The 57671-nt window shown below is 58.1% G+C and carries 49 protein-coding genes, 1 rRNA gene and 3 pseudogenes (1 of these 53 running past the window's edge); 18 read left to right on the top strand and 35 right to left on the bottom strand.

Annotated features, from left to right (window positions below; all coding sequences use genetic code 11):
• On the top strand, positions 1–810 hold the 3' portion of the coding sequence (locus VF684_RS08920) for a YeeE/YedE thiosulfate transporter family protein (protein ID WP_193556825.1). The gene continues 300 nt to the left of window position 1, outside the view; 810 of the gene's 1110 nt are visible here — the last part of the coding sequence; the start codon falls outside the window, past its left edge; the stop codon is at positions 808–810.
• A gap of 79 nt (positions 811–889) precedes the next feature.
• Here the strand turns inward: VF684_RS08920 and ompA are convergent, their stop codons facing one another.
• Positions 890–1984: a porin OmpA gene (gene ompA / locus VF684_RS08915; RefSeq protein ID WP_100647095.1), complete on the bottom strand. Its 1095-nt coding sequence runs from the start codon at positions 1982–1984 to the stop codon at positions 890–892.
• A gap of 125 nt (positions 1985–2109) precedes the next feature.
• Positions 2110–2676 (bottom strand): TetR/AcrR family transcriptional regulator, encoded by a 567-nt coding sequence (locus VF684_RS08910; protein ID WP_139441132.1) that lies wholly within the window; start codon positions 2674–2676, stop codon positions 2110–2112.
• Positions 2677–2752: 76 nt separating this feature from the next.
• Here VF684_RS08910 and VF684_RS08905 point away from each other — a divergent pair, with 76 nt between their 5' ends.
• On the top strand, positions 2753–3205 hold the full coding sequence (locus VF684_RS08905; RefSeq protein ID WP_440174172.1) for an HPP family protein: 453 nt from the start codon (positions 2753–2755) through the stop codon (positions 3203–3205).
• 43 nt (positions 3206–3248) lie between these two features.
• On the opposite strand, the gene ilvA is transcribed toward VF684_RS08905, so the two are convergent.
• From ilvA to ilvG, 5 genes are all read right to left on the bottom strand, one after another.
• Positions 3249–4769, bottom strand: a complete 1521-nt coding sequence (ilvA, locus tag VF684_RS08900) for a threonine ammonia-lyase, biosynthetic (RefSeq protein WP_139441131.1) — start codon at positions 4767–4769, stop codon at positions 3249–3251.
• 3 nt (positions 4770–4772) lie between these two features.
• Positions 4773–6614: a dihydroxy-acid dehydratase gene (ilvD, locus tag VF684_RS08895; protein WP_139441130.1), complete on the bottom strand. Its 1842-nt coding sequence runs from the start codon at positions 6612–6614 to the stop codon at positions 4773–4775.
• A 144-nt stretch (positions 6615–6758) separates the two neighbouring features.
• A complete protein-coding gene (locus VF684_RS08890; RefSeq protein ID WP_440174160.1) occupies positions 6759–7703 on the bottom strand; it encodes a branched-chain amino acid transaminase in 945 nt (314 codons plus the stop codon).
• Positions 7704–7715: 12 nt separating this feature from the next.
• Entirely contained in the window at positions 7716–7994 is a 279-nt protein-coding gene (gene ilvM, locus VF684_RS08885) for an acetolactate synthase 2 small subunit (RefSeq protein ID WP_005342011.1), read from the bottom strand.
• Positions 7991–9637, bottom strand: coding sequence for an acetolactate synthase 2 catalytic subunit (gene ilvG, locus VF684_RS08880; RefSeq protein WP_440174159.1), 1647 nt, complete (start codon positions 9635–9637; stop codon positions 7991–7993). The genes ilvM and ilvG overlap by 4 nt, the downstream gene beginning before the upstream one ends.
• 384 nt (positions 9638–10021) lie before the next feature.
• On the opposite strand from ilvG, the pseudogene VF684_RS08875 reads away from it, so the two are divergent.
• The 7 genes and pseudogenes from VF684_RS08875 to VF684_RS08845 all read left to right on the top strand — a co-directional run.
• Positions 10022–10867 (top strand): annotated as a pseudogene (locus tag VF684_RS08875) (YifB family Mg chelatase-like AAA ATPase); the annotation flags it as partial.
• A gap of 272 nt (positions 10868–11139) precedes the next feature.
• The gene (locus VF684_RS08870) at positions 11140–12234 is read left to right on the top strand and encodes a hypothetical protein (RefSeq protein WP_219313646.1); all 1095 of its coding nucleotides are present in this window, start codon (positions 11140–11142) and stop codon (positions 12232–12234) included.
• A gap of 20 nt (positions 12235–12254) precedes the next feature.
• Positions 12255–12812 carry a hypothetical protein gene (locus tag VF684_RS08865; RefSeq protein WP_219313648.1) on the top strand — a complete coding sequence of 186 codons (558 nt, stop codon included), beginning with the start codon at positions 12255–12257 and terminating at the stop codon, positions 12810–12812.
• A 521-nt stretch (positions 12813–13333) separates the two neighbouring features.
• Positions 13334–14422 carry a multiubiquitin domain-containing protein gene (locus VF684_RS08860; protein ID WP_236095649.1) on the top strand — a complete coding sequence of 363 codons (1089 nt, stop codon included), beginning with the start codon at positions 13334–13336 and terminating at the stop codon, positions 14420–14422.
• Complete coding sequence (locus VF684_RS08855) at positions 14419–15789, top strand: ThiF family adenylyltransferase (RefSeq protein WP_219313652.1); 1371 nt, start codon at positions 14419–14421, stop codon at positions 15787–15789. The genes VF684_RS08860 and VF684_RS08855 overlap by 4 nt, the downstream gene beginning before the upstream one ends.
• Entirely contained in the window at positions 15790–16131 is a 342-nt protein-coding gene (locus VF684_RS08850; RefSeq protein WP_219313654.1) for a DUF6527 family protein, read from the top strand.
• A 157-nt stretch (positions 16132–16288) separates the two neighbouring features.
• Positions 16289–18088, top strand: coding sequence for a hypothetical protein (locus tag VF684_RS08845; RefSeq protein WP_236095650.1), 1800 nt, complete (start codon positions 16289–16291; stop codon positions 18086–18088).
• A 122-nt stretch (positions 18089–18210) separates the two neighbouring features.
• Here the strand turns inward: VF684_RS08845 and VF684_RS08840 are convergent, their stop codons facing one another.
• The 6 genes and pseudogenes from VF684_RS08840 to VF684_RS08815 form a co-directional block, all read right to left on the bottom strand.
• A complete protein-coding gene (locus VF684_RS08840; protein WP_236095651.1) occupies positions 18211–19068 on the bottom strand; it encodes a hypothetical protein in 858 nt (285 codons plus the stop codon).
• Between the two features lie 581 nt (positions 19069–19649).
• Complete coding sequence (locus VF684_RS08835) at positions 19650–20018, bottom strand: hypothetical protein (RefSeq protein ID WP_236095652.1); 369 nt, start codon at positions 20016–20018, stop codon at positions 19650–19652.
• A 279-nt stretch (positions 20019–20297) separates the two neighbouring features.
• Positions 20298–20708 (bottom strand): annotated as a pseudogene (locus VF684_RS08830) (TniQ family protein); the annotation flags it as partial.
• Positions 20709–20722: 14 nt separating this feature from the next.
• Positions 20723–21613 (bottom strand): TniB family NTP-binding protein, encoded by an 891-nt coding sequence (locus VF684_RS08825; RefSeq protein WP_219313662.1) that lies wholly within the window; start codon positions 21611–21613, stop codon positions 20723–20725.
• Positions 21610–23538 carry a Mu transposase C-terminal domain-containing protein gene (locus VF684_RS08820; protein WP_236095653.1) on the bottom strand — a complete coding sequence of 643 codons (1929 nt, stop codon included), beginning with the start codon at positions 23536–23538 and terminating at the stop codon, positions 21610–21612. Before VF684_RS08820 ends, VF684_RS08825 begins: the two co-directional genes overlap by 4 nt.
• Complete coding sequence (locus VF684_RS08815; RefSeq protein ID WP_219313666.1) at positions 23531–24226, bottom strand: TnsA endonuclease N-terminal domain-containing protein; 696 nt, start codon at positions 24224–24226, stop codon at positions 23531–23533. The genes VF684_RS08820 and VF684_RS08815 overlap by 8 nt, the downstream gene beginning before the upstream one ends.
• Before the next feature lie 79 nt (positions 24227–24305).
• On the opposite strand from VF684_RS08815, the pseudogene VF684_RS08810 reads away from it, so the two are divergent.
• The 3 genes and pseudogenes from VF684_RS08810 to VF684_RS08800 all read left to right on the top strand — a co-directional run.
• Positions 24306–25013, top strand: a pseudogene (locus VF684_RS08810) (ATP-binding protein); the annotation flags it as partial.
• A 126-nt stretch (positions 25014–25139) separates the two neighbouring features.
• Positions 25140–26039: an acyltransferase gene (locus VF684_RS08805; protein WP_139441127.1), complete on the top strand. Its 900-nt coding sequence runs from the start codon at positions 25140–25142 to the stop codon at positions 26037–26039.
• 6 nt (positions 26040–26045) lie between these two features.
• A complete protein-coding gene (locus VF684_RS08800; RefSeq protein WP_139441126.1) occupies positions 26046–27011 on the top strand; it encodes an acyltransferase in 966 nt (321 codons plus the stop codon).
• Here the strand turns inward: VF684_RS08800 and VF684_RS08795 are convergent.
• Genes VF684_RS08795 through VF684_RS08785 form a run of 3 tightly spaced genes read right to left on the bottom strand, consistent with a single transcriptional unit; the run spans position 26936 to position 28402 of the window.
• Positions 26936–27430 carry a DUF523 domain-containing protein gene (locus VF684_RS08795; RefSeq protein WP_139441125.1) on the bottom strand — a complete coding sequence of 165 codons (495 nt, stop codon included), beginning with the start codon at positions 27428–27430 and terminating at the stop codon, positions 26936–26938. The two genes, VF684_RS08800 and VF684_RS08795, sit on opposite strands and share 76 nt — an antisense overlap.
• Positions 27427–27732: a hypothetical protein gene (locus VF684_RS08790; protein ID WP_120416227.1), complete on the bottom strand. Its 306-nt coding sequence runs from the start codon at positions 27730–27732 to the stop codon at positions 27427–27429. The genes VF684_RS08795 and VF684_RS08790 overlap by 4 nt, the downstream gene beginning before the upstream one ends.
• A gap of 19 nt (positions 27733–27751) precedes the next feature.
• Positions 27752–28402, bottom strand: coding sequence for an NUDIX hydrolase (locus VF684_RS08785; protein WP_005339607.1), 651 nt, complete (start codon positions 28400–28402; stop codon positions 27752–27754).
• 74 nt (positions 28403–28476) lie between these two features.
• On the opposite strand from VF684_RS08785, the gene VF684_RS08780 reads away from it, so the two are divergent.
• Together VF684_RS08780 and pncB are read left to right on the top strand one after the other, a co-directional pair.
• On the top strand, positions 28477–29112 hold the full coding sequence (locus VF684_RS08780; protein WP_042055347.1) for a nicotinamidase: 636 nt from the start codon (positions 28477–28479) through the stop codon (positions 29110–29112).
• Positions 29113–29213: 101 nt separating this feature from the next.
• Positions 29214–30392: a nicotinate phosphoribosyltransferase gene (gene pncB, locus VF684_RS08775; RefSeq protein WP_042062464.1), complete on the top strand. Its 1179-nt coding sequence runs from the start codon at positions 29214–29216 to the stop codon at positions 30390–30392.
• Positions 30393–30464: 72 nt separating this feature from the next.
• Here the strand turns inward: pncB and VF684_RS08770 are convergent, their stop codons facing one another.
• The 9 genes from VF684_RS08770 to rph form a co-directional block, all read right to left on the bottom strand.
• Positions 30465–31073: a thiol:disulfide interchange protein DsbA/DsbL gene (locus VF684_RS08770; RefSeq protein ID WP_005339604.1), complete on the bottom strand. Its 609-nt coding sequence runs from the start codon at positions 31071–31073 to the stop codon at positions 30465–30467.
• A gap of 138 nt (positions 31074–31211) precedes the next feature.
• A complete protein-coding gene (locus VF684_RS08765; protein WP_440174155.1) occupies positions 31212–32201 on the bottom strand; it encodes a serine/threonine protein kinase in 990 nt (329 codons plus the stop codon).
• A 103-nt stretch (positions 32202–32304) separates the two neighbouring features.
• Positions 32305–33756 (bottom strand): cytochrome c oxidase accessory protein CcoG, encoded by a 1452-nt coding sequence (gene ccoG / locus VF684_RS08760; protein WP_005357450.1) that lies wholly within the window; start codon positions 33754–33756, stop codon positions 32305–32307.
• Between the two features lie 155 nt (positions 33757–33911).
• Complete coding sequence (locus VF684_RS08755; protein ID WP_005339598.1) at positions 33912–34175, bottom strand: YihD family protein; 264 nt, start codon at positions 34173–34175, stop codon at positions 33912–33914.
• Between the two features lie 30 nt (positions 34176–34205).
• Entirely contained in the window at positions 34206–35360 is a 1155-nt protein-coding gene (locus VF684_RS08750) for a GGDEF domain-containing protein (protein WP_005339596.1), read from the bottom strand.
• Between the two features lie 127 nt (positions 35361–35487).
• On the bottom strand, positions 35488–35877 hold the full coding sequence (cueR, locus tag VF684_RS08745; protein ID WP_005356117.1) for a Cu(I)-responsive transcriptional regulator: 390 nt from the start codon (positions 35875–35877) through the stop codon (positions 35488–35490).
• Positions 35878–38307 (bottom strand): heavy metal translocating P-type ATPase, encoded by a 2430-nt coding sequence (locus tag VF684_RS08740; RefSeq protein ID WP_440174154.1) that lies wholly within the window; start codon positions 38305–38307, stop codon positions 35878–35880. It lies immediately after the preceding gene.
• Positions 38308–38485: 178 nt separating this feature from the next.
• Positions 38486–39139, bottom strand: coding sequence for an orotate phosphoribosyltransferase (gene pyrE / locus VF684_RS08735; protein ID WP_421248121.1), 654 nt, complete (start codon positions 39137–39139; stop codon positions 38486–38488).
• A gap of 341 nt (positions 39140–39480) precedes the next feature.
• Positions 39481–40197 (bottom strand): ribonuclease PH, encoded by a 717-nt coding sequence (gene rph, locus VF684_RS08730; RefSeq protein WP_005339589.1) that lies wholly within the window; start codon positions 40195–40197, stop codon positions 39481–39483.
• 147 nt (positions 40198–40344) lie between these two features.
• Here rph and VF684_RS08725 point away from each other — a divergent pair, with 147 nt between their 5' ends.
• A complete protein-coding gene (locus tag VF684_RS08725) occupies positions 40345–41208 on the top strand; it encodes a YicC/YloC family endoribonuclease (protein WP_005342032.1) in 864 nt (287 codons plus the stop codon).
• 120 nt (positions 41209–41328) lie between these two features.
• On the opposite strand, the gene VF684_RS08720 is transcribed toward VF684_RS08725, so the two are convergent.
• A complete protein-coding gene (locus VF684_RS08720) occupies positions 41329–42234 on the bottom strand; it encodes a LysR substrate-binding domain-containing protein (RefSeq protein WP_139441597.1) in 906 nt (301 codons plus the stop codon).
• 120 nt (positions 42235–42354) lie between these two features.
• Here VF684_RS08720 and VF684_RS08715 point away from each other — a divergent pair, with 120 nt between their 5' ends.
• Positions 42355–43482: an S-(hydroxymethyl)glutathione dehydrogenase/class III alcohol dehydrogenase gene (locus tag VF684_RS08715; RefSeq protein ID WP_120416233.1), complete on the top strand. Its 1128-nt coding sequence runs from the start codon at positions 42355–42357 to the stop codon at positions 43480–43482.
• Positions 43483–43530: 48 nt separating this feature from the next.
• Positions 43531–44367, top strand: coding sequence for an S-formylglutathione hydrolase (fghA, locus tag VF684_RS08710; RefSeq protein WP_421319702.1), 837 nt, complete (start codon positions 43531–43533; stop codon positions 44365–44367).
• 50 nt (positions 44368–44417) lie between these two features.
• On the opposite strand, the gene VF684_RS08705 is transcribed toward fghA, so the two are convergent.
• Positions 44418–45140, bottom strand: a complete 723-nt coding sequence (locus tag VF684_RS08705; RefSeq protein WP_043823240.1) for a head GIN domain-containing protein — start codon at positions 45138–45140, stop codon at positions 44418–44420.
• A 363-nt stretch (positions 45141–45503) separates the two neighbouring features.
• Between VF684_RS08705 and ovoA the strand changes: the two genes are divergently transcribed.
• Complete coding sequence (gene ovoA / locus VF684_RS08700) at positions 45504–47654, top strand: 5-histidylcysteine sulfoxide synthase (protein WP_421319704.1); 2151 nt, start codon at positions 45504–45506, stop codon at positions 47652–47654.
• Positions 47655–47733: 79 nt separating this feature from the next.
• On the opposite strand, the gene VF684_RS08695 is transcribed toward ovoA, so the two are convergent.
• The 8 genes from VF684_RS08695 to rrf form a co-directional block, all read right to left on the bottom strand.
• Positions 47734–48684 carry a bile acid:sodium symporter family protein gene (locus tag VF684_RS08695; protein WP_201902797.1) on the bottom strand — a complete coding sequence of 317 codons (951 nt, stop codon included), beginning with the start codon at positions 48682–48684 and terminating at the stop codon, positions 47734–47736.
• 292 nt (positions 48685–48976) lie between these two features.
• Complete coding sequence (locus VF684_RS08690; protein WP_440174150.1) at positions 48977–50422, bottom strand: amino acid permease; 1446 nt, start codon at positions 50420–50422, stop codon at positions 48977–48979.
• 166 nt (positions 50423–50588) lie between these two features.
• Positions 50589–50927, bottom strand: a complete 339-nt coding sequence (locus tag VF684_RS08685; protein ID WP_005342042.1) for a tRNA-binding protein — start codon at positions 50925–50927, stop codon at positions 50589–50591.
• A gap of 76 nt (positions 50928–51003) precedes the next feature.
• Positions 51004–52449 (bottom strand): amino acid permease, encoded by a 1446-nt coding sequence (locus tag VF684_RS08680; RefSeq protein WP_069529762.1) that lies wholly within the window; start codon positions 52447–52449, stop codon positions 51004–51006.
• A 103-nt stretch (positions 52450–52552) separates the two neighbouring features.
• Positions 52553–53008, bottom strand: a complete 456-nt coding sequence (locus VF684_RS08675; protein ID WP_201998460.1) for a beta-galactosidase subunit beta — start codon at positions 53006–53008, stop codon at positions 52553–52555.
• Positions 53005–56079 carry a beta-galactosidase subunit alpha gene (gene ebgA, locus VF684_RS08670; RefSeq protein WP_139441590.1) on the bottom strand — a complete coding sequence of 1025 codons (3075 nt, stop codon included), beginning with the start codon at positions 56077–56079 and terminating at the stop codon, positions 53005–53007. Before ebgA ends, VF684_RS08675 begins: the two co-directional genes overlap by 4 nt.
• A gap of 321 nt (positions 56080–56400) precedes the next feature.
• Positions 56401–57366 (bottom strand): transcriptional regulator EbgR, encoded by a 966-nt coding sequence (gene ebgR / locus VF684_RS08665; RefSeq protein ID WP_139441589.1) that lies wholly within the window; start codon positions 57364–57366, stop codon positions 56401–56403.
• Positions 57367–57531: 165 nt separating this feature from the next.
• Positions 57532–57646, bottom strand: a 5S ribosomal RNA gene (rrf, locus tag VF684_RS08660).
• Positions 57647–57671: the final 25 nt, after the last annotated feature.

Genomic DNA, 57671 nt, shown 5'->3' with positions numbered 1-57671 from the left:
ATCGGCATTCCCTTCATCGTCGGTGCCTTCCTGTTCGGCATCGGCATGCAGCTGGCAGGCGTCTGTGCCACCGGCACTCTTTACTGCTGCGGCGAGGGACAACCCCGCTTCTGGCTGGTGCTGATCTGCTACGGCATCGGCACCCTCATCAGCAACCAGTTCCGCCCCGAACTGGAGGCTACCTTCTCCAGCCATGTGGTGCTGGCCAAGGATTTGACCGGCAATATCTGGAGCGGCATGCTGCTCAATCTGGCGCTGGTCGCTGCGCTGTTCCTGCTGTTTCGCAACAGCGAACTCAAGCGCACCGGGGAGCTCAAGCCCCTCTTCAGCGGTGGCAACCTGTTCTGGCGCGATGGCCGCTTCACCGTGCTGACCGGCGGCATCATCATAGCTCTGCTCAACTCGTCCGTGGTCGCTCTGCACGGCTCGGCCTGGACCATCACAGGCGCCGTCTATGACATGGCGCTGCGCGGTGCCTCCCTGTTTGGCCTGTTCGAGGGGAACCCCAAGCTGGCCCAGCCACTCTTTATCAACCCCATGGTCGGCATGTTCTGGCTCGGTATTCTGGGGGCAATGCTGGCGCGCAGCCTGAGCGGTGGCGGCAACTTCACCCCGATGCGGATCGGCAACAGTCTGGCCTCCATCATCGGCGGCCTGCTGATGGGGATGGGCGCCATGTACGCCGCCTGCAACCTCGGCGGCTTCTTCGACGGCACCGCCTCTGGCAGCCTGCACGGCTGGGTCTGGATGCTGATGGCCCTGGCGGGCAGCCTCATCGGCATTCGCCTGCGCCCGCTGTTCGGGCTCTGAGGCACGACATCGTAAACACCCCATAAGAAACGGGAGGCCAAGCCTCCCGTTTTTACATTTATTGCTCCCGTCGCTCTGCTTATTGGACAGGCTGGGAAACCCCTTCCAGATGGATTTCTACCCGGCGATCCGGTGCCAGACAGGCGATCAGCTCCTGTTTGGAGCGGCTGGCACAGCTGCTGCCAGTGACCGGATTGGCCTTGCCACGCCCCTCAACCCGTACCTTGTCGGCATACAAGCCTTTGGATACCAGATAGCTGGCCACACTCTGGGCCCGCTTCTCGGATAGTGCCAGGTTGTAGTTGTCGGAACCGATGCGGTCGGTATAACCGATGACAGTTGCGACGCCATCTTTCGGATTGGCCGCCACAATCTGGCTGAACAGGGCATCGAGCGCCTGATTGGCAGCCGGTTTCAGGGTCGCCTTGTTGAACTCGAACAGCACATCGGAACTCAGACTGAAGGTCTTGGGCTCAACCACGGCTACAGGTGCCGGTTCGGCGGCCGGAGCGGGAGCCGGTGCTACGACCTCGCCACCTTGCTGACCGAAGCGATAGAGCATCCCGAACGAGATCAGGCCGTTATCCATCTCGATGCCGGAGCGATCGAGAGAGGCATCTCCCAGCGGCGTGGTGTACTGGTACTCCAGACGGGCAGCCCAGTCACGATCGATGGCGTATTCGGCACCCAGCGCACCAACGAAGGCGGCGCCATGCTTCTTGCCGGTCTCGCTGGTATTGGCGAAGCTGATCTCGCTATCCGTCCAGGCATAAGCACCGCCCAGTCGGCCATAAAGATCGAGCACGTTCGTTGCCGGGAAGCTGATCTTCATGGTGGCCTGAATCATCTGGCTCTTGGCTTCGGTCTTGAGGGTATTGGCGCCAGTGCCCGAAGTGGTGTCGTATTTGCCAAGCCAGTCATAACCCAGCTCGAAACCCAGGTTGGGGTTGAGCTGGTAACCGGCGAACAGGCCCAGACCCAGATCATCCGTGTTCTCGCTGGTATTACCCAACGTCTGGGCAATCGACTCGGCATACTGGTTGTGGTCAACGCCATAGTAATTGGACCAACCGGCCTTGCCACCGACATACCAGGTATTGTCCTGAGCGGCGGCCTGCACGGCCCCGGCTGCCAGCAAACCACTGACCAATACGGCAAGCATGGATTTATTCATATTTTCGCCTCTGCAATAAGTCGTTATGGGCGCCTGAGTGCGCACTCTCCCTGTGTGAAGCCGTCAGGCGGCCTCTCCGTTATTCAGGGTATCCCATCCGAACGCAGCCTCAAATGACCAGCAGCTCAGGAGTGTGAAGCAGCCTGCATTATCGCGGTATCGTCGGCCAAAATGGTCTTTGCCAGTATTCTGGCCTGCTCCAGCGCCAGTGGCTGTTGATAGCTGTGGGCCATCACGATCGCCCCCTCCAGCAGCAGGCAAAGCCCGGTCGCCTGACCCAGAGAGCAATTGAGCTGATTTATCACCCAACCCAGCAACGCCTGCTTGTGCGCCATCACCAGCTTGCGCACCGGATGACGCGGGTCGGCAAATTCGGCGCTGGCGTTGATAAAGTTGCAGCCATAGAAATCAGAGCGGCCAAACCACTCTGCAAAGCCGTCAAACAGCGCCTGCAGGCGGGCGTCACGTCCGCTCACACCGGCCAGCCGTTGGTCAAGCAGGGCGAAGAACTCCCGGTCACGAGCGAGCAGCACCTCCTCAATCAAGGCATCCTTGGTCGGGAAGTGGCGATAGAGGGTACGCTTGGTACTCCCCGCCTCGGCCCAGATGCGATCTATGCCGGTGGCATGAAAGCCATGACGGTTGAACAGACGGTAGGCCGTCGCCACCAGTTGTTGACGCTTCTCACTCATGATTTGCCTCTTGAAGTACACCGATCTGTCTACCTAATGTGCCTAATCAGTTCTGGCAAACCAAGAGGAAAGCATGATGACAAAATGGTATGGCCCGTTATGGGCAGGTGTGGGCGCCGCACTCACCATCGGCATATTGGGATGGCTCAATCTGAGCTGCCATGTCGCGCTAGTCATGGCACCTTTCGGGGCCAGCTGTGTGTTGTTGTTTTCCCTGCCAGATAGTCCGCTGGCGCGCCCCAAAAACGTGCTGGGCGGTCACCTGCTGACGGCCTGCGTCGGACTGGTTATCGGCCTGCTTTCGCTCCCCGCTGAAGTGCAGATGGCTCTGGCAACCGGGCTGGCCATCGCCCTGATGCAGGGACTGAATATCCTCCATCCTCCGGCGGGCGCCAATCCCTTGCTGATCCTGATGACGGGACAAGAGCCAGCCTTCCTGTGGCAAACGGTACTACCCGGAACCCTGCTACTGATGGTGCTGGCCTACGGATTTCAATGGCTCAGACAAAAGTGGCCAATTGCAGCCTAAAAACAGAGGGAGGCCAACGCCTCCCTCCTTCTTCATCGCGCCATCAACTGGCCAGAAACAGCCGGTAGGCGGGGTCGTCGCTCACCTCTTTCCAGCCGTAGCCAATCTCGTGCAGGTAGTCGTGGAAGGCTGCTACGTCCTCGTCCGGCAGCTCGAAGGCGCAGAGCACCCGGCCGTAGTCGGCACCGTGGTTGCGGTAGTGGAACAGGCTGATGTTCCAGCGACAGCCGAGGGTCTCCAGAAAGCGCATCAGGGCGCCCGGTTGCTCCGGAAACTTGAAGCTATAGAGACGTTCGCCGAGGGGCCGGGCCGGGCGGCCGCCAATCATGTAGCGCACGTGGTTCTTGGCCAGCTCGCTTTCGGTCATGTTGACCACCGGGTAGCCGTTGCCGCCGAGCTGATCGATGATCTGACTGAGCTCCTCGTCACCACCGGTGAGGCGCACCGAGACGAACAGCGACGCCTGCTCGGCATCGGCGTAGCGATAGTTGAACTCGGTCACCATGCGCGGCCCGAGTTGACGGCAGAAGTCGAGGAAGGCCCCTTTGCGCTCGGGGATGGTCACCGCCAGCATGCCCTCGCGCTTCTCGCCAATCTCGCAGCGCTCCGACACGTAGCGCAGGCTGTGGAAGTTGACGTTGGCACCGGACAGAATGGCCGCCATCCGGCCACCCCTGACCTGCTCCCGCTCGCTGTAGGCCTTGAGGCCCGCCAGCGACAGGGCCCCCGACGGCTCGGCAATGGCACGGCAGTCGTCGAAGATGTCTTTCAGCGCGGCGCAGATCTGGTCGTTGGAAACGGTCACCACCTCGTCCAGATACTGATTGCAGAGGCGGAAGGTCTCCTCGCCGATGCGCTTGACCGCCACCCCGTCCGCAAACAGCGAGACCCGCTCCAGATTGACCGGTTCACCGGCCGCCATGGCAGCCTTGAGACAAGCGGAACCCTCCGCCTCCACCCCGATCACCTTCACATCCGGCAGCAGCTGTTTGATGTAGACCGCCACCCCGGCGGCCAGACCGCCGCCCCCCACCGGCACGAACACGTGAGTGAGGTGGGTATCCTGCTCCAGCAGCTCCTTGCCGATGGTGCCCTGCCCGGCGATCACCTCGACGTCATCAAACGGCGGGATCAGGGTGTAGCCCTCCAGCGTGGCGAGGCGGCGACTCTCGCCGTAGGCCTCGTCGAAGCTATTGCCAAACAGCATGACGTTGCCGCCCTGCCGGCGCACCGCGTCGATCTTGATGTCCGGCGTGGTCTTGGGCATCACGATGATCGCCTTGATACCGAGCTTGGCGGCCGACAGGGCGACCCCCTGCGCGTGGTTACCTGCAGAGGCGGCGATAACGCCGCGCGCTTTCTGCTCCTCGGTCAGGGTGGCGATCTTGTGGTAGGCGCCGCGCAGCTTGAAGGAGTGGACCGGTTGCAGATCCTCCCGCTTCAGGCTGACGTGGTTGCCGAGCCGCTCGGAGAGTTTCTTCAGGGTTTGCAAGGGGGTGACCCGCGCCGCCTCGTAGACGGGGGAGAGCAACACCTTGCGTAGATAATCCGCCGCAGAGACCATGATTTATTCCCCCAGCATTGAGCGATCGCGCACCGCGCCTTTATCGGCGCTGGTGGCGAACATGGCGTAGGCGCGCAGGGCAAAGGAGACCTGACGCTGACGATCGAGCGGCTTCCAGCCCCGAGCCTCTACGGCGATACGGCGGGCGGCCAGCACGCTGTCGGCCACCTCCAGCACCATGCTGCGGGCCGGGATGTTGATGCTGATGATGTCGCCATCCTCCACCAAACCTATGGTGCCGCCAGAAGCGGCTTCCGGCGAGACGTGGCCGATAGAGAGGCCCGAGGTGCCGCCGGAGAAGCGGCCATCGGTGATCAGGGCGCACGCCTTGCCCAATCCCATGGATTTCAGATAGGTGGTGGGGTAGAGCATCTCCTGCATGCCTGGGCCCCCTTTCGGCCCTTCGTAGCGGATCACCACAACCTCGCCCGCTTTCACGGTGCCGTCGAGGATGCCGCTCACCGCGCTCTCCTGACTCTCGAACACCCGGGCCGGACCACGGAAGGTGAGGTTCTCCTCATCCACCCCGGCGGTCTTGACGATGGCGCCGTTGACCGCGAGGTTGCCGGAAAGCACGGCAAGGCCGCCCTCCTGGCTGTAGGCGTTGTCCAGCGAGCGGATGCACCCTTCGGCTCTGTCCAGATCCAGCTCCGGCCAGCGGCAATCCTGGCTGAACGCCTTGGTGGTGCGGATGCCGGCCGGGCCAGCGCGGTAGAAGTCCACCACCTCCTGACTCGGCTGGCGGCTGACGTCATATTCATTGAGCTGTTCGACGAGGGAGCAACCCAGCACGGTGCGGGTATCCCCATGCACCAGACCCGCTTTCTCCAGCTGGCCCAGAATGGCGACCACTCCACCGGCGCGGTGCACATCTTCCATATGGTACTTCTGGGTGGAGGGTGCCACCTTGCAGAGCTGCGGCACCTTGCGCGACATGCGGTCTATATCGGCCATGGTGAAGTCGACGCCCGCCTCCTGCGCCGCCGCCAGCAGGTGCAGCACGGTATTGGTGGAGCCGCCCATGGCGATATCGAGCGCCATGGCGTTCTCGAACGCCGCCTTGGTGGCGATATTGCGCGGCAGGGCGGTCTCGTCATCCTGTTCATACCAGCGCTTGGCCAAAGTCACGATGCGCTGACCCGCCAGCTTGAACAGCTGCTCGCGATCGGCGTGAGTCGCCAGCATGGAGCCGTTGCCCGGCTGGGAGAGGCCGAGCGCCTCGGTCAGACAGTTCATGGAGTTGGCGGTGAACATGCCGGAGCAGGAGCCGCAGGTGGGGCAGGCACTGCGCTCCACCTGTTCGCTCTGGGCGTCCGACACCTTGGGGTCGGCGCCCTGGATCATGGCATCCACCAGATCCAGCTTGATGATCTGGTCGGAGAGCTTGGTCTTGCCCGCTTCCATCGGGCCGCCGGAGACAAAAATGACCGGGATGTTGATGCGCAGGGCGGCCATCAGCATCCCCGGAGTGATCTTGTCGCAGTTGGAGATGCAGACCATGGCGTCGGCGCAGTGGGCGTTGACCATGTACTCCACCGAATCGGCGATCAGCTCGCGCGATGGCAGGGAGTAGAGCATGCCGCCGTGGCCCATGGCGATGCCGTCATCCACGGCGATGGTGTTGAACTCCTTGGCAACACCACCCGCGGCTTCGATTTCGCGCGCCACCAGCTGACCCAGATCCTTGAGGTGGACGTGGCCCGGCACAAACTGGGTGAAGGAGTTGACCACGGCGATGATGGGCTTGCCGAAATCCTGATCGGTCATTCCGGTGGCACGCCACAGGGCGCGGGCCCCGGCCATGTTACGTCCGTGGGTGGTGGTGGCGGATCTCAACTTCGGCATTGTCTCTACTCCCTGAATGCCCATATGGGCTCGATGCGTTATGCGGTGATGATACGAGTGGATCGGAATCGACCCTGGTGAGGACTCCACTGGGCAGCGCTCACCGGAAGCGACTCGGAGAGGCACAGCGCCTCCCCTCTCTCATCAGTCGTTGACGGGCGTCAGCCAACCCCACTTGTCTTCGGTCTTGCCATTGAACAGGCCGAAGAAGGCGTTCTGCAGTTGCTCGCTCACCGGACCACGGCTGCCAGCGCCCACCTTCATCCGATCGACGGAGCGCACCGGGGTCACTTCGGCGGCGGTGCCGGTCATGAAGATCTCGTCTGCAACATAGAGCGCCTCACGGGGCAGTGCCTGCTCGCGCACCTCGTAACCCAAGTCACGCGCGAGCGTCATGATGGTGTCGCGGGTGATGCCGGGCAGGATGGCGGCGGTAGCGGGCGGGGTGAACAGTACGCCGTTCTTCACCAGGAACAGGTTCTCCCCCGCGCCTTCGCTCAGGTAGCCGTTCACATCCAGCGCCAGCCCCTCGGCGAAGCCGTTGCGCTTGGCCTCGCGGCTGATCAGCTGGGAGGACAAATAGTTACCACCCGCCTTGGCGCCGGTGGGGATGGTGTTGGGAGCGAGCCGGTTCCACGAGGTGACACAGACATCCACTCCGTTTTTCAGTCCCTCTTCCCCCAGATAGGCGCCCCACGGCAGAGCCGCGACCATCAGATCTGCCTTGGCATCCAGCGGCGGATGCAGCCCCAGCCCCACGTTGCCGACAAAGGCCAGCGGGCGCAGGTAGCCGCTCTTCAGGCCGTTCTCGCGCACCACGGTGCGGCAGGCTTCATTCACTTCGGACTCGCTGTAGGGGACGTCCATCCAGTAGATCTTGGCGGAGTCGAACAGGCGGCGGGTGTGCTCCTGCAGACGGAAAATGCAGGTGCCTTTGGGGGTATCGTAGGCACGCACCCCCTCGAACACCGAGGAGCCGTAGTGCAGGGCGTGGCTCATCACGTGCACCTGGGCATCCTGCCAGGGCACCAGTGTGCCGTTGAACCAGATGTATTGCGGGTGAGTGGCGGATTGGGAAGGCTGTGACATTGGCTTGGCTCCTTAAGCTCTGATCCGGGGTTGCTGTTCCAGTGCATCGACCCGGGAGACGTCCACCAGCTTCACCAGCTGGCTCCACAACTGCTGGATGGGACGCACCGACTCGACAGTAACCGTGATCCGCAGCTGTTGGCAATCCTGCTCCATATTCAAGGCGCATAGATTGAAGCCGCGGTGACGCACCACCCGCAGCACCCGCTCCATCACTTCCGGTCTGGGCTGGGCATGGATATGCAGGGTGTGCTGTGCAAATGCTGGCTGGGCAAGGGTGTGCGGGTTCATGGGCGTTGCTCCATCATCTGGTGGTTGGCGACTCCCGGCGGAACCAGGGGCCAGACGTTTTCTTCCTCTGAAATAGCCACATGCAGCAGGTAGGCACTCTCGCTTGCCAGCAGGCGATCGAGGGCGCCGGCTATCTGCGCCTTGCATGTGATGGTCTCACCCGGAATGCCGAAAGCGGCAGCCAGGGCGACGAAATCGGGGTTGTCGGAGAGGATGGTCTCGCTATAGCGGCCGTTGAAAAACAGCTCCTGCCACTGGCGCACCATGCCGAGACGCTGATTATCCAACAGCACCATCTTCACCTTGAGCTGGGCGCGGCGGATGGTGCCAAGCTCCTGCACATTCATCATGAAAGAGCCGTCACCGCTCACCAGCACCACTTCATCCTCCGGGCGCGACATCTTGGCCCCGATGGCGGCCGGCAGACCGAAGCCCATGGTGCCGAGACCGGCGCTGGAGAGGTGGTTGCGCGGACTGGTGAAGCGCATGTGTTGGGCCACCCACATCTGGTGCTGACCGACGTCGCAGGCGACCACGCTGCTCTCCGGCAACTTGGCAGATAGCTGTTTGAGCAGAGCCGGGGCATAGATGGCCTGACCCGGGTGGTCGTAGCGAAATGCATATTCGCGGGCCATGGCTGCGCAGTGTTCACGCCAGGGGGCGATGTCGAGAGTCATGGCGAGGCGCGGCAGCACCTGTTTGAGATCCGTGGTGATACCCACCTCGGCAGCGCGGCGCTTGCCGAACTCGGCGGCGTCCACATCGAGATGGATCACCTTGGCCTCTGGGGCAAACTCCTCCAGCTTGCCGGTCACCCTATCATCGAAACGGGCACCCACCACCAGCAGCAGATCGCACTGCTGCACCGCATAGTTGGCTGCCTTGGTGCCGTGCATGCCGAGCATGCCGAGATAAACGGGGCTATCGGGGTCGAGCGCGCCGATCCCCTTGAGGGTGGTGACCGCTGGCATGCCGGTTGCGGCAGCAAAGTCGCGCAACTGCTGCTCGGCATTGGCCATGCCCACTCCGCCACCGACGTAAAGCACCGGACGCTCGGCGGCAGCAAGCAGGGTGCGGGCCGCGGCCAGATCCGAGGGGTTGAGCATCTCCGGCTCTTCCACTGTAAACAGCGGGCTCTGGGCAGGCACCGCGGCCAGTTGCACATCCTTGGGGAGATCGATCAGCACAGGGCCGGGGCGACCTTCGGTGGCGATAGCGAAAGCCTCTGCCAACACCCGCCCCAGATCGGCGGCATCGGTCACCATGAAGGAGTGCTTGGTACAGGAGAGGGACATGCCGAGCACGTCGACCTCCTGAAACGCATCGGTGCCGATGGCGGCACAGGGCACCTGACCGCTGATGGCCACCAACGGCACCGAGTCGAGCAGCGCCTCCGCCAGACCGGTCACCAGATTGGTGGCGCCGGGGCCGGAGGTGGCGATGCAGACTCCCACCTGACCGGAGGCGCGGGCATAACCGACTGCAGCCATGGCGGCACCCTGCTCGTGGCGGCAGAGCTGATGGGCCAGACCACCGTCATACAGGGCATCGTAGACCGGCATGATGGCCCCGCCCGGGTAACCAAACACCTGGGTCACACCCTGTTTCTTGAGAGCCTGTACCAAAAACTGCGCGCCGTTCATGTGGAAAATCCTGTCCTTTGGTCGAAAAAAAACCCCCGGGCTGTGAGGCTCGGGGGTCGCTTGTTTCGTTCTGTCCGGTGGTGGGTCTATCCCTTGTTCCGTGCAGCTAAACGAGCCCCGAGCGGTGAGATAATAATCACCACTAGGACCACAATAATGCTGACGAAACGGGAGGCCATGTTCATAGTTACAACCGGAAATCCTGTGAAATTGGGGCGGTTTTTACCGCGAATGGCTATTAGAACTAGCACGGTGATTTTTATTGGGCAAGCCTTTTTTCTGTGACAACCCACTGATTTTGGCTATTCCTCAGCCGGAACTCTGGAATAAAAAACCAACAATAAGCAGTTAGTCAGAACATATATCAACTCAAGGACGGGATTTATGTCATTAGCTGTGGTTTATAGCCGTGCCAGCCTCGGGATCGCGGCCCCGCAAGTTACAGTGGAAGTTCACCTCTCCAACGGCCTGCCCGCCTTCAACATGGTCGGCCTGCCGGAAACCTCGGTGAAAGAGTCGCGAGATCGGGTCCGCAGCGCCCTGCTCAACGGCAATTTCGAGTTCCCGAGCAAACACATCACGGTCAATCTGGCTCCCGCCGATCTACCCAAGGAGGGGGGCCGTTTTGATCTGGCCATCGCCATCGGCATTCTCGCCGCTTCCAAGCAGATACCCGCAAAATACCTGCTCGATCACGAATTTTTGGGGGAGTTGGCCCTGACCGGCGAAATTCGTCCCGTGCTCGGGGTGCTGCCTGCCGTACTCGCCTGCCGGGATGCGGGGCGCACCCTGCTGGTACCGCGAGAGAACGGCCCGGAAGCCTCCCTCATTCAGGATGCCGAGGTGCGCACCGCCCACCAGTTGCTGGCCGTCACCGCCTGGCTGGCCGGCCAGTACGAGCTGCCACTGCCGGATCAACAAAGCGCGGAGAGCCTGCCCGATGTGCCGGATCTGCAGGATGTGATCGGCCAGTCACAGGCCAAGCGGGCGCTGGAGATCGCCGCCGCCGGCAGCCACAACCTGCTGTTCATCGGCCCGCCCGGCACCGGCAAGAGCATGTTGGCCAGCCGTCTGCCCGGCATTCTGCCGCCGCTGAACGAGCAGGAAGCGCAGCAGACTGCCGCCATCCACTCCATCGGCGGCCTCACCCCGCGCGCCGGTCACTGGCACCACAGACCCTATCGCACGCCCCACCACAGCGCCTCGGCGGTGGCGCTGGTGGGCGGCGGCTGTGACATATACAAAATATTGCGACGATATGGAAATAGCTGCCACAAGCAAGGGCCCAATCTAGGTAACTATGTGTTGCACATACCTAAGCAACTCGATTGCCCGGCTGTCACTTGATCTAGAGATCCAATCTTGGATTATTTAAGTGTGAAGTTCTGGTGTATCATGGCGCGGCTCATTACGCTGTGCGAGCTGCGCTAAATAATACACTGGCAGGAAAATTACTTTTTCAATGATAGCGAACCCGTTGTTCACTTTGCTTTGAGCTGGATATGCTGAAAAGAATTTTAAAATTACTCAAGGCACAACCAAGCCTCAAGGCAAGTGATATCGCCCGTCACTTGGATGTTCCTCGCAAGAAAGTTAATCAAGCTTTGTACGACAATACCGATGTTCTCGTAAAAGATGATGATACCTTCTGTTGGTCTTTACGTGGACACTCTAGCTGCGAACTTGAACTAGTTTCAGGAAGAACCTGGATTACACAAGAGCATTTTGAGCAAGCGCTTCTTAGACAAGGCTCACCACTTGACTCATCTCACAATGAGGTGACCATCAAAATTAGGGATGGGCAGCACCTATTACTATGTGCGGTTGCGCGAGTCCTAACGCTGTCAAATCAGCTAGTTAAGAAAGGCAAGAAAGTTACTCTAGATTTCACTAACAACGAATCAACGGTCTCATATCTGGGTCGTGCATGTTTTTTTTCACGGCTGGATCCGACCGTGAACGTCCTGCCTAAAAGGCCACCAGACTCAGCTTCTGAGCAATACATTGCTAACAATATTTCACTTGTAGAATTGCTGGAAATCTGTCCTGAAGATAACGTACCAGATCGCATTAAACAAAGCTTTGTGGGTACGTTCGGTACCAAGTATTCAACAAAACTATTCACCCTAGTGGCTGAGATGGTTAGTAATGTCGAAGATCACTCTGAAACCCAAATTCCAGGTTTTGCGGCCTTACAATCGTATGGGCCTAAAGAAAAAAAATCTGTAGTCGTCGTCATTTCTGACTGCGGTAAAGGTATCTGTGCCACATTACGCCCTGGCTTGGACAAGCACTTCCCAGATGTTGCCAAGATGTTTCCCCTCTCTGAACCAGATGCGAACCCTCGGCTAATCCTTCATGCGATGAAACATAGGGGGTTAAGCCGACTAGGTGAGGGACGCGGAGCCGGTTTCCATACAAGTCATGGGGGAGCGGCCATACTGAACGCAAAAGTAACGATTCGGCAAGACAACTTTGTAGTACGCTTGCAGTACGAGGATGGACACCTTAAAGACGGTAATTGTAACTGGGATACAGACCTTCCTACACTCATGGGAACTCACATTGTGTTTGAGTTCTTTTTGACAGCCATATAGGCTCTGGTTAAACTCGAGATATGAAACAGAAAAATTACACTTTAAACCTTCACCAGTATGCTGATGAACCTAACCCCTACGGAACTAGTCGGGGTCGTAAGGCTCATGCGTTGCTTGTCAGGGACATAGATGTACTCCACGGCGCTTCAGTTGTCGGTATCTCCCTTGCCAAAATTGAAGCTGCTGATGTTTCTTTTTTCCGAGAAAGCATCATTTATACCGTTAAACGGTATAGTAAGCAGATTGCGTTTTACGTCTTTGATATTACTGATGAAGACCTAATTGCAAACTTACACGGTGCCGCAATTTCCGGTGATCAAAGCCTAACCTGCTGGGTAGGTAATGAGTGCAGATTTGTAGGCCCAGAGCCATCCGCCTCTAGCAAGACTCTTTTGGATTTTGTTGTTGAGCATCGTGAAACTACCACAGCAAAAGCCGCATTAGCTTTAGATATCAGTGTTCAGAACGCTAGCACTCGGCTTAAGCGCCTAGCTGAAGATGGCTTCTTGCTTCGTACTGAAGAGTCAGCCGACAGTGGTGGTAAAGAGTTCGTTTACAAGGTGATCGGAAAAATCTGATTAAACCGCTTCCCTTAACCAGAAAAAGGATCTACACTGCTTGCAGGTGGTCCTTTTTTAAGGGTCCTGGTTAAACGGCTTTCGTTAAGCAGATTTTTCTTCAGTGAACATCTTAGCTTGGGGGCGAGGGTTAATCTCTAAGATACATGGAAGGAACAGTAAGAAGGTAGCCATTTCCGGATTTGCAGGCATGCAAAAAAGGCGAAGTCCTAAGCAAGAGTCGCCGAAATGATAATAGTTTAACTATATAAGCAGAAACTAGGTGTTCTTCAGAGAAGCGCACCAAATAGAGGAGAAATTATAGGCAGAATAAACAGCACAACGATTAAAACGTTGAGGAAAAACCCAAGCTCTATGGCGATAGAACTCAGCAGCGAAGAATCAAAAGCACGTGAATTATCTTCGTATGTTGCCCATCAGTCAAGTGTTGGTGTAGGGGGCTCTTCAGCGGTTACAAATAGGCTCCTTTAGAGCATTTACCTGAACCATACAAGTACGGCAACGTACTGGAGATAATTGAAATGCAAGATAATCAACCACCGCAGCTCCGTCACCGAATCATTGAAGTGGCAGACAAAACTCTTGTTTACCGACAGGTAACAATGAGCGACAGCACACCCACTGGAGCACAAATTGCAGCGGCAGCTGGATTTAAACCCGACCAACTCCCGGTTGTGTTGCGATTACTCTTGAACGGCTCCCTTGAAGATATACGTCCTGACGAAATCGTCGACCTCAGTGATGAAACTGACCGTTTCATTGTGGTCGAATCCGACCGCACCTATCGATTCACTGTTGACGGTGCCCGATTGGAATGGCCGTGCCGCCACATAACCGGGTATGTCGTTCGTGAACTGAGTGGTATCAGTGAGGATAAGACGCTGCTCCTGGAACGTGAAGACGAGGCTGACCTTGAAATCCAAAACGATGATTTCATCGACTTGGATGAAGCCGGTACTGAGCGCTTCATCAGCCGTAAAGCCACATGGAAGTTGAATGTGCAAGGTAAGGTATACAACTTTGATACCCCGACAATTGTGATCCGCGATGCTGTTATCCGCGCAGGTCTAAATCCAGACCAAGCATGGTATATATTCTTCAAAGTCGCAGGAGCACCTAAGGTCGAGAAGAACATTGATGATGTCATCGATCTACGTACCCCCGGCATCGAGAAGCTGCGCCTTACTCCGCGTGATGTAAACAATGGCGAGGTGCCTCCGGCACCTCGCCGTGAGTTTAACCTGTTGCCTGGCGATGAACTGTACCTCAATAGCATGGGCTACCGCTGGGAGACCTGTTTGAATGAGAGCTCCAGCTGGTTGGTCATCCACGATTACGACCTGCCTGCTGGATACAACCATCAGAAAGTGAAATTGGCGCTCTTGATCACCTCTGGCTACCCCATGAGTATGTTAGATATGTTCTATGTGTACCCGCTGCTGTTGCTGGCCAATGGCACTGAAATTCCCGCTACGCAAATTAGGGCGGTGGTTGACGGAGTGACATTCCAAGGTTGGTCTCGACATCGCCCGTGGAATCCTGCGACGGACACAATTGTCTCACAACTTGCTATGGCCGATGGCTGCCTTCTGAAGGAGGTAGGCCAATGAGCACGGGCTCTCGTCTGGTGTTGACGCAAGAAATCCATACCTCGCTCTGGGAACACCTGTTCCCAGGCGATGGCAAGGAGGCTGCTGCAATCCTGCTCTGCAACCGCAACAACGGCACACGCCAGAAATTCCTGGTTAAAGAACTGATTCCCATACCATACGACGAGTGTAAGTCGCGGTCCGTCGATTCCATTTCTTGGCCTGGCAGCTACTTAGAAAAAGCTATCGATGAAGCTGATGCGACATCAATGTCAATTTTCCTTGTGCACTCGCATCCTGCTGGTTTTCTGGAATTCTCTGACATCGACGATGAAAGCGATGCCCAGACCATGCCATCGCTGTTTCAAGGAGTCAGCACTATTCACGGTTCGGCATTAATGGTCTCGAGTGGTGAGATGTGTGCACGTATTTACCGCGATGGTAATCACTGCGAACCCGTGGAACTGGTAACTGTCGCTGGCGACGACATCCACTACTGGTGGGCCAATACCAAAGTGCCAACTATGGCGTTCACCTCTGGAATGACGGACACCTTCAAGCGCCTTACTGTAGCTGTCATAGGTGTTTCCGGAACTGGTTCGATTGTGGCTGAGCAAGTGGCTAGGCTGGGCTTTGGAGAGATCCTGCTGTTCGATCATGACCATCTGGAGAAGAAAAACCTGAACCGAATCCTGAACTCAACACTCGAAGATGCTCAAGCAGGCCGTTCGAAGGTGGAAATGTTCGCAGAGGCAATTCAGCGCATCAGAGGAGAGGATATAGCTAGGCCTTTTCACAGCACTATCTGCTCGCGGGATGCCATCCTTGCCGCTGCAAATGCAGACGTGATCTTCTGCTGTGTCGATACCTACCAAGCCCGCATGATCGCGGATCTCATAGCTTCAGCTTTTTTAATCCCATTACTTGATGTGGGGGTGAAAATTCCTACGCATGTTGATCCAGAAGATGGTAGGAAGATCACTGATGTAACAGGACGGATCGACTATGTCAAACCCGGTGGCTCTACTCTGGCAGATCGCGGTGTCTACACACCTGAACTGTTGTACCAAGAGCATATGCGTCAATCAATGCCTGAGAATTACGAGGACCAATTGGCTCGTGGCTACATAACAGGGGTATTGGATGAAGCACCATCGGTAATTACTCTTAACATGAGAGCAGCATCTGCATGTGTCTCAGAATTCATCGCTAGAAGCTTCCCCTTCCGTGAGTACCCCAACGAGCAGTTTGCCAGAACCATATTCAGTCTCACTGAAGCAGAGGAGGACTACATTGACGAAAGTTCGTTCTCAAAGGGCTCAAATCCTCGTCTTGCCGAAAGTGATAAGGAACCTCTTCTCGGCCTACCGAATCTGGAGATGATGTAGATGTCAATTTTCAAGAGGCTATTTAACTACTTTCTAAGGAAGGTCGAGCCACTGCTCCCACCTCGACACTTAATCATCGTGGAAGGAGATTCGTTGCCGGAAAATATGCCTATACGTTCAGTCATTCTCGCAAGAGATGGGGAGGAAGACTGGTGCATTGGGTTCAGATGTCCTTGTGGGTGTGGCCGTACAATCGAACTCTTAGTAATTGAAGAAGCAAAACCACGCTGGGACTACAGCGTCAGTGACAATGGTTTACCTACACTACACCCATCTGTGTGGCTCAAGAGTGGTTGTAAATCCCATTTTTGGTTGAAGAAAGGGAGGATCTTCTGGGTATGATATTTGCGGGTAAGGTTATGCTGGCTACTGATTAGATTTGGCATTGGTATTAAATGTGTAGGCCTAAATAGCTATTTTAGAATCTTAGGCCTCAATAATATATACGCATTATTTATTAATTCTGGTACAGGTGACAAGTTCCCTCGTTAGGAGATATATGCCCATCCCACTTAGAAAAAACATAAGAAATATCAGCAAAGTGGTTGAGCTCGATGGGCTGCCAAATGACGACCGAAAAATAATGGTTTGGTGGTATTGTGGTGTTTTTAAAAATCAGTTTGACAACTCACAACCAAAGGTTCTTGTAGCATTCCGTGAACTACTAGACTCTGGAGACTTATCAGATAGAGTCACTTACTATCGGGTACCCATTACTGCTCTTGGCCAAGTCAGAGTAGGTACTATCTGGCAAAATAGGAAATGTCAGTCAGAAGTAATCTTTGATAAAGAGAAATTCACTGTCAATTTTACTGAAAACAACTGGAGTATCACTTCATTCAAAAAAGCGGTTGAAGACGGATGTCCGCTTCCATATCCGCAAGAAATCTACCCTCTAGTATATGCCAGAGACCATAATTGGTTACTTGAATTCCCAATATATACTGGTGGTAAACTGGTTGTCCCGTGTATGGAATTTTTCACTAGATGCTACGGACGATCCGCTGAACTTAGACGCGTACTCTCGACCTATTCTTGGAAGGAGTGTGTGGAAAAACGTCTATATGCCCCTCTAGAGGAGCCAGAAACACCGCACCAGTGGAAAGTCCGCTTAAGAAAGAGACTTGTTAATGGCGATGTAATCCTTCTTGCCCACGCCAAGTACGAAGAATACACGGAAAAAGCTGTAAAAAGCATCTATTCACAAATTGAAACCCTGCACGATCCAGAAGATAAAAAACCAGCATTCATAAAAGTCTTCCCCTGGTTTCAAGGGGTAGCAGAACTCAAAGTGAAGGGTATCTGGTTTGATGAAGGAAAATCTTTCCTCGCTCTACAAATAGTGGGCTGTAGTCAACCAGGTGGTGTACCGATTGAACGGGACAGGGAAAATGCAAAATATTCAGGCCAGCCAACTGACATTAATAGGATCGGAACCGCATGGACGGGTGCAGATGAAAGGAGATCAGTTCAAGTTCCTGAAATAATTGATCTAACTGGAGATGTCGCGCCGGATGCGCACGCGGTGTCGGTAGAGATTGAAGATCCTGACTTCGAGGAGTTAGGAATATTACGCATCATTACAGATAGGAGAAAACGACCCAAAGGTTCCTCTGGACAAAAAGCAAAAGGGGATGATGCATCAGTTTTTTCTAGCGGTGAAGCCCACGGCAAGGGTCAAGGAGTTGGGTATGCAGCCATCCATGCCCCTCAACTCATGGAGTCTCAAGGTATTTTACGCGATATGTGGAATGCAATGATATTTCTAAAACAAGATAAAATGATGCAGATCCAAGCTGTGGAATGGTTCACTTTTCATGATGGATATAAAGATGATGCCGAACCAAACCTGATAGGGCTTGAACCGTTTACAATCGAAGATCGGCAGCGAAACATACTCGACACTACAACGCTAAAGTGGCCCTTCATAGATCCTATTACTAGGGAAATAAGAGGCATCTTGGTATCCCGCCTGACAATTCAGGGGTCGTCAGTCTATATTATAGAGATTCAGCGGAGAGCACAAAAAAGAAAGAAAAAAGATGGGAGCGCAAAGGGTTCTGAAGAGTCATTTAAGGGGTTGGTTATGGCTCTAGATGAACAAGATAAATTTGAAAAATGGCTTTGGATATTTTTATCAAAGATCCGGTTCTCTAAAGGAGTAATGACGGATTTAGTCGAGAAGTGTCCAGGTAAGGCGGCAACTTTTAAACATATGACTACCGATAAAAGTGACCGGGTACGATGCGAGCACAATGTGTTGAAGGCCCTAAATAAAATAGGCGTTTTTATAGAATAAAAAACGAAATTCAATTCTCGCAACTTCATTAACGATTGATGGATACATCAACGTATTTGCACTGCGAGAGTTATTTTTTTAAAAAACTCTTGAGCTTTATCTCCTGCCCCCATTAAAATATATCATTTTGGATATGATGCAACCCAATAAGATTTATTATTCCAGGTAATAACAAGCCCATCATCTATTTGATGAACATCAGTATCTTTTACAATTAACCCAACATTTCTTTTTAGTCCATGAAAATACATCAGTGATACAGATAACCAACGGCGTTTAAATTTTTTGCTTTGCCCCCCCTCTTTCATTAGTGTCAGCAGCTCCGCTTCCAGTTTCTTTCTCCGTTGCCGGTGTACCCTACCAAGGTTGGCTTTTGGTAAGGCAATCTCGATACCACGAACCTCACGCAGATACCGCACAAATCCAGAAATAGCGGCCCTTTGACCAGGTTTTTTATCTAGGTAAGCGTCAAGAATTTTTTGATTCGGCTGAATACACCCTTTTTCACCGGCCTGGCATAGTAATGCTGCAGCTGGCGACAGAGCCAGCCGAACCGAGCGCAATGTCATCTTGCCTGCATTCATGTTCTCTATGAGGGCCCTGTAGTAACCCTCTAGTAGAGTACGTTCGTTCATCTCCTTAGCAAACTTGTCCAGTATGACGACAATACGCCGACGCTCAGAATCGTCAGCCTTTGCCGCCGCATCAGGCACTACAAGACCTGTCACCTCCATCCATCGCATGGGTAACAGCACACAGCGAAGCCTGGCTGTACCGAAGTGCCTCAGCAGCACTGCAAACTCGGGGAAATCCTTCCAATAGCGTTCTACCTCCATGAAGAACGGTAGGTAATGATGGATTGTCATAGCCGCCTTGTTTTCGCCCACCTGACCCATGAGCCAATGGCCAAAAGCCTCAAAATGCATCGCCATCGTGGGTAATGAAAAGGCTGCGCAATCCATCTGAATGCGCTTCTTCAACAAACCCCGCCAATAACAATGCTGGCATTGGCTACCACACCCTGCTGGCATTAGCTCCGTGCATTTAGGACAAGCCACCTCACCCTTCTCAAAGCATGTCTTGCATAGCATCCGGCCGTCCGGATTCTCTAGCAGCGACCGATAGCGGCTACAAGCTTGGCATGTACCATAATCTGCGCGAGCACATTTCGGGCAGATGCGACAGTCATGCCCAAGACGGCTCAACCGGGTAAGCCTTGATGAAATTACCCCGCATACCTCACACAATTCAGGCTTTCGGAAATACGGTGAACAGGCATTGCAAACTGGGCCATAAATCGTGATCTTGCCGATGACATAGCCAACTTTTCCACAACGAACACAGGGCCTGTCATTCTCACACGCTCGACAAACAGCGACCGGATCGCTCGTCGGAAGTCGCGCGAAATTTCCGCATGCTGGACAAATCTGGCGCTTGAAAATGCGGGAATAGCAGGTCGTGCAGTAACGATGTCCCTTGTAGATACGGTGTGCCTTAGCCATCTTCCGCTCACATTCATCACAGCGCTGGGTAATTAGTTCAGCGATCATCAGGCTACCGACTACCGTTTACGTTGCAAACGAGCGACCATGCGCATGACGGTTTGACGCGTTCGCGGTCTATCCATGTTTCCCTGTGTTTTTCGTGTCCGGGAAATACTCTTTCCAGGTAGTGTTTTGATCAGTGTTGCGATCAAATCGGGCACCTGATGGTTCTTATAATGGAGGGACTCCTTAGTGAGGTGTGCTCCCGTGGCCGAGATCAGAAAGCACTCTGGTTCGGCATCCAGCATTTCCCAAGCTCCAACAATCAGCCGCGCTCTCTCTTCAACGGGCAGAAGCTCAAGTGCAAGCCCAGTCGCAGGCGACCATAGACAGTCGGCATTCACACCCAGCATCTTCACGAATGTCAAAAGCCCTTCATTCTTCATTAACGCTGCCTTCCGCAGGAGCATAACAAAGTACCGGGAAAGCTCGAACCAACCGCCTGTATCAAGCTTTTCTACACCGTATAGTCCCTGTCCTGCCCTCAGTACCTCATCAGCGGCCTGCTGGAAGGAAAGTACAGCCCGTGAAAGTGCTACGGGATTGGCTTTACGCAGGTCGGACTTACACGTTGCGCATGTCGCCAGACAGCCGTCTTCCGCCGATAACCTGTGGGGCTCTAAGGGGGCATTGCATGTCGAGCACCGGTCTAGGAGGAGTACGCCATGCGTCGGGCAACACGTATGCCATGCTAGACGCCATTGCTTGCGGTAGTAGGGCTTTTTATCTTCCTGGAAGCAACAGGAGCAGTATTGCAGACCCCCATGATGTTTTCGGTTCCTCGATCCCAATGCAAGCACCCAAGGCCAGATAGGCAAGTGCTCGAGAGATACCGATGTGATTGCCGACGCAATTGGGCGAAGGGACGCCATCTCAAACTTCAACACATCAATACCAGAGCTCCCTGCCAGTGTAGAAAGCCGCTCCTCACTTAAGCCACGATCAAGATCACTAGCCCAAACTCTCCAGCGAGGCCACAGCGCACCAGTAAGCACCAATGGGTCGCATCCCTGAGCTAACGCTGCCCTCGTAAGCCAGGAAGAAAAGAGTTCATCCGGCAAAAGGGAAACGGGCACAGCCCAACGGGGACTCACGCCATCAGCTCTCGGATACCACGCGTCGGTCGAACCCAGGCCTTACTCTCTATGATGGCCTTATCAATTTGCTCTTTCCCGCTCTTGGCCGCCTCCTTAGCGCATTCAACTAGGAGGCAATGGAGGTTGCCGATATTGCCCTCGGAAATTGCATGCAACGCGGTGGCTAGTTCTGGTTGGTGTAAACGGGAAGGATTCTTCAACGGCAACACCTTCTCGAAGTCTGCCAACAGACGCTGGAAATCCGGATTCAGCTCCCAAACGGGCAGACTCATGACATCAAAGCGACTGGCGTGCTGTGGATCGGAGTGTAAGACACGGACAGCCTCACGAGTACCGACACCGACGATAGGAATAGCAAGCTCGTTACAAAGCAACTTGATAGCGTTCATCACTTCTCTCTGTTTGACGGCAGATCCCGTGAGAAGAGAGTGAAACTCGTCAATGATGAGCATGCGCACATGACATGCTCGGAAAAGATGGATGACCTGATAGCGCAACTTAGATACTGGATCAGTTGCCCGGTACGGCGTAAAAAAACGCTCTAGGATGGAAATATAGAGGCTTTTTTCATCAGCGCTAGGCGGAGCCTCTGCGAGGATGATTGGCTTCACAGGATCCGCATCCTCGTTGACGTAACCTTGTCCACAAAGATCAAAAAAACGTCGAACAATGGTGGTCTTACCATTATTGGGATCCCCCACGAGGAGGAGATTAGGCATGCGTGGCCGTACCGGTTTATGCAGCAGACCTTGGAGAGTATCCATGACCTGCTGGGCAGTCTTGTAACCAATCCAACGCGGTTCATCGAGAAACTCGATGCGCTCCTTATCGGAAAGCAACATGATGTGATGGAAATCTGGGTGGATATGCTTGTAAGAACTCATGCGATGTCTCCGAATGTATCGATGTCACCGTCAATGAGACCGGTGAAAGCTTGCAGGGAGGAGGCTTCCGCCTGAGTTGACTTAGCTGGTAGTGGCGCCGCCGGTGATATGTTCTTTTCGTGCTCTTTACGTCTCTGCGCTTGACGGCGGGCCTTCTTGGTTCGTTCTTGGGCCTCTTCGACATACGTTCGCAACTCAGTGATGGCGCGTAGAATTCCATGCTCGTTGACACTGGCCACGCCATCACGTTTCAACTTCTCCTTTGCCTGCTGGTATTCCCAAATACTCATAGCTGGCAGAGATTGGTCAGCGAAGGGGATCTTGAAATAGTGCTGGAGTGCTGGGTCAAAAAACCAGATAGCACTAATGTCCCGAGGATCACGTCGAAAAACGAGATCCAATTTCTTCTTAGTTTCCGAATCCTCTATATTGATCCACGGACGCAAGGCCTCGGCATAGTAGCTCATGCCGTCGATAGTAACACCGAAGGTCTGTACGGTACGCCGGAAGGCTGGCAGGAAATCAAGAAGTATCGTCAACCGGTCTACTGGTTTTGGCGGCACACCAACACCCTGAAACTCACTATTGCCAAAAATGCCAATCTCCCACTTTTTCAGAGGACTCATGCCAATGGAAGCATGTAGACGCTGGTGATAAACCTTACAAATCAGCGTTACCAACCAAGTCTCGAACTCAGACTTGGTCATGGCTGCATGCTTCTCAGCATCGTAGCCTTCACGAGCCTTAATAGACGAAAATGTGGTACCAGGAAGATCGTGGATCTCGCGCAGCAAAGTGCCGAGCATCCGTTCAATGTGTCCACCATAGCGAGGCTGTTTGACCGGTCTGAACTCCAGACTGATACCGTAGGCAAGACATGACTGCTGAAAGTTGTTCGAACGAAAGTCTGCGCCATTATCAACGTGGATAGTTCTGGGGACACCCCAGATAGGCCACGAGGAGTCCACCTTATGAAGCAAAAGCCACTCGTCTTTGGGTAGCATCGAATGGGCTACACACATAGCGACAGACGTTTCCGAAGGCGGGTCAAAGGATAGGTAATAGCCAGTTACCATACGGCTATGCACGTCCATCGCGAGCGTGATCCAAGGACGGCCTATTGGTTTCCGATATATATCATCGACCAGGATTATATCTGCTGGCGTATGGTCAATCTGCACGACTGCAAGCGGATAATCGGCGTTCGGAAAGCTACCCGGGACTGGCAGGAACTTATTCAGTGCTTTTTCCTTGAACCCCCGTCCCCGTAGTCGTGCCTTCTCCGAGACCTTAGCGATGCGTGCCCGGATGGTCATGTGGTTAGGCGGTTTGATACCACGTTCAGCACACAAACGTTGGACTTCCATGATCGTCTTTTGGGCTGTAGGGCGCTGTACTGTCAGGTAGTAGTCCCGGATTGTCTTTTCGATAATCTCGTCACAATCCGGGGAAATGCGACTTTTTCCTTCCTGCCAGCCACGTTTCTTTGGAATGAGTGCAGTCACGGTGCCGTAGGCGTTGTAACGTTGCAGCCAGCGGTAAATGGTTGAAGGATCAATATTCAGCTCTTTTGCCCGGCGTTCTGCCTCATCACGACCAATTTGGAGCTTACCAACGAGCGGACTGATCGCAGCGAAACGCTGTTGTGCTATTTGCCAATCCTCATCAGCGATCTCCGCAAGATCTTGGTTTACCTGGAGCTTGGCATCCTTGATATCGGCCACTGGCCGTAAATCGCCAATCCTCAGAGCGGTGCTACGTCCCGTCTCAGCAGCAACACCAATGACAGACTCAAAATCTAGAATCTGTGCGATCTGATAAACAATATTGTCCTGTTGTACGAAAGAACCAACATCAATTTTGATTCGTTTCCGGTTAGGTTCAAAAGCCATATTCGGCATTTCGACTTCATCATTCTTATTCATTTGTAGGGATCCACAATTCGCTGAATTCGTTGAGTGGTCGACTGATATCGCAATCCAACTTTCGGGTTGCTAGCAGGTGCCAAAGGTGTGCAATGCCCTCAGCCCGATAGATCCCCATGAAATGACGGGCAAGCAAGTAGTCCATCGTTGCGCACCCCATGTGGCGGACAGTCTCAAGCACCCACCGACTTTCCTCGGCCGAGAACGGCATCCGTTTGTAGCGCTCTAGGAAGCGAATGTTGTCGAACATCTGGTCCCGAATACGGGACTCGTCACAGATATGAAACTCCCACCCCTGGGACCGCGCATAGCTCCAGGCTGCCTTCCATTTCGGCAACCATTCACGCCAGTGCCTACGCCATTCCGTCTCTGGCTTAACTTCTACGAGTACAGGCTTGGGATAGTCATCGTAGGAATGGCTACCTAGGCGGTAATAGACGAGAAAATCGGGAGTATATGTGTAGGTCCGGCCATTTGATGAAACGAAAGGAATCTCTGCTGGCTGTGGAATCACATCCAGTACGTTGAGAGAGAATTCAGTACGAATCAAAAAATCACGCTCCAAAGTGGACTCGTATGCAACCATTGAACTCCCACGGAAAGCATACACCCCCGAGACGCTACGGCGCGTGGGTTTGATTTTACGCATCTGTCTGGGTTGCACTTCATCGCAGCTATTTGTATGCATAGCGTTCCTCATTGCACTTAATCATCAGATTTTTGTCGCAATAATTTGTATACAGGCGATATTCATTCGTTGGCTATAGGCCAACAGTGTTGCACTTATTTCCATACATTACAGCGGCAGCCACCCAAGGCCCGGCGAAATTTCGTTGGCCCACAACGGGGTGCTGTTTCTGGATGAATTGCCCGAATTCGAGCGCAAGGTGCTCGACTCACTGCGCGAGCCGCTGGAGACGGGCCACATCACCATCAGCCGGGCCGCCCGTCAGGTGGATTTCCCCGCCCGCTTCCAGCTGGTGGGCGCCATGAACCCCAGTCCCTGTGGCCACTATGGTGACGGCCAGACCCGCTCCAGCCCGGATCAGATCCTGCGCTACCTCGGCAAACTCTCCGGCCCCTTTCTCGACCGCTTCGACCTGACGGTGGAGGTGCCGCTGCTGCCCAAGGGGAGCCTGACCGGCAAGGCGGAGCGAGGGGAGTCGAGCCGGCAGATCCGCGATCGGGTGCTGGTGGCACGAGAGCGTATGCTGAGCCGCAACGGCAAGCTCAACAACCTGCTGGATAGTCGCGAGATAGAGGATATTTGCCGACTATCACCGCAAGATGCCGAATTTTTGGAGAACGCCATCCAGAAGCTGGGGCTCAGCATCCGGGCCTGGCATCGCATCCTGCGGGTGTCACGCACCATCGCCGATCTGGCCGGGCAACCCGCCATCGGCAAGGAGCATCTTATCGAGGCGCTCGGCTACCGGGCCATGGACAGGCTGCTGTCGCGACTGCGCAGCAGCTGACAGAAGGGAAAGAGTGAGTCCAACCCCGTAAAGGCTCTGAATGGTCTCGCAGGCAATCGGCTGATATTATGGCCACAGATCTGACCACTTGATGGCCCTTTATCGACAGCAAGACGGACCCGACTCATGCCCAACAAGCTGACAGAGCGACTGCGCGGCAGCCTCTCCACCCTGCTCTATTTTTTCAACACCCTCTTCTGGTTTGTTCCCATCTTCTCGCTGGGTCTGCTCAAGCTCCTGCTCCCCCTCAAGGGGTGGCGCACCCTCTGCAACTGGCTGCTGGATGGCTGTGCCAGCTGCTGGATAGGTTTCAACAATCTGATCCAGAAAACCATCATAAAAACCCCTTTCGAGGTGGTCGGAGTGGACAAAGGGCGCCGGAATGAGTGGTATATGGTGATTGCCAACCATCAATCCTGGGTCGACATACTAGTACTGCAGCGGGTTTTTAACCAAAAAATCCCCTTCCTGAAGTTTTTCCTCAAGAAAGAGCTGATTTGGGTACCTTTTCTCGGTCTGGCATGGTGGGCGCTCGACTTCCCCTTCATGCGGCGATATTCCCGGAAATTTCTGGAAAAGAATCCCCATCTGAAGGGAAAAGACATAGAAACAACCCGTAAAGCCTGTGCCAGGTTTCGCCACATTCCAGTGAGTGTGATGAACTTCGTCGAAGGCACCCGCTTCACCAAGGGCAAACATCAGAAGCAGGGTTCGCCCTATCGTCACCTGCTCCACCCGAAAGCGGGGGGCATCGCCTTTACCCTGGCAGCCATGGGTGACCAGTTGCATCAACTGGTGGATGTCACCATCGCCTATCCGGACGGCATCCCCAGCTACTGGGACTTCATGTGTGGCCGGGTCGGGCAAATCAAGGTTCAGGTCCGCTATTTGCCGATCGACCGCAAGCTGGTGGGGGATTACTTCAATGACCCCGAGTTCCAACAAGAGTTTCAACAGTGGTTGAACGGGATCTGGCACGAAAAGGACCAGACCCTGAGCCAACTGCTGGCAACCAAGGCGCAGTAAACATTCATGCTATCCCTGCTTCCCGGCCCGCTGGTGCTGATCATCAGCGCCGGCCTGACCATCCTTTTCACCGCCTTGTGCGCCAGCCTGATCCTGCTGGTGTCGCTGGCCAAACTGCTGCTGCCGATCCCGGTCTTTAGCCGCGCCTGCAGCCGGCTCAACAACCGCTTCATGAGACTGTGGCTGGCCTGCAATGCGCTGGTGATCCGCCTCACCACCCGCATTGACTGGCAGGTGGAGGACAATACCAAGCTGCGCAAGGATGGCTGGTATCTCATCATCAGCAACCATATGAGCTGGACCGATATCGTAGTGCTCGGCCACCTGTTCCGCGATAGGCTACCGGTGCCCAAGTTCTTTATGAAGCACGAGCTCATCTACATCCCGCTGCTGGGGCTCGCCTGCTGGGGGCTCGATATGCCCTTTATGCGTCGCTACTCACGGGAGTTTTTGCTGAAGAACCCGCACCTGCGCGGCAAGGATATCGAGACCACCCGCAATGCCTGCGAGAAGTTTCGCCATATCCCCACTACCGTCATCAATTTCGTGGAAGGGACCCGCTTCACCGAGCAGAAACGGGATGCGGCCCGCTCCCGCTACCGCCATCTGATGCCCCCCAAAGCGGCGGGGCTGGCCTTTACGCTGGCAGCCATGGGCGAGCAGTTCGACAGCCTGATCAACGTCACCATCCGCTATCCGGACAACGCCGAGACCCCGTTCAAGGACTTCCTGATGGGACGGGTAAAACGCATTCAGGTGCGGATTGAGGAGCTGCCGGTGAATGAACAGCTGATAGGAGATTACTTCAACGACAAGCAGTTCAAGCGCGGTTTTCAGGAGTGGCTAAACCAGCGCTGGCAGGAGAAGGACGAGGTGCTGGAGGGGTGGCAGAGCGGTCAGGTGCCGCTGCCGGTTGCCGCCAAATCCGGGGATGAATCCAAAGAGAGCGCAGAAGCCAACTCGGCCAACTGATCTTCGGAAAAGACTGCAATCCCGTGGCGGCGCAGCAGGGCAGTGGTCTTGCCCTCGCCCGCCACAGAAACACCTTCAAAGCGGCCGTTATAGATACGGCCGCTGCCACATGAGGGGCTCCCCTCTTTCAGCAGGGCGAAGCGAATGCCCTGCGTCTGACAAATAGCCAACGCCAGCTCGGCGCCGCGATCAAACTCTTCAGTCACATCCAGCCCGCTCGCCGTCACTACCCGTTCGCCCTGCCGCTCGGCAGGAGGACGCGGGGTCGGCAGACCGCCCGCCACTTCGGGGCAGAAGGCCAGCGCCCGCCCCTCGGCACCCAGCGCACTCAGCCAGTCGCTGACGATCCCCTTGCTCTGGCCGTCGTAACGCACCGGCTGACCCAGCAAGCAGGCGCTAACTAAAACCTTCCCTCTCATACTTCTGCTCTATGAATTTTATTGAACCCAACCCATCCGGAATTTTTTGCTGTTTCAATAATGAAATCCATGTCTATCAAATCACCATCGGACAATAATTCTTCACTCATTTCTACAGAACAATAAAAGCACTGTTCATTGTCTGCCCACCCAACAGTCGCTAGTGTGTAGACTTGCATATCTTCATGCAAACGGAGCCCAACAAATGGAACGAAGGGCAAGCTAAGCTCTTTGGCGCCAGCACAAAAACAGGTTTTATCCACATCTCGCACAATTAGCGAAAGTTTCACTTTGTAATTCATAGCAACAACGATCTCTCTTTTACGCTTCTGCTCCGTGCATCACCTGATCGAACATCACGCAACAGGGGCTCTCCAGCCGGTAGAGGATGGCAGGACGCTGTTTGCCGGTGCGCTTGCGGCCGGTATCCACCAGAATGTCGGCGCGATGGATCCGCTTGCGAAAGGCGGCCGTATTCATGGGTGTTTGCAGGATGATTTCGAAGGCGCGTTGCACCTCGGAGAGGGTGAACTCGGGCCCCAGCAGTTGCAGCGGCAGGGTGCTGTAGCGGCTCTTGATCCGCAACCGCTCCAACCCCTTGGCGATGAGCTGAACATGGTCGAAGGCGAGGCTCAGCCCCGGCAGGTTGGCGAGCGGATGCCAGCAGCCGTGGATCGCTTCCACTTCCGGATCCACCAGACAGAGATAGACCAGGGTCGTGGACCAGCCGCGGGGATCCCGCTCCAGATTGCCGAGGGTGCAGACCTGCTCACTGTAGCAGTGACCTAGCCCCCACTCCGCCAGCAGGCGGCGCTGGGCGGCATCGAGATCCCGATCACGGGTCTCGTCGATGCGCAGCGCAGGCAGTTGCCAGCAGTGGGCAAAGGGGGGGCGATCGCGGGTCTCGAGGAGCAGCTCGAGCCGCTCCTCATGCAACCGCAGCACCACCATATCCAGACTCATTCTCAGCATGCCGATCGCCCTGCTCGCCTTCCATTAATGTTTGGTAGATAATATCACACGAATAGTATGTGCAGGAGCCAATCATGGGAACCGTCGCCAGCCTGGATATTGATGCGCAGAAGGGCTTTACTCCCCTCTGCCCGAACGAACTGCCCGTCGCGGGCGGTGATGATATTGTGGCTGCGCTCAACGCTCAGGCCACCCTCGCCACGCTGCGGATCGGCAGCAAAGACTCTCACCCTGCCAATGCCGACTGGGCCGTCTCTGACCCCGCAGGCATGCTGTTGCCGCTGGATCTGCCCAACGCCGACCTCACCTGGCCGGTGCACTGCGTACCGGGCAGCAAGGGCTTCGAGCTGCTCGACGGCCTGCCCGCCCCCATCGACTATGACTTCTTCGTCTGGAAGGGGGTCGAGCCTGATCTGCATCCCTACGGCACCTGCTTCCACGACCTGGCTGAACGGCGCAGCACCGGACTCATCGAATTCCTGCAAGCCCGCAAGGTCGATACCGTACTGGTCGGCGGCCTCGCCACCGACTACTGTGTCAAAACCAGCGTGCTGCAACTGCGCCGCGCCGGTTTCCGGGTGATCGTCCATCTCGATGCCTGCCGTGGCATCGCCCCCGAGACGGTTGCCAGCGCCCACACCCAGATGATCGAGGCTGGCGCCGAACTGGCCCAGACCCTGATCGATGTACAACGCCTGCTGGACGCCTGATATGCCACCGATTCTTACCAGCCTGCTCGACACCGACGCCTGCACGTTACATATGCGGCAGGGGAGCTCCATCGTGCTCACCAGTCTGCGAGGAGCCTGATATGCCCCCAATCCTCACCAGCCTGCTCGACACCGATGCCTACAAGCTGCATATGCAGCAGGCGGTGTTCCATCGCTATCCGGATGCCGAGGTGGTGGCCGAGTTTCACAGCCGCAATGAAGAGGATCTGCTGCCCATGATGGGGCAGATCGAGGAGCAACTGCGCCTCGCCGGATCCCTGCGACTGACCAAGCCAGAGCTCGATTTTCTGGCCGAACGCCCCTTCTTCACCCCTGACTACCTCGACCACCTGCGCCGCAAGCCGCTCGACGCCTCCCTGCTCAAGGTGTTCGAGCAGGATGGCCGCATCAATGTGCGGGTCGAGGGCCCCTGGCAGGATGTGATCCTGTGGGAGATCCCGGTGCTCGCCATCATCAGCGAGATGCGCAACCGCTTCCGCTATCCCCAGTTCGGCGTCAGCCATGCGCTGGAGCGGCTCGATCAGAAGATCGACAAGCTGGAGAAGGAGCTGAGCCGCGACGAGATGAGCGAGTTCAACCTCATCGACTTCGGCACCCGCCGCCGCTTCTCTCACGCGGTACAGGATGCGGTAGTGGGTCGCCTCAAGGAGCGGCTGCCGGCGTTTCGCGGCACCAGCAACTACATGCTGGCCCAGAAGTACAAGCTGCCCGCTGTTGGCACCCAGGCCCATGAGTGGTTCCAGGCGCACCAGCAGCTCGGCTTCCCGCTGGAGCACAGCCAGCGCGCGGCCCTCACCAGCTGGCTGGACGAGTTCACCGACCATCTCGGTATCGCCCTGACCGACTGCATCACCATGGATGCCTTCCTGCGCGACTTCGACTTCGAGCTGGCCAGCAGCTATCAGGGCTTGCGCCACGACTCCGGCGATCCCGTGGTGTGGGGCGAGAAGGCGATCAGCCACTATCAGCGCCTCGGCATCGACCCCACCGACAAGACCCTGGTCTTCTCCGACGGGCTCAACCTCGACAAGGCGGTGCAGCTGTTCCGTCACTTCCGTGGCCGCATCAACACCAGTTTCGGCATCGGCACCAAGCTCACCTGCGATCTGCCCGGTGTCAGCCCGATGAACATCGTCTTCAAGCTGATCGAGTGCAATGGCGGCCCGGTCGCCAAGATCTCCGACAGTCCGGGCAAGACCCTCTGTCGGGATGCGGAGTTTATCCGCAACCTCAAACAGGCGTTCCACGTCGGGGTCTGATCTTCCCGATCACCAGAAAACAAAAAGCCCGCCGGTTCGCACCGGCGGGCTTTTTTATCGACTCAAGGGGTATCAGTCTTTCTTGGCCAGCAGGAACTGCACCAGCTTGTTGAACTGCTCTTGAGAGGTGATGGATTCAATCTTCACCATGTACTTGCCGTTCACCAGGAAAGCCGGTACACCGCGAATGTTGTAGCTCTCGGTGTTGCGATCGAACTGGGAGACCATGCCGGAGACGGCGAAGCTGTCGACGGCACCGTCGAACTCTTCAGCCGGTACGCCGTTGTCCACGAAGATCTTCTTCACATCGTCACGGCTCATCGGCGGCTGACGTTGGGTGTGGATCTTGGTGAAGATGGCCGGAGTCAGCTTGGCTTCGGCATTGAGCAGGCTGGCAACGGCATAGGCACGCTGCATCTCGGGGCCCATCTCGCGACCGAGGAAAGCAACCGGGTTCTTCTTGAGGGGCACACCCTCTGGCAACCCGGCCTTCAACTGTTCAACGATCGGTTCGAAGGTAGCGCAGTGCGGGCAGTAGTAGGAGAAGAACTCCATCACTTCCGGCTGGGCACTGCCAGTCTGTTTGACCACATCGTAGTTGACGCCTTCCTTGAACTCGGGGGCGGCGTGAACCATGGGGATCATCAGCATGGCAGCAAGGAAAAATAGAACTTTTTTCATGATGTTTCCTGTTAAGGGATCACTGTGAGGCACGCCCGGCGAACCGAAGCAGTGCCAAGCCTATTGTTTCGCCATGCTGACGTCAATGGTCAGGGCCGGAGATCGAGTCCCCCTTGCCGCGCAAGATCCCTTCTATTTTCACCAGTTTGGCATCAGACTCAACGGCGGCGCCTTGAGTACTTCCAGCTGATCGTGCAGGGTCGCAATCTGCTGGCGCCAGTAGTGATCGGTATTGAACCAGGGGAAGTGACGGGGGAAGGCGGGATCTTCCCAGCGCCGCGCCAGCCAAGCCATGTAGTGAACGATGCGCATCGCCCGCAGCGGCTCGATCAGCGCCAGCTCCCGCGAGTCGAACTCCATAAACTCCTCGTAGCCCGCCAGCAGGGTGTCGAGCTGGATCTGCTGCTCGTGGCGCTCGCCGCTCAGCATCATCCAGAGATCCTGAATCGCGGGGCCGGTACGGCAATCATCGAGGTCGACAAACATGGGGCCATCGCGCCACAGGATGTTGCCCGGGTGGCAATCGCCATGCAGGGAGATCTGCGCCACATCCAGGGTCATAGCGTCGCAGACATGTTTGATCAGCTCGTCGAGCACCCCGAAGAATTGCTTCGCCAGCCCGCTTGGCAGCCATTCGCCAGACGCCAGCAGCTGACGCGGTTCATGCAGCATGCTATCCACGTCGAGCCGTACCCGATGGTGGAACGGCTTGCTGGCGCCGATCTGATGAATGCGGCCGAGGAAACGCCCCACCCACTCCAGCTGGTCAAGGTTATCCACCTCGAACTGGCGGCCACCGACGCTCTGCCAGATGGCAAAGGGGTAGCCCTCGTGCTCCAGCAGGGTCTCGCCCGCGAAGGCGAGCGGTGCGGCGACCGGGATCTCAGCCTCTGCAAGGCGGGTGGCAAACTCGTGCTCCTCGAGGATCTGGGCCCTGCTCCAGCGGCCGGGACGGTAGAACTTCACCACGTAGCGGCGACGATCCTCATCCTGAAACTGGTAGACCCGGTTTTCGTAGCTGTTGAGCTCGATAAGGCCGGAGTCGAGCCGCAGGCCACTGAGATCGAGCGCATCCATGATGAGGTCGGGATTGAGGTCGGAATAGTTGAAACGCATGTCATCCACCATAAGAAAGGGGCGCCGTTGCGCCCCATTCTATCACTACTGACCGGCGTTGCCGTGCTCGCTGGTGACCGGACTGGTGTCACGCCCGGCCCGCAGCCACACGCAGTTACAACCGGCTGATAAACTTGCTGCCCTGGCGCAGGTTGCCCTTGCTGTCATCGGGCGCAGCCCCCTCCCGTTTCAGCACAAACTGGATATCCAGCGCCGGCCGTTTCAGGTTGTAGGGATCGACCGCCAGACTGACCGGCAGGGTGTAGATCTCGCCCGCCTTCAGGGTCACTTCACGGGGGCCGAACCACTGATACTCGGGCAAGCCCTCCACATCCAGCTGGTAGGTCTGGGACTGCAGGGTCTTGTTGAGGATCTTGAGGGTGTAGGTGTTCTCAATCAGCCCCTCGCTGTTTTCGCGGAACAGCTGGTTGCGATCCCGCAAGATATCGAGCCCCATCGGCATGATGGACATGGCGTTGTAGACAAATACCCCCAGCATCACCGCCATCACCAGCCCGTAACCAATCAGCTTGGGCCGCGCCACATGGGTGGAGTCGTTGGCCAGCTTGTGCTCTGTGGTGTAGCTGATGAGCCCTTTCGGGTAACCCATCCGCTCCATGGTCTGGTCGCAGGCATCGACGCAGGCACCGCAGTTGATGCACTCGTACTGCAGGCCGTCGCGAATATCGATACCGGTCGGGCAGACCTGCACGCAAAGATCGCAGTCGATACAGTCGCCCAGCCCCATCGCCTTGGGATCCGCCTTGCGGGAACGGGCGCCACGGGTCTCGCCACGCTTGGTGTCATAGCCGACGATGAAGGTGTCCTTGTCGAACATGGCGGACTGGAAGCGGGCATAGGGGCACATGTGGATACACATGATGGCACGCATCCAGCCAGCGTTGCCGTAGGTAATGATGGTGAAGAAGATCACCCAGAACAGCACCCATCCGCTGGCCTGCAGAGTGAAGAGGTCCGGCACCAGTTCAGTTACATCCTGGAAGTAGGCGACGAAGGTCAGGCCGGTCACCAGCGAGATCGCCAGCCAGGCCAGATGCTTGGCCCCCTTACGGGCCAGCTTCTCGCCGCTCCAGGGCGCCTCGTCCAGCTTGCGCCGCTTGTTGGCGGGCCCTTCCAGCTTCTCTTCAAACCAGATGAACATGAAGGTCCAGACTGTCTGCGGGCAGAGATAGCCACACCAGACCCGACCGAGGAAGGTGGTAATAAAGAAGAGTCCGAAGGCGGCGATCATGAAGAGCCAGGCGAGCAGGGTCAGATCCTGCGGCCAGATGGTGGCGCCAAAGATATGGAACTGCTGGTGACCGAGGTCGAACAGCACCGCCTGTCGCCCGTCGTAACGCAGCCAGGGCAGCAGCACGAACAGCGCCACAAAGAACCAGCCCATGGCCTTGCGCATCCGCTGCCAATACCCTTTCTGGGCCCGCACATAGATGCGGTTACCCGGGTTGAATCTGTCGTCGCTGGCTTTGAACGTATTGGGGTTGAAGGTCCCGGTTACGCCCTTGTCGGTGACGTCCTTGATATCGATTTTATCGTGGTCGGCCATTGCAAGACATCGCTCCCTTATTTGTTATGGAGCGGATTATATCTTAAACAGCATGCTAATTGTGTGGATTAGATGTATCTAATATTGGGGTTGGATCGCAATTTTCGGCAACAAAAAAGCGCATCACCCCGGGGTGATGCGCTTCCGCTAAAGATTCACTTGATTCCGCGGGCCTTGAGCAGTGCCTCTTTGAAATCGGGCACGTGATCCTTGGCCAGACCGGGGATCATCGCCTGCTTGTCGGATTCCCGCATCTTGAGGTGATAGATCAGCATGTCGTCGGTCAGCTCGGACAGAGGCCCTTCAAATCCCGCTTCTTGGGCCAGTTTGGCAACAAACTGCACCAGGCTGAGATCCTGTTCCTTGATCCAGGCAGGCTGCAACAACTCCAGCAGCTCTTCGATACGATGACATTGCATAGACAACCTCTTTAATCTGTCACGTTAAATTCAGGCAACCTTACCCATCAAGGCTACTTCGATTCGATCCCGCCCATTATGCTTGGCCTGATAGAGTGCCGCATCCGCTTTTTGGATCAAATCGGCGATTTTCATGCTGTTGTCCGGTATCAGTGTCGCAACACCAAAACTACATGTGACCCGACCGGAGACCAGTGACTTCTGGTGCGGGATGGCCAGCTCCTTGAGCGCCTGCCGCACATTGTCCGCCACCTGCAGTGCCCCCTGCATGCCGGTGCAGGGCAGCAGCAATGCAAACTCTTCGCCACCGTAACGGGCCGCCAGATCGTCCTCGCGCCGCTCCACCTCGGCCAGCAGCCCCGCCACCTGTTGCAGGCAGTCATCCCCCAGCTGATGGCCGTAGAGATCGTTGAACTGCTTGAAGTAATCCACATCCACCAGCACCAGCGACAACGGCGCCCGGGCGCGGTGACAGCGCCGCCAGGCCCGCTCCAGAGAGTCGTCGAGATGGGCGCGGTTGGCGATGCCGGTCAGTCCGTCGAGGCGGGAGGTGAGGCGCAAATGCTCGGAGACAGCCTTCAGTTCGGCAACCAGCTCGGCGTTGGAGAAACGGTGGTGGAGCGAGGCGATCTGATCCCGCCGCATCCGGCGCAGCAGGGTCGGCAGAAAGACAAACAGATAGCCCGCCAGCATGCAGGAGACGATCCGCTCCTGCTCGTTGCCATTGCCCAGCTCGAACAGCATCGCCATGCCCAGCGGCAGGGCGGAACCATAGAGGGTACGGCGGCTGCCAAACAGCATGATGGCGCTGCCGGTAAGAATGAGGCTGGAGAGCATCATCATGGCGGCCCGGTAGGTATCGGGCAGCTTGTCCATGTAGAGCAGTACCCCGAGGGCCCAGATGATGGAGGTGATGGTGGCTCCGATAAAGAGCTCCCGCTCCAACACCGGCAGCGGAGTCTGGTGCAGGCGGGCTCGACGCCAGCGCAGGTGCCAGCCCCGACCCAGCAGCCACAGGAAAGTGCCTGCCAGCCAACCGAGCGCTTCGATGGCGGGTAGATAGTCGTGAAACAGCAGACTCCAGCCAAATGCCAACACGCCCAAACAGGGGAGACTGAACGATGCATGGGTATAGAGCTGGGCCATAATGGCCTGCTTAACCTGGCGTGTCACACTCTGGGTCAACTGAGTACTCCTGTACAAGAGCCGAGCAGTCTACCATTACCCCCTGACCCGCAACAATAAAGCGCCGCTTATTAAGAAGTTAATCAATCAATAACGATTTCTTCTGCGCTGGCAGGTGAGTCCTTGCTCACCCCTTCTCCAATTCGTCGAGGATCGGGCACTCGGGATTTTCATCCCCGTGGCAGCAGCAAACCAACCCTTCCAGGGAGGTAAGCATGGCCTGCAGCCCGGCAATGCGGGCGCGCAGATCGACGATCTTCTCCTGCGCCAGCTTCTTCACCTGGGCACTGGTTCTGTGCTCGTCCCGATAGAGCGCCAGCAGCTCCTGACACTCCTCCAGATTGAAGCCGGTCTCCCGCGCCCGCTTGACGAAACGCAGCTCGCGCAGCGCCCCCTCGGTGTAACTGCGATATCCGTTGTCACTGCGTACCGGGGCTGTGATGAGGCCAATGCTCTCGTAATAACGGATGGTCTTGGCAGTCAGCCCTGTGGCCTTGGCAACCTTGCTGATGTTCATTTATGCCTCCTTATTGATCGGGTTGGATGCTGGCCCGTGCGCCGCCCTGGGCTGCCAGCGTTTCAATAACAGGGAATTGCTCAAAACGGTAATGCTGCTCAGGGCCATGGCCGCCCCCGCCAGCTCGGGGCTGAGGTAGCCCAGTGCCGCCAACGGAATGCCGATGATATTGAACACGAAGGCCCAGAACAGATTCTGCTGGATGGTGCGCCAGGTCGCCGCCGAGATGTCGATGGCATCGGCCACCAGCCGCGGGTCGGATCGCATCAGGGTGATGGAAGCGGTCTCCATCGCCACATCGGAGCCGGATCCCATGGCGATGCCGACATCCGCCGCCGCCAACGCCGGAGCATCGTTCACCCCGTCCCCCACCATGGCCACCAGCCCGCGGGTTTGCGCCCGCAGCGCCTCCACTTTCTCCACCTTGCCGGCTGGCAGTACAGAGTCAAAGGCCCCGTCCAGCCCCAGCTTGGCGGCAATATGGGCCACCGGCGCCGGTGCATCGCCGCTCACCAGCCAGCTGGCAATGCCGCGCTGACGCAGAGTGGCGATGGCTTCCGGACTCTCGGGGCGCAGGGTATCGGCCAGCGCCGCGATACCGGCCACCACGCCGTCGATGGCCACCCAAACCCGGGTCGCCCCATCGGCGGCTTGTTCATCCTGTTGCGGCGGTTCAATGCCGAGCTGGGCTAGCAGGGAACCATTACCGATAGCGACCCTGTGACCCTCCACCTGACCCACTATACCGGCACCGACCCGCACCTCTACCTCATCGGGCTGAGGCAGTATCGCCTCCTTGCCGACTGCCTCGCGCATGGCCAGCGCCAGCGGGTGTTCGCTCGCCTGCTGCAGGGCGGCAGCGAGGCGCAGTTGCTCGTCATTGCCGCTCCAGCTCGCCAGCACCGGCTTGCCTTGAGTGAGCGTGCCGGTTTTGTCGAAGATGAGCGCCTTGATGGCGTGAGCCTTCTGCAGGGTATCGACATCTTTGATCAGAATGCCGTGACGCGCCGCCACCCCGGTGCCGGTAACGATGGCCGCCGGCGTTGCCAGCCCCAGCGCGCAGGGACAGGCGATCACCAGCACGGCCACCGCCGCCAGCAGCGCCTGACCGAAGTCGTTGCTGATGGCGTACCACACCAGCAGGGTGAACAGGGCGATGGCCATCACCACCGGCACGAACACGGCGGAGACCTTGTCCACCAGCTGCTGCAGCGGCGCCTTGCCCATCTGGGCGCTCTCCACCAGCGCGATGATCTTGCTGAGGCTGGAATCCTCCCCCACGGTAGTGGCTTCGATCTCCAGCACACCGGAGCGGTTGATTGCACCGCCCAGCACCTTGTCGCCCACACTGCGCGGCACCGGCAGGCTCTCACCGGTGAGGATCGACTCGTCCAGCTCGCTGGCGCCGCTCACGATTTTGCCATCCACCGGCACCCGCTCACCCACCAACACCCGCAACCGATCGCCGCGCAGCACCTCGTCAATGGCGACGCTCTGCCAGCTCTCGCCACGCCAGACGGTGGCGGTCTCCGGCCGCAGCGCCATCAGTTCGCGAATGGCGGACTGGGTGCTGCGTCTGGCCCGTGCCTCCAGCAGTTTTCCCAACGAAATCAGGGTAATGATGATGGAGCTCGCCTCGAAATAGAGCTTGCCGCTGGCAGCCATCCCCAGCGTCAACAACAGATAGAGGCTGTAGAAGTAGGCGGCGCTGGTACCGGTGGCCACCAGCACATCCATATTGGCTGCGCGGTTCTTGATGGCGAGCCAGGCGCCGCGATAGAAGCGGGCGCCGATCCAGAACTGCACCGGGGTGGCGAGCAGCAGCTCCAGCCAGGCGGGCAGATGCCAGGGGAACAGTCCGGCCATGGCCAGCATCCCCACCAGCAGCGGCAACGTCAGCAAAGCCGAGACGATGACCCGGGTTTGAGCCTGACGGGCAGTAGCGGCCTCCTGCGCTTCCCGCTCCAGCAACTGCTGGCGACGGCCGCTGGCCGAGCCTTGTGCCAACTGGGCGCCAAAGCCGAGCGCTTCGATCTGCTCGCGCAAAGCGGCTGGCGTCTGCATCCCGGGGACCAGCACGATCCGGGCCTGTTCGATGGAGAAGTTGACCTCGGCCGAGATAACGCCGGGCAGCGCGGCCAGCATCTTGTTCAGTCGAGCCGAACAACCGGCACAAGTCATACCGGTAATTTGAAACAAAAAGGTCTCGCTGCCGTAGTCGTAACCCTGACTCTTGATGCTGTCGAGCACCGCAGACAGGCGATCGGGGCTGGCCAACTCGATGGCCGCCTGCTCCAGCGCGAAGTTGACTGTGGCCTCGACCCCTTCAAGCTCGTTGAGGGCGGTCGTGATGCGGCCTGCGCAGTTGGCGCAGCTCATGCCGCTGAGCGGCAACTGCAGATGAATGGGTGATTGAAGATGAGTGGTCATGTTGTTCCTCCCCGGAACCCGTCGGCACCACAAAACGCCGACGGGTAAACCCTAACCTTTACTGTAAGGGTAAGCTCAAGCCACATGATCCACTTTTTGCAGATGAAAAAACGGCGCCCGTTTGCTGCCAGAGAGCAAACGGGCGCCGCATTCAGCTATTGCGCGGTGTGAGCGGAGCTCAGATGCCGTACTGGGCGCGATAAGCATTCATGGCCGCCAGTTGCTCAGCCAGCTCCGGCTGTTCGCCCTGCTTCTCTTCCAGATACTGGATCAGGTCGCTCATCTGGATGATGGCGATGATGTGGGCGCCGTAGTCACGTTCCACTTCCTGAATGGCGGAGAGCTCGCCCTTGCCCTTCTCCTGACGGTCCAGCGCGATCAGCACGCCCGCCAGCGAGGCGCCGTTGGCCTGGATCAGATCCATGGATTCCCGGATGGCGGTGCCGGCGGTGATGACGTCGTCCACCAGCATGATGCGCCCCTTGAGCGGGCTGCCCACCAGATTGCCGCCCTCGCCGTGATCCTTGGCCTCCTTGCGGTTGAAACACCAGGGCACATCCACATCGTGCTGCTCCACCAGCTGCACAGCAGTGGCGGAAGCGATGGGGATCCCCTTGTAGGCCGGGCCAAACAGCACATCGAACTCGATGCCGGCATCCATCAGGGCGGCGGCATAGAAGCGGCCGAGACGGGCCAGATCGCGGCCGCTGTTGAACAGACCGGCGTTGAAGAAGTAGGGGCTTTTACGACCGGATTTCAGGGTAAATTCACCGAATTTGAGGACCTGTTTCTCCAGGGCGAACTCGATAAATTGACGCTGGTAGGCTTTCATTCTGGCTCCTTGCTTGGCTTGTCGTTGTCTTGTGTGGGGGTATAAAAAAACGCGGTCAATGCCGCGTTTGCAGGATCTGTTGACGCTTCGTCACAGCCGCGACGGAGTCGGTTTTTGCGCAGAACTAGGCATGAGATGCGAAGTTTGGTAATCCAAACGAGGCATCGAATAACGACGTTATGCACAAAAACAGACCCGTCCCTACGGGTTGCGTGGCAAAGGATGCCATGCGTTGTTGCAGGACTTGCCAATGGAATAACCATTGGCGGCATCCTGCGCCTAGCCTGGCATCCTTTGACACTGCAACGCGACTTGTGCCGAAACATCAACAGGTCCTGGTATCAGGAGAGCGACTGCTTCTGCAGCGCAATGATGTCGGCGATGCCGCCCTTGGCGAGCGCCAGCATCTCCAGCAGCTCTTCATGGGTGAAGGGCTCGGCCTCCGCGGTGCCCTGCACCTCGATGATGCGACCATCTTCGGTCATCACCACGTTCATGTCGGTCTCGGCGGCGGAGTCTTCGATGTACTCCAGATCGCAGATGGCTTCGCCCTGATACATGCCGACGGAGACGGCGGCGATCATCTGCTTGAGCGGGCTCTGCTTGATCATGCCCTTCTCGACCATCCAGTTCAGCGCATCCACCAGCGCCACGCAGGCACCAGTAATGGAAGCGGTGCGGGTGCCGCCATCGGCTTGCAGCACGTCACAGTCAACTGTGATGGAGTGCTCGCCCAGCGCAGTCAGGTCTACCGCTGCGCGCAGGGAGCGGGCGATCAGCCGGGAGATCTCCAGAGTGCGGCCACTCTGCTTGCCGGAGGCCGCTTCGCGGTTCATCCGGGAGTGAGTGGAGCGCGGCAGCATGCCGTATTCGGCAGTCACCCAGCCCTGGTTCTTCCCTTTCAGGAAGCGAGGCACGCTGGTGTCGACGCTGGCGGTGCAGAGCACGCGAGTGTTACCGAACTCCACCAGCACTGAGCCTTCTGCATGTTTGGTGAAATTGCGGGTAATGGTAACCGGGCGAAGTTGCGCGGCACTGCGATCGCTTGGACGTGACATGGAACGGACCTCTGGGCTGGCTCAAATTGGCGGGGGATTATAAGTGATCCCGCCCCAAATATCAGCCGCTAAAACCACGGCATCGGCTGACGAACAGGGCCGGGCTGAGTATACTGGCCGCACACTTCATCAAGCTCGGAACAATCAATGATTCACAGCATGACCGCCTACGCCCGCAAGGAATTCAAGGGCGACTGGGGCACAGCCGTTTGGGAAATTCGTTCGGTAAACCAGCGCTATCTGGAGACCTACATTCGCCTGCCGGAGCAACTGCGCAGCCTGGAGCCGGTACTGCGTGAGCGTTTCCGCGCCAAACTGCAGCGCGGCAAGGTGGAGTGCAACCTGCGTTTCGAGGCTGCTCAGGCCGCAGCCAGCCAGCTGCACATCAATGAAGAGCTGGCCAAGCTCATCATCGACAGCGCCAGCTGGGTAATGAAAGAGGCGGGTCAGGGCCAGCTCAATCCGGTCGACGTGCTGCGCTGGCCGGGCGTCATGGCTGCCGCCGAGCAGGACATGGACGCGGTCGCCACCGAGCTGCTCGGCGGTTTTGACCAGACCATGGAAGATTTCCTCGCCTCCCGCGCCAGCGAAGGGGCCAACCTAAAGGCGCTGATCGAACAGCGTCTGGCCGGTATTCAGGTGGAAGTGAAGAAGGTGCGCGTCCACCTGCCGCAGATCATCGAGTGGCAGCGCCAGAAGCTCACCGACCGGCTGGCCGAAGCCAAGGTCGAGCTGGACCCGGCCCGCATCGAGCAGGAGATCGTGCTGCTGGCCCAGAAGATCGACGTGGCCGAAGAGCTGGATCGTCTGGAGATGCACATCAGCGAGACCAACAAGATCATGAAGAAGGGTGGCGCCTGCGGTCGTCGTCTCGACTTCATGATGCAGGAGTTCAACCGCGAGTCGAACACCCTCGGCTCCAAGTCAATCAATGCCGAAGTGACCCAGTCCGCCGTCGAGCTGAAGGTTCTCATCGAGCAGATGCGCGAGCAGATTCAGAACATCGAGTGATGAGTCACCGACCATCCGGTTGTTGCCTGCAAAAGAGCCCTTGACTCCTCAAGGGCTCTTTTATTTTCAGGCCATCGCACCTGTCGCCCGCCTCCGGTAAGTCAGCGGCTGGGGAACACCCTAGCCTATCGGCATCACCAGCGCAGGTTGTTGAGGGTCGCTCAGCCGCTCGGCCAGATAGTCAACCAGCAGCCGCACCTTGGGGGAGAGGTGGCGGTTATGGGGATAGAGGGCCCAGATCCCCTCGGCCGGGGCCCGCAGTTCAGGCAGCAACTCGATCAGCTCGCCTCGGGCCAGATGGTCGCTCACGTAGTAGTCCGGCAGCTGGATGATGCCGATCCCCTTGAGCGCCGCATCCAGCAGGGCGTGGCCGCTGTTGCACTGCAACAGGCCGCGCACCCGCACGCTGTGGGAGTGCCCATCCAGAGTGAAGTGCCACTCGTCGCTATTGCCCACCAGACAGGTATGGCGGGTCAGCTCGGAGAGGCTGTTGGGCATGCCGTGGCGGGCGGTGTAGGCCGGTGACGCGCAGACATAGGGCACCCGCTGTGCCAGCTTGCGCGCCACCAGCGTCGAATCCTTGAGGTGGCCAAGCCGAAGCGCCAGATCGTAGCCTTCGTGCACCAGATCCAGCAGCTGGTTGGTGAGGTTGAGGGTCACCTCCAGCTGGGGGAAACGCACCATGAAGTCATTCACCAGCGGGGCGATGCGGCTCTCGCCATAGGAGACGGGGGCAGTGATGCGCAGCGAACCCTGCGGCACCGCCTGATGGCGCCCCACCGCCAGCTCCGCCTCGTAGAGGTTGTCGAGCAGCTGACGACAGTGGCGATAGTAGATCTCGCCGAGCTCGGTGAGCCGCACCTGACGGGTGGTGCGCAGCAGCAGCTTGGCCTGCAGCCGATCCTCCAGCTGCGCCACCTGACGGCTCACTTGCGCCACCGATACTCCCAGCTTGCGTGCCGCCGGAGTAAAGCCCCCCTGCTCCGCCACGCTGACAAATTCACAGATCCCTTCCCAGCCGAACATTATTACCTATGTGTAAAAGTGATTTGAGATTTTCCCTCATTATCACCAAATCGGCGGGAAACTACACTGAATGTCCGAACTCATCTCTGTTCACCCTGCTCAACAAGAAGGATGTCATTCATGGCACAGGTTCAAAGCATCAAGTGTAAAGCCGCCATCGCCTGGGGCCCGGGTCAGCCCCTCTCCATCGAAGAAGTCGAGGTCATGCCACCGCAAGCGGGCGAAGTGCGGGTGCGCATCGTCGCGACCGGCGTCTGCCACACCGATGCCTTCACCCTCTCCGGTGAAGATCCGGAAGGGGTCTTCCCCTGCATTCTCGGTCACGAGGGGGGCGGCATCGTCGAATCGGTCGGCGAAGGGGTCACCAGCGTCAAGGTGGGCGATCACGTGATCCCGCTCTACACCCCCGAATGCGGCGAGTGCAAATTCTGCAAATCCGGCAAGACCAACCTCTGCCAGAAGATCCGCGCCACCCAAGGCAAGGGGCTGATGCCGGACGGTACCACCCGCTTCTCGAAAGATGGCCAGCCCATCTATCACTACATGGGCACCTCCACCTTCAGCGAATACACGGTACTGCCGGAGATCTCCATCGCCAAGGTGGACCCGGCCGCCCCGCTGGAAGAGGTCTGCCTGCTCGGTTGCGGCGTCACCACCGGCATCGGCGCCGTGATGAACACCGCCAAGGTGAAAGAGGGTGAGAGCGTCGCCATCTTCGGGCTCGGTGGCATCGGCCTCTCGGCGGTGATCGGGGCTCGTCTGGCCAAGGCCGGTCGCATCATCGCCATCGACATCAACGAGAGCAAGTTCGAACTGGCCCGCAAGCTGGGCGCCACCGACTGCATCAACCCGAACGACTACGACAAACCGATTCAGGAGGTGATCGTCGAGCTGACCGACGGCGGCGTCGACTTCTCCTTCGAGTGCATCGGCAACGTCAAGGTGATGCGCGCGGCGCTCGAGTGCTGCCACAAGGGGTGGGGCGAATCGGTCATCATCGGCGTCGCCGGAGCGGGTCAGGAGATCAGCACCCGTCCGTTCCAACTGGTGACAGGTCGGGTCTGGCGTGGCAGCGCCTTCGGCGGGGTACGCGGTCGCAGCGAACTGCCGAGCTATGTGCAGCGCTACATGCAAGGTGAGTTCCGCCTCGATGACTTCATCACCCACACCATGCCGCTTGAGCAGATCAACGAGGCGTTCGATCTGATGCACCAAGGCAAGAGCATCCGCACCGTCATCCACTACTGAGCATGATCACCCCGCCCGCCATCGTGGGCGGGGTGCAGGAGTCTTTCGATGAATCTGGAGATTATCAGCAGCAACAAGAGCTTCGGCGGCTGGCACAAGCGCTATCGCCACCACGCCAGCGTGCTCGGCTGCGAGATGAATTTTGCCATCTATCTGCCGCCTCAGGCCCTTACCGGCCAGAAGGTACCCGTGCTCTACTGGCTCTCCGGCCTCACCTGCACCGATGAGAACTTTATGCAGAAGGCGGGCGCCCAGCGCATCGCCGCCGAGCTCGGCATCGCACTGGTGGCGCCGGACACCAGCCCCCGTGGCGACGGCATAGCCGACGACCCCGGTTATGACCTCGGCATGGGCGCAGGCTTTTACGTCAATGCCAGCCAGAGCCCCTGGCAGGCGCACTACCAGATGTATGACTACGTCACCCGCGAACTGCCTGACTTGATAGAGACCCACTTCCCGGTCTCGACCCGGCGCGCCATCAGCGGCCACTCCATGGGCGGTCACGGTGCGCTGATCGCCGCGTTGCGAGAGCCGGGTCGCTACCGCTCGGTGTCGGCGTTTAGCCCCATTTGCCACCCGAGCCGCTGCCCCTGGGGCCAGAAGGCGCTTGGCGCCTATCTCGGCAGCAATCCTCTGCTGTGGCAGGAGTGGGATGCCTGCCAGCTGCTGCGCCACCAGCCGGTCACGCCGCTACCAACCCTGGTGGATGTGGGGCTGGATGATCCCTTCCTCGCCGAGCAGTTGCATATCGATGCGCTGGCCGAAGTGGCCGCCAGCAAGGAGTGGCCACTGGAGCTCAACCGCCACGAGGGCTATGACCACAGCTACTACTTCGTGGCGAGCTTTATCGAGGCGCACCTGCGCTTTCACGCCCGCCACCTCTGATCAAAACAGGCCCGTTGCGGGCCTGTTTCAGTTGTGGTGATCGGTTGATATCAGCTGCCCGCTCGGGTCACGCCGCCGGAGCCTGCGATCTGCTGCTCTACCTTGGGATCGCCCCAGTAGGCGATGTTGCCTGAACCGGCGATGCCGACTTTCAGCGTCTCCTGCGCCCGCACCGCCACATCACCGCTGCCGGCGATATTGACCTCTACCTCGTTGCCGCGCATCTCGCTCCCGAGCACATCACCAGACCCGGCAATGTTCAGCTCGATGGCCTGTGCCGAACCGCTGCCCAGCTCCAGACTGCCGGTGCCTGCGATATTCCCTTCCAGCCGTTTCAGCTCCAGCTGACTGGCGACGATGTCACCGGTACCGGCCACCGATAGCACCAGCTCATCGCCCTTGAAACCGCTCAGATCGCCGTTGCCGGTCCCGGCCAATGCCAGTTCGTTCAGCACAGGCAAGGTGATGGTCAGCTCCAGCGGCTCGGTAGGCTCGAGCCGGTAACCCTCCTTCACCTCGATCTCCAGCTTGTCACCGCTCTCGGTCAGCACCAGATAGGGCAGCAGGTTCTCCTGCCCCTTGATCAGGATACCGCGCGGCTCCCCCGCAACCAGATGGAGGGTGGCAGGCACCCCCGCCAGCACCCGGGTCACCCCGTCACCAAGCGCCTGCTGGCGCTCGACCACAGCTCCCGTTCCGGTCACTCTGGTCTGATCCAGCCAGTGACAACCACTGAGCCCTGCCATCAACATGACAACCATCATCCATTTCATCGCTACTCTCCTCCTTATGTGTTGGCCATCCAGGGCCAATTGGTTTTCATGCTCTGCAAAGCGTGAGCCAAAAATTAACCTAATGATTCAAAAGGAAATAACCATTTCAACCAGAACAGACAGAAGAATCAAGAGAGCCATTTAGACCATATTTTGGTGAAAATAACCATTCTCGAACGGATATGATTGTGGCTGATTGGCGGGTCGTCCTGCCGGTCACTATGCTGACAGCCCGTGGAAGTTTTTAATTGCCCTGCCGGTCTGTTGAGCCAATAGTGGTACTTCGTGCGTACCAAGCTCTCCATTGCGGTAATGTCATTACCACTGTCTTGTCAGTCTTCACTGCCAACAAGGAGCCAGAGCGTGACCCAAGCAAGCCCTCTCTATGCCACCGCCACCGGTCTGCCGGAACCGACTCGCACCCCGCTGCTGACCGGCAGCGATCCCGAGCAGAAACGGCGCGAACTGCTCACCTACTTCTGCCAGACCTTCGATCTCTACGACTCGCTGTTCGACTGTCTGGCCGATGAGCGGGCCTGGTTCAACAAGGCGATCCCGCTGCGCCACCCGCTCATCTTCTACTACGGCCACACCGCCGCCTTCTTTATCAACAAGCTGCTGGCGGCACGCCTGATCGATCAGCGGCTGGATGCCCGCATCGAGGCCATGGTCGCCATCGGGGTGGACGAGATGAGCTGGGATGATCTGGACGAGACCCACTACGACTGGCCAAAAGTCACCGAGCTGCGCAGCTATCGGGCCAGAGTCCGTTCGCTGGTGTGCGATTTCATTCGCCAGATGCCGCTCACCCTGCCCATCGACTGGCAGAGCCCGGCCTGGGTGATCCTGATGGGGATAGAGCACGAGCGCATCCACCTCGAGACCTCCAGCGTGCTGATCCGCCAGTTGCCGCTCGCCTGGGTGCGGCCGCAACCTTATTGGCCCGCCTGTACCGAAACCCGCCACCGCATTGATCAGGTGCCCGCCAACAGTCTGCTGCCGGTGGCAGGCGGCAAGGTGCGCCTTGGCAAGCAGGACGCCACCTACGGCTGGGACAACGAATATGGCGAGCGCCATATCGAGCTGGCCCCGTTTCAGGCCAGCCGCATGCTGGTGAGCAATGCCGAGTACCTCGCCTTCGTCCAGGCGGGCGGCTACGGCCAGCAACAGTGGTGGGATGAGGAGGGATGGGGCTGGTGCCAGTACGCCAGGGCGCAGATGCCCACCTTCTGGGTGGGTGATTCCACCAAGCCCGAACAACTGCAGCTGCGGCTGATGACCGAGCAGGTCGCCATGCCCTGGGACTGGCCGGTCGAGGTCAACCAGCTGGAAGCGGCCGCCTTCTGTCGCTGGAAGGCGGCCCGGACCGGACTCCCCATCCAGCTGCCGAGCGAGGCGGAGTGGATGCTGCTGCGCGAGCAGCTACCCAGCGATCAGCCGGACTGGACACAGGCCCCCGGCAATATCAATCTGGCCCGTTTTGCCTCCTCCTGCCCGGTGGATGCCTGCCCGCAAGGGGAGTTCTTCGATCTGGTAGGCAATGTCTGGCAGTGGACCAGCACCGCCATCGACGGTTTCGACGGCTTTAAAATCCACCCGCTCTACGACGACTTCTCCACCCCCACCTTTGATGGCAAGCACACCCTGATCAAGGGTGGCAGCTGGATCAGCACGGGTAACGAAGCGCTCAAATCATCCCGTTACGCCTTTCGGCGTCACTTCTTCCAGCATGCGGGTTTCCGCTATCTGGTCTCCCGTTATCAGGAACCCGTTATCGTGAATCCCTATGAAACCGACACGCTGGTCGCTCAGTACCTCGACTTCCAGTACGGCCCGAGCCACTTCGGGGTAGCCAACTACGCCAAGACGCTTGCTGATCTTGCTGGCGAGCTCTGCAGCAACCACCAGCGGGCACTGGATATCGGCTGTGCCACCGGCCGCGCCAGCTTCGAACTGGCCCGCCACTTCCAGCATGTGGACGGGGTGGACTACTCGGCCCGCTTCATCGATGTGGCGCTGGCCCTCGCCAGTCAGGACAGCTTCCGCTACGCCATTCCGCTGGAGGGTGAACTGGTGGAGTATTGCGAGGCGCGCCTGTCGAGCCACGGGCTGGGGGTGAGTCAGGCGGAGCGCATCCACTTCAGTCAGGGGGATGCCTGCAACCTCAAGCCCAAATATGACCACTACGATCTGGTGCTCGCCTCCAACCTCATCGACCGGCTGCGGGAGCCCGCCCGCTTCCTGCGAGACATAGCACCCCGGCTGCGCAGCGGTGGCCTGCTGGTGCTCACCAGCCCCTATACCTGGCTGGCGGAATATACCCCGCCCGCCAACTGGCTCGGCGGCATTCGCGAAAACGGCGAGGCGCTCACCACCTATCAGGCGCTGCAACGGCTGCTGGCGGCAGAGTTTGAGGAGCACTGCCCGCCGCGGGATGTGCCCTTCGTCATCCGCGAGACCGCCCGCAAATACCAGCACACGGTGGCGCAGCTCACCGTCTGGCGCAAACGCTAGCACGCCGATCGGCATGCAGATGAGAAGAGGGAGGCCAACGGGCCTCCCTCTTGTTATTGCAATAAAAACGGCGCGAGTATCAATGCCCCTGCTCGTGATAGCGGCGGGCCAGCACGGCGCAGACCATCAGCTGGATCTGGTGGAAGATCATCAGCGGCAGCACCATCACCCCGACGCTGGCGGCGGGGAACATGACGTTGGCCATCGGCACCCCGTTGGCCAGACTCTTTTTCGAGCCGCAGAAGACGATGGTGATCTCGTCCGCCTTGTTGAAGCCGAGGCGGCGGCTGATCCAGACGTTCCAGCAGAGTACCAGCGCCAGCAAGACGCAGCTCAGCAGTACGATACTGGCCAGATCGTACCAACTTACTTGACGCCAAATCCCCTGCACCACCGCCTCGCTGAAGGCCACATAGACCACCAGCAGAATGGAGCTCTGATCCAGCTTGCCGATGAGCGGACGGTGGCTATCGACCCAGCGGCCGATCAGCGGACGCGACAGGTGGCCCACCACGAACGGCAGCATCAGCTGCATCATGATGGACTGGATGGAGTGCCAGGTGTCGATCCCCTCCCCCTGTACGTGGATCATCATCCCCACCAGCACCGGCGAGAGAAAGATACCGAGGATGCTGGAGGCCGAGGCGCTGCACACCGCCGCCGACACATTGCCCCCCGCCATCGAGGTAAAGGCGATGGCCGACTGCACGGTGGCAGGCAGGGCACAGAGATAGAGGAAGCCGAGGTAGATGGCCGGGCTCAACCAGCTCGGCACCAGCGGGGTGAGCAGCAGCCCCAGCAGCGGAAACAGCACGAAGGTGCTGAGCATCACCACCAGATGGAGCCGCCAGTGACCGAGGCCCGCCAGCAGGTTCTGGCGCGACAGCTTGGCGCCATGCATGAAGAACAGGAGCGCCACCGCCAGCTTGGTCAGCAGACCGAACCAGACGGCCACCTGCCCCTCGCAGGGAAAGAGGGAGGCCAGGGTGACCACCGCAATCAGCACAACAGTAAAGGGATCCAGACGCACGAAAGGTCTCCATCAGAGGGCATCCTGCTACCGTGGCGGCAGTCAGGATTGGGGAGGACAAGAAACAGAGCGGGAGATGTCTGGCACCTCCCGCTAAAACGAACCTCCAGCTTACCCCGATAACGGAGAGGCGCAACGTTGTGCAGCGGTTAATTGTTCATCAATGCTTAACACCTTTGCTTTGTTGAATAGCGGAAGTTGATGACCCGCGGCCAGATAGCGCCAAACCGGGGCTAAATGGATAAAAAAACGGGCGACCCAAGCCGCCCGTCCCGCTTTTTCACCCAGCCGATCAGCGCTGGCTGACCAGCTTGCCGTTGCCGATCTTCTTGTCATTGCCGGCGAGCTTGCGGGCCTGCCGCTTCTCGAAGCGGGAGATCCACCAGTAGGCCAGTGCCGAGAAGACCGCGGTCATAAAGACGTTGATAAAGAAGGCGCGCACCAGATCCACCCCGGCCGGGAAGGCGGAGGCACTCATGCTCACCACGAAGATGGCGATCAGCACCGACACCACCGCCATCCCGAACTTGCGCGACCCCATGCGGAAGTCGCGGGGGGTGTCGTCATGTTTCCAGCGGAACACGAAGTAGGCCACCATGATGAAGATCGGCGGCAGCATGGCGGTACCGGCGGTGAGGTTGATGGCGGTGTTCATCATCTGCTGCACCGACTCGGAGCCGAAGCCGTTGACCACCAGCATCGCGAACACGAAGACAAACTGCCACCAGGCGGCGCGCACCGGCACGCCGTGCTCGTTGAGCTGGGTGGTCTTCTCGCCGTAAACCCCCTGCGGGATCTCGGAGAAGTGGATCTTCACCGGCGCCGAGGTCCACATCATCATGGAGCCGAACATGGCGATGAACAGCACCACGCCGACGAAGCGGCCCACCAGCACCTCGGAAAGCCCGAAGTACTGCGCCATGCCGGTGAAGATCTCTACCATGCCGCCGGCATAGGTGAGGCTCTCGCGCGGCACGAACACGTTCACCAACAGGGAACCGACCGCATACATGGCACCGATGACGATACCGGCACTGATGATCACCTTGATAAAGGACTTCTGGCCCCCCTTCACGTCATTGAGGTAGGCCGCCGCAGTCTCGGCACCGCCCGCCGCCTGGAAGATCCAGCACATGATGCCGAGCGTAGCCCAGTTGACGGTGGGAGTCATCGCCTCCAGCGTGATGGGCTGGGCCGGCACATGATCGCCACTCAGAGCCATCAGGGCACCCAGCACATAGATGGCGAACAGGGCAAACACCCCGTAGGCCACGATCTCCGCAATCTTGCCGAGCCAGCTCGCCCCCTTGGTGGAGATGTGGGTCGCCGCCGCAAACAGCACGATGGAGATGATCGAGGTGACCATGGGCGAGAAGCTGTACTCATAGCCCAGCATGGCGTAGGAGGCGTAGGCGATGACGTTGGGCAGCAGGGAGACGAACCAGAACAGGTTCACGAACCAGTAGAGAAACGAGCCCAGATAGGCCATCCGGGTGCCGAGCGGCTTTTTCAGCCAGTCGTACATCCCCGACTCGGAGTTTTTATTGGCCGAGACGAACTCGGCGATGATGAAGACGAACGGGATGAAGTAGACGATGGTCGCCAGCAGGAAGATGGGGGCGGAGCTGAGCCCCAGCTCGATGTTGTTGTTGACGATGTTGCGCACGTTGAACACGGCGGCAAAGGTCATCGACAACAGGGCAAACTTGCCTATGGTGCCGCGTACGGATTCAGACATGGTGTCCTCCAGTGGACTCGCGCTCCCTGCGGGTAACGCTGTGACTCTGTGATGTGTTCGGCAAGGGTCTGTCGGCCCCGCGCTTTACTCTCTTGTTATGATCGGGCCGCGAGGACGGCCTCGTTGGTGAACCGGAGCAGTCTCCCACACCGGCTCGCAATACCATTCAGACGATCGGAGTGCCCGGCGCCATCGGCACCCGCGGTTGCAGCAGCACGCTCTGGCTCTCGTCCGGGGTCTCGGCGCACAGCAACATGCACTCGGATCGCTCACCGCGCATTTTGGTGGGCTTGAGGTTGGTCAGCACCACCACCTCGCTGCCCATCAGCTCCTCTTCGCTGTAGTAAGGCACCAGACTGGTGACGGTCTGCAGCGGCCGCTCGCCACCCACGTCGATCTGGACGATGTAGAGTTTGTCGGCACCGGGGTGACGCACCACCTCCAGCACCTTGCCCACCTTCATCTCGACCCGCTTGAATTCGGCAAACTCGATCGTCTCGCTCATGCTCTTTTCCTTTTCTGGTTCAACGGTTTGCGGGTGGCCAACGGCCACCCGGTTTGATTGGGATTCAATGCAGTGGCTATGGCGTCTGCATGGCAACCTGCGCTGTCGGCTGGGCCTCTTTGGCACGCGCTTCGGCACTGAGGGAGGCCTCGTATCTGTTGTATTTCCACCAGGCGAAGCCGAGGAAAATCACGATCCCGCCGACGTTGTAGAAGATGATGGTCATGATGTCGGCGCCGGTCGGGAAGGTGGAGGCGAGGAAGCCCACCGAGAAGATGGCGATCAGCACCGAGACCACGGCGATGCCGGTGGTGCGCGAACCCATCTTGAACTCCCGTGGCAGGTGGTCGAGCTTCAGGCGCAGATTGAGGTAGGCCAGCATGATGAACAGCGGCGGCAGCATGGAAGCGGCGGCGGTCATGTTGATGACGGTGTTCATCAGATCCTGCGCTGTGTTGGAGCCCAGAGTCGGGATCACCATCAGCGGCAGCACGATGAGGTACTGGATCCAGGCTGCACGGGCGGGCACGCCGTTCTCGTTCAGCTCGACCGTCTTCTTGCCGAAAATGCCGGCCGGGATCTCGGAGAAGAAGATCTTCACCGGGGTCGCCGTCCACATCAGCAGGGAGCCGAACATGGCGGTGAAGGAGACCAGCCCGACGAAGCGGTTCATCAGGATCTCCGGCAGGCCGAAGTAAGCCGCCAGCCCTTCAAACACCTGCACCGAGCCGCCGGTATATTTCAGGGTGTCGCTGTGGACGAACACGTTGATCAAAAGCGATGCGATGGAGTAGAGCACGCCGATAAAGATCCCGGCGACGATGATCACCTTCACGAAGGATTTGGAGCCGCCTTTCACGTCATTGACGTAGACCGCCACCGACTCGGCGCCACCGGCTGCCATAAAGATCCAGGTAGTAATACCCAGGAAGGCCCAGCTGAAATCGGGGACCATGGCCTCTACCGTGATGGGGTCAGCCGGTTGCACGCCGCCCACCAGTGCCGCACCCGCCAGCAGGATGTAGGAGAGGGTCAGCAGCAACATCAGGGACGAGGTCACCGAGGTGATGGGGCCGAGCATCTTGGCGCCGTTGGTGGAGACGTAGGTGGCAAAGGCAAACAGCACCATGCTCAATGCCGTGGTCGCCACCGGAGTGAGAATGTACTCGTAGCCGAGGAAGGCATAGGAGGCGTAGGCGATGACCCGCGGCAGCAGCGAGGTGAAGAAGAAGAGGTTCACGAACCAGTAGGTGTAGGCGGAGATAAAGGCCCAGCGACCGCCGAGGGAGCTCTTCACCCAGGCATAGACGCCCGCTTCGGAGTTCTTATTCAGTGACACAAATTCCGCAATGATCAGGCAGAACGGAATGAAGTAGAAAATGGTGGCCAGAAAGAACATCGGGGCCGAGGCCAGACCGATTTCGATGTTGTTGTTGATGACGTTGTTGAAGCTGAATACCGCCGCGAAGGTGAGCGACAGCAGACCAAACTTGCCTATCGTATTGCGTTTGGAATCAGACATGGTGCATCTCCAGACCTGTAATTATCTCAGCGAAAGGGCGGGGCATGATTTGTAGGGTGAGCCCCGCCCTTCCGGCTTTTATCAGTGCAGAACCGGCGGCTTGTTATTTGTTCTTGAAGTAGCCGCCTTCGACGGTGACCTTGATGATCACCTTGCGCACCGGCGCATCGCCGACGAAGCGGTAGGCCTCGTCGTTCTCGAAGATCACCACCTGCCCATTGCCGACCTGCTGGCGCTCACGCACCTCACCGGCCAGCCACTCGCGGTCGGTGGTATCGTCATAGGCCTGCTCGACCGCCAGCTCGCTCTTGGCAGCCCACTCCACCGTCTCTGCCCCTTCCAGGTAGTAGTGGACGTCGAAGTAGCGGCGCTGCCCCTCGAACAGGGAGGTGGCCGGGCTGGCCCCCTCCTGCAAGCGGTAGGTGAGGGAGTCACCGATGGAGTGGCAGATGCCGGGCTTGAGGTTTGGCAGGTTGTTGATGACCTCCACGCAGCGGCCCCACTTCTTGCCCTCCCGGTAGATGTTTTTGAACAGGGTCAGGTTGTCCAGGGTGATCATGCGAGGTTCCTCCCGCCGTTGATGGTGAGATCGAGCCCGGCCAGCGCAGCCGGGTTGAGGTTGCCACGGGCGATGGGCAGCAGGGTCAGGCCGAAGCTGAACGGCTCGAAGCGCACCCGCCAGGAGTCCAGCACCTCGGAGCCCCAGGAGTTGGAACCCAGCCCCAGTACCTTGTGATCCAGATTGAGGGTGAGATAACCACTCGGCTCCAGCTCGTTGATGTGCTGCGCCGCGTGGATATGCTCCCAGCTGTAGGGCCAGACGCTCAGATTGATGGGGGCATCGGGTCGCACGTAGAGACCGGCGCCGTGACGGTTGGTCAGGGTCGCCCAGCGCACCTGCTGGCGGTTGCCGTTGTCCTGCGGGAAGGGGTAGTGCTCCCACATCTCGCTCACCGTGCTCTGGAAGCTGTCGATCCAGTTGCTCTGGCGGCTGTCCTGATAGTTTTCGCCCGGGCCCATGCCGTAGTAGTGCACCCGGTCGAGATCCTGACGCATGCCCAGCTCGAAGCCGATCTTGGGGATGATGTCGTCATAGCCGCCGTAGGGCTGACCGGAGAGTGCCACGTGCAGTTGGCCGTTCGGGCTCAGGGTGTAGACGTAGCGGCAGCGCATGCCGAAGTCGAACACCGGCGGCGCGATCAGGCTCTCCACCGTCACCTCGACCGCCTCACCCAGCTGGCGCCAGCTCAGAGTGCGGAAGTGCTCCTGCATGATCTGCAGGTGGTTCGGGTGCCACAGGCTCTCGTACTCCTGCTTGTGGTTGTCGATCATCGGCTTGAAGAAGGTGAGGCGCGGCGAGCGCTCGATGAGCTCATTGCCATCTTGCTGCCAGCTCACCAGCTTGCCGTCTAGGCGCGAGAAGCGCAGGGCAAAGCCGCTGCCGCTCAAGGTCAGCGAGAGGCGCTCGTCGGCAATCTGCAATGCTGTGGCGTTGGGATTGGCAAAGGGCTGCAGCTGACGAGTCGATGCCTTCAGTTGGAACTGGTACTGGCCCAGCTCGTGCTCCGCCGCGCTGTAGCGGGTGGCGGTGGCCTTGATGACCCGCAGCTGGACGAAGGTTTCCCGCCCATCGAGGGATGGCAGTTCGAGCTGCAGCTCTGTTGTGGCACCGGGAGCCACCCCTTCCAGCCGGATTTGCTGGCTGGCCAGCAGCTCGCCCTCGGCCTTCACTTCGACCAGCAGGCGGATGTCGTCGAGAGTGGAGAACCAGTAGCGGTTTTCCACCGCCAGCTTGCCACTCGCCAGATCCAGCGCGCGCACCTTGACCGGGCAGATCACCTGCTTGTATTCGCGCAGGCCCGGCCCAGGGGTTTGATCCGGATAGATGAGGCCATCCATGCAGAAGTTGTAGTTGTTGGGGTAGTCGCCGTAGTCGCCGCCGTACTTGTAAACGGGGCGGCCCTGCTCATCCTGATCCAGAATGCCGTGATCGCACCACTCCCAGATGTAGTGGCCCTGAATGTGGGGATGGCGGTCAAACACCTGCTGGTATTCGCTGAGGCCACCCGGGCCATTGCCCATGGCGTGGGCGTATTCGCAGAGGATGCGCGGCTTCTCCATCGGGAACTCGCCGAAGCAGTTCATCTGGGAGACGCGGGAATACATGGTACTGACCACATCCACCACCTCGGCATCGCGATCCTCTTCGTAGTGCACCAGCCGGGTCGGGTCGATCGCCTTGCAGCGCTGGTACATGGCTCTGATGTTGCAGCCGTAGCCGGACTCGTTGCCGAGCGACCAGATGATGATGGAGGGGTGGTTCTTCTGGGCGTGTACGTGGCGCTCGATGCGATCCACGAACACCGGCTCCCAGAAGGGATCGTCGGTGATGCGGCTGAGATCGCCGACGTTGGCAAAACCGTGAGTCTCCACGTCGGTCTCCGCCATCACGAACAGACCGTACTGGTCGCACAGCTCGTAGAAACGCGGGTCGTTCGGGTAGTGGGCGGTGCGCACCGAGTTGAGGTTGTGCTGCTTCATCAGCACGATATCGCGCTCAACACGATCCATACCGACCGCGCGGCTCTTGAGGTGGTCATTGTCGTGACGGTTCACCCCGTGCAGCTTGAGGTAGTGGCCGTTGACGTAGAAGAGGCCATCCTTGACCTTGATTTCACGCACCCCAACCCGCTGCGGGATCACTTCCAGCAGCTCGCCCTGACCGTTGTAGAGGGAGAGTTGCAGCTGATAGAGGTAAGGGTCTTCGGCACTCCACAGACGGGGGGTGGCCAGATCCAGCGTGAAGCGGCAATCACACTTGCCGTCGATGGCGAGATGATCGAGCGAGCCGCTGGCGATCTCGCGGCCCTGATCCAGCAGCGACCAGACCAGACGGTGATCTCGGGCAGCCGACCCCAGATTTTCCAGCTGGATATCGCAGCTCAGGGTGGCGCTTTGATTGTCATCGGCCAGCGCGGTGCGGATGAAGAAGTCCTGCACATGGGCGGCCGGTTTGCCCACCAGATAGACGTCGCGGAAGATCCCCGCCATCCACCACATGTCCTGATCTTCGATATAGGTGGAGTCAGCCCACTGCATCACCCTTACCGACAGCAGGTTCTCGCCGATGTTGGCGTAGGCGCTGATATCGAACTCGGCGGTGAGACGGCTCCCCTTGCTGAAGCCGACGTAGTGGCCGTTCACATAGACCTCGAAGTAGGTCTCCACCCCGTCAAACTTGATGATCACCTGCTCGCCGTCCCAGGCCGGGCTCAACATGAAGCTGCGCTGATAGGCGCCGGTGGGGTTGTTGGTCGGCACGAAGGGCACGTCGATGGGGAAGGGAAAACCTTCGTCGGTGTACTGCAGCTGACCATGTCCTTCCATCTGCCACATGTTGGGCACGGTGATCTGGCCCCACTCGCTCATGGGGCTGTGATAGAAGGCCTCCGGCACCTGCAGGGGGTGGTCAAAGTAGTGGAACTGCCACTGGCCGCCAAGGCTCAGAAAACGACGGCTCAGCTCGCGCTGCATGGTTGCCGCCAGCGCGTGGTCGGCATAAGAGAAGAAGTAGGCGCGCGGAGCCAGCCTGTTTTCACCAACGAATTGGACGTTTTCCCAGTTATTCACATGTCCTCCCGGAACAAGGCAACGTTAACTGGGTAAACTCTAGATAAACATTTACTAAATATCAGCTTTGGATTGGTAAAGTTTTAACCTGATCACAATGAACAGATGGTTTTGTGAGCGAGATCAGAAGCGGGAGATAAAGGAGGGCAAGATATGGAGGAGTGGCATGGATGTTGATAACAGTTGGCTGACTAGCAATAAAATCAACTATAAAACAATATGATATGAAGTTGTTGGATGATATGGGAAAGAGGTTTGCTTGGGAGATGTGTCGCACCACCGCAAGATGGTGCGACTAAAAAGCAGAATATTTTACTAAAATCAGCGAGTAGTGCCGCGCAGGGTCAACTTGCTCGGTACCAACACCCGGAGTGGAATATCCCGCTCGTCTCGCAGCCGCTCAACCAGCAGATTGACCCCCTGGGTGCCCATCAACTCGGAGTGGATCCGCACCGTTGAGAGCGGCGGGAAGGTGAACTTGGCGGTCGGGATATCGTTGACGCTGATAAGCTCTATTTGCTGGGGAATCGCCAGTCCCTTCTCATGAATGGCACGCAGCACGCCAATGGCGATGGAGTCGGAGGCGACGAACAGCGCCTTGGGCCAATCCCCTGCCAACATCTCTTTTGCCAACTGGTAGCCGGAAGCGCTGGAGAAGTCCCCGCGATAGAGGTCGCTCTCCTGCACCACCCCCAGCCGCTGGCCATAATCGCGGAAGGCCAGTTCGCGCAGATCCGGATGCTCATCCTGGCCACCGATATAACCGATACGCTGGTGCCCCTGCGCGATGAAGTAATCGACGACCTGCTGGCTGATCAGGGCAAGATCCACATCGACCGAGTCGAACTCTCCCTGTGAACGGCAGTCGACAAACACCAGCTGGCTGGAACAAGCCCTGAGTTGGGCAAGGCGCTCGGCTGTGAGGGTGCCGACCACCAGGATGCCATCCACGGCGCTCAATTCACGCCCTTCACCACAGTTGTAGAGATGAGTCAGTTCGATATTGAGGCGGGCACTCTGGGTCTCGATGCCATAACGGATGGCGAGATAGTAAGGGTCGTTGACCTCGGTACTCTGGGGATAGGCATAGACCACCAGAAAGTGCAGCTTGCTCTTGTGTACCCCCTTGCGGGCGCTGCTGGTCTTGTACTCCAGCCGTTCGGCAATCTCGAAGATCCGCTGCTTGGTCTCTTCCTTGACGCTCAGGCTGGGATCCTCGTTCAGTACCCGGGATACCGTCGCGAGAGAAACCCCCGCTTCCTGTGCAATTTCCTTCAACGTAGCCATCAATACCTCGCTGGCAGCATCACGTGTTAATCGGTAACGGCTAAAGAGTAACGGGCAATCCCTTGATAGCCCAGCACTTTTACTAAAATGCCGGCGGCAGCGCAGCTTTTTGGAAGAGAGAAATGCAAAAAGGCCTCCCGAATGGGAGGCCTCTTCTAAATAGGTGCCTGACAGTGTCCTACTCTCGCATGGCGAATGCCACACTACCATCGGCGCTACCGCGTTTCACTTCTGAGTTCGGCATGGGATCAGGTGGTTCCACGGCGCTATTGCCGTCAGGCAAAAGCTTTTAAAACTAACTTGAA

The organism is Aeromonas sp. Lyrl_2, assembly GCF_051948815.1.
Taxonomy (GTDB): domain Bacteria; phylum Pseudomonadota; class Gammaproteobacteria; order Enterobacterales; family Aeromonadaceae; genus Aeromonas; species Aeromonas veronii.
This window is presented reverse-complemented; position numbering and strand designations above follow the sequence as displayed.

Bases quoted from the DNA above. Each gene is read 5' to 3' on its own strand.
- ilvM (WP_005342011.1), bottom strand. From the start codon at position 7,994: ATGAACCCGCACACCCTTGCCCAGCCAGCATTTGCACAGCACACCCTG.
- VF684_RS08770 (WP_005339604.1), bottom strand. From the start codon at position 31,073: ATGAAAAAAGTTCTATTTTTCCTTGCTGCCATGCTGATGATCCCCATG.
- ilvA (WP_139441131.1), bottom strand. From the start codon at position 4,769: ATGGTCTCTGCGGCGGATTATCTACGCAAGGTGTTGCTCTCCCCCGTC.
- VF684_RS08905 (WP_440174172.1), top strand. From the start codon at position 2,753: ATGACAAAATGGTATGGCCCGTTATGGGCAGGTGTGGGCGCCGCACTC.
- VF684_RS08740 (WP_440174154.1), bottom strand. From the start codon at position 38,307: ATGACCACTCATCTTCAATCACCCATTCATCTGCAGTTGCCGCTCAGC.
- VF684_RS08805 (WP_139441127.1), top strand. From the start codon at position 25,140: ATGCCCAACAAGCTGACAGAGCGACTGCGCGGCAGCCTCTCCACCCTG.
- VF684_RS08765 (WP_440174155.1), bottom strand. From the start codon at position 32,201: ATGGTGGATGACATGCGTTTCAACTATTCCGACCTCAATCCCGACCTC.
- pncB (WP_042062464.1), top strand. From the start codon at position 29,214: ATGCCCCCAATCCTCACCAGCCTGCTCGACACCGATGCCTACAAGCTG.
- VF684_RS08845 (WP_236095650.1), top strand. From the start codon at position 16,289: ATGCCCATCCCACTTAGAAAAAACATAAGAAATATCAGCAAAGTGGTT.
- VF684_RS08725 (WP_005342032.1), top strand. From the start codon at position 40,345: ATGATTCACAGCATGACCGCCTACGCCCGCAAGGAATTCAAGGGCGAC.
- VF684_RS08865 (WP_219313648.1), top strand. From the start codon at position 12,255: ATGAAACAGAAAAATTACACTTTAAACCTTCACCAGTATGCTGATGAA.
- VF684_RS08785 (WP_005339607.1), bottom strand. From the start codon at position 28,402: ATGCTGAGAATGAGTCTGGATATGGTGGTGCTGCGGTTGCATGAGGAG.
- ompA (WP_100647095.1), bottom strand. From the start codon at position 1,984: ATGAATAAATCCATGCTTGCCGTATTGGTCAGTGGTTTGCTGGCAGCC.
- VF684_RS08850 (WP_219313654.1), top strand. From the start codon at position 15,790: ATGTCAATTTTCAAGAGGCTATTTAACTACTTTCTAAGGAAGGTCGAG.
- VF684_RS08890 (WP_440174160.1), bottom strand. From the start codon at position 7,703: ATGTCACAGCCTTCCCAATCCGCCACTCACCCGCAATACATCTGGTTC.
- VF684_RS08815 (WP_219313666.1), bottom strand. From the start codon at position 24,226: ATGCATACAAATAGCTGCGATGAAGTGCAACCCAGACAGATGCGTAAA.
- VF684_RS08685 (WP_005342042.1), bottom strand. From the start codon at position 50,927: ATGAGCGAGACGATCGAGTTTGCCGAATTCAAGCGGGTCGAGATGAAG.
- ilvD (WP_139441130.1), bottom strand. From the start codon at position 6,614: ATGCCGAAGTTGAGATCCGCCACCACCACCCACGGACGTAACATGGCC.
- ebgR (WP_139441589.1), bottom strand. From the start codon at position 57,366: ATGGCTACGTTGAAGGAAATTGCACAGGAAGCGGGGGTTTCTCTCGCG.
- VF684_RS08855 (WP_219313652.1), top strand. From the start codon at position 14,419: ATGAGCACGGGCTCTCGTCTGGTGTTGACGCAAGAAATCCATACCTCG.
- VF684_RS08820 (WP_236095653.1), bottom strand. From the start codon at position 23,538: ATGAATAAGAATGATGAAGTCGAAATGCCGAATATGGCTTTTGAACCT.
- ilvG (WP_440174159.1), bottom strand. From the start codon at position 9,637: ATGAACGGCGCGCAGTTTTTGGTACAGGCTCTCAAGAAACAGGGTGTG.
- VF684_RS08835 (WP_236095652.1), bottom strand. From the start codon at position 20,018: ATGAAGAATGAAGGGCTTTTGACATTCGTGAAGATGCTGGGTGTGAAT.
- fghA (WP_421319702.1), top strand. From the start codon at position 43,531: ATGAATCTGGAGATTATCAGCAGCAACAAGAGCTTCGGCGGCTGGCAC.
- VF684_RS08910 (WP_139441132.1), bottom strand. From the start codon at position 2,676: ATGAGTGAGAAGCGTCAACAACTGGTGGCGACGGCCTACCGTCTGTTC.
- VF684_RS08715 (WP_120416233.1), top strand. From the start codon at position 42,355: ATGGCACAGGTTCAAAGCATCAAGTGTAAAGCCGCCATCGCCTGGGGC.
- pyrE (WP_421248121.1), bottom strand. From the start codon at position 39,139: ATGAAAGCCTACCAGCGTCAATTTATCGAGTTCGCCCTGGAGAAACAG.
- VF684_RS08795 (WP_139441125.1), bottom strand. From the start codon at position 27,430: ATGAGAGGGAAGGTTTTAGTTAGCGCCTGCTTGCTGGGTCAGCCGGTG.
- VF684_RS08825 (WP_219313662.1), bottom strand. From the start codon at position 21,613: ATGAGTTCTTACAAGCATATCCACCCAGATTTCCATCACATCATGTTG.
- VF684_RS08690 (WP_440174150.1), bottom strand. From the start codon at position 50,422: ATGTCTGAATCCGTACGCGGCACCATAGGCAAGTTTGCCCTGTTGTCG.
- VF684_RS08755 (WP_005339598.1), bottom strand. From the start codon at position 34,175: ATGCAATGTCATCGTATCGAAGAGCTGCTGGAGTTGTTGCAGCCTGCC.
- VF684_RS08780 (WP_042055347.1), top strand. From the start codon at position 28,477: ATGGGAACCGTCGCCAGCCTGGATATTGATGCGCAGAAGGGCTTTACT.
- VF684_RS08720 (WP_139441597.1), bottom strand. From the start codon at position 42,234: ATGTTCGGCTGGGAAGGGATCTGTGAATTTGTCAGCGTGGCGGAGCAG.
- VF684_RS08790 (WP_120416227.1), bottom strand. From the start codon at position 27,732: ATGAATTACAAAGTGAAACTTTCGCTAATTGTGCGAGATGTGGATAAA.
- VF684_RS08870 (WP_219313646.1), top strand. From the start codon at position 11,140: ATGCTGAAAAGAATTTTAAAATTACTCAAGGCACAACCAAGCCTCAAG.
- VF684_RS08800 (WP_139441126.1), top strand. From the start codon at position 26,046: ATGCTATCCCTGCTTCCCGGCCCGCTGGTGCTGATCATCAGCGCCGGC.
- VF684_RS08705 (WP_043823240.1), bottom strand. From the start codon at position 45,140: ATGAAATGGATGATGGTTGTCATGTTGATGGCAGGGCTCAGTGGTTGT.
- cueR (WP_005356117.1), bottom strand. From the start codon at position 35,877: ATGAACATCAGCAAGGTTGCCAAGGCCACAGGGCTGACTGCCAAGACC.
- VF684_RS08675 (WP_201998460.1), bottom strand. From the start codon at position 53,008: ATGATCACCCTGGACAACCTGACCCTGTTCAAAAACATCTACCGGGAG.
- ccoG (WP_005357450.1), bottom strand. From the start codon at position 33,756: ATGGCCGACCACGATAAAATCGATATCAAGGACGTCACCGACAAGGGC.
- rph (WP_005339589.1), bottom strand. From the start codon at position 40,197: ATGTCACGTCCAAGCGATCGCAGTGCCGCGCAACTTCGCCCGGTTACC.
- VF684_RS08680 (WP_069529762.1), bottom strand. From the start codon at position 52,449: ATGTCTGATTCCAAACGCAATACGATAGGCAAGTTTGGTCTGCTGTCG.
- VF684_RS08860 (WP_236095649.1), top strand. From the start codon at position 13,334: ATGCAAGATAATCAACCACCGCAGCTCCGTCACCGAATCATTGAAGTG.